This is a genomic window from Frigoribacterium sp. CFBP 8754, assembly GCF_014841815.1.
GTDB classification, from domain to species: Bacteria; Actinomycetota; Actinomycetes; order Actinomycetales; family Microbacteriaceae; genus Frigoribacterium; species Frigoribacterium endophyticum.
This window is the reverse complement of record NZ_JACYUO010000005.1, coordinates 1-54079: the sequence shown is the minus strand read 5'-3', so window position 1 is coordinate 54079 and position 54079 is coordinate 1. Positions and strand designations below refer to the sequence as shown.

General features: G+C 71.3%; 64 protein-coding genes and 2 pseudogenes (1 of these 66 cut by a window edge). 62 read left to right on the top strand and 4 right to left on the bottom strand.

What is annotated here, in order from left to right:
- The 35 genes from pilM to map form a co-directional block, all read left to right on the top strand.
- On the top strand, positions 1-245 hold the end of the coding sequence (pilM, locus tag IFT72_RS13205; protein ID WP_192046717.1) for a type IV pilus assembly protein PilM. It extends 805 nt beyond the left edge of the window; the window shows 245 of its 1050 coding nt (coding positions 806-1050); its start codon lies beyond the left edge, outside the window; its stop codon occupies positions 243-245.
- Entirely contained in the window at positions 242-901 is a 660-nt protein-coding gene (locus IFT72_RS13200; protein WP_156370125.1) for a hypothetical protein, read from the top strand. The genes pilM and IFT72_RS13200 overlap by 4 nt, the downstream gene beginning before the upstream one ends.
- Before the next feature lies 1 nt (position 902).
- Entirely contained in the window at positions 903-1679 is a 777-nt protein-coding gene (locus tag IFT72_RS13195; protein ID WP_185233890.1) for a hypothetical protein, read from the top strand.
- 423 nt (positions 1680-2102) lie between these two features.
- Complete coding sequence (locus tag IFT72_RS13190; protein WP_192046716.1) at positions 2103-3470, top strand: NHL repeat-containing protein; 1368 nt, start codon at positions 2103-2105, stop codon at positions 3468-3470.
- Between the two features lie 113 nt (positions 3471-3583).
- A complete protein-coding gene (locus IFT72_RS13185) occupies positions 3584-4159 on the top strand; it encodes a DUF6121 family protein (protein ID WP_185233886.1) in 576 nt (191 codons plus the stop codon).
- Between the two features lie 291 nt (positions 4160-4450).
- Entirely contained in the window at positions 4451-4825 is a 375-nt protein-coding gene (gene rpsL / locus IFT72_RS13180; protein WP_043593380.1) for a 30S ribosomal protein S12, read from the top strand.
- On the top strand, positions 4825-5295 hold the full coding sequence (gene rpsG, locus IFT72_RS13175) for a 30S ribosomal protein S7 (protein WP_056057412.1): 471 nt from the start codon (positions 4825-4827) through the stop codon (positions 5293-5295). The genes rpsL and rpsG overlap by 1 nt, the downstream gene beginning before the upstream one ends.
- Positions 5296-5381: 86 nt before the next feature.
- Entirely contained in the window at positions 5382-7499 is a 2118-nt protein-coding gene (gene fusA / locus IFT72_RS13170; protein WP_056057409.1) for an elongation factor G, read from the top strand.
- 126 nt (positions 7500-7625) lie between these two features.
- Entirely contained in the window at positions 7626-8819 is a 1194-nt protein-coding gene (tuf, locus tag IFT72_RS13165) for an elongation factor Tu (protein ID WP_056057406.1), read from the top strand.
- Positions 8820-8959: 140 nt separating this feature from the next.
- Positions 8960-9172, top strand: coding sequence for an Rv0909 family putative TA system antitoxin (locus IFT72_RS13160; RefSeq protein ID WP_056057403.1), 213 nt, complete (start codon positions 8960-8962; stop codon positions 9170-9172).
- 107 nt (positions 9173-9279) lie between these two features.
- A complete protein-coding gene (locus IFT72_RS13155; RefSeq protein WP_192046715.1) occupies positions 9280-10254 on the top strand; it encodes a DNA topoisomerase IB in 975 nt (324 codons plus the stop codon).
- Between the two features lie 78 nt (positions 10255-10332).
- The gene (locus tag IFT72_RS13150; RefSeq protein WP_185233880.1) at positions 10333-11169 is read left to right on the top strand and encodes a DarT ssDNA thymidine ADP-ribosyltransferase family protein; all 837 of its coding nucleotides are present in this window, start codon (positions 10333-10335) and stop codon (positions 11167-11169) included.
- A gap of 477 nt (positions 11170-11646) precedes the next feature.
- A complete protein-coding gene (rpsJ, locus tag IFT72_RS13145) occupies positions 11647-11955 on the top strand; it encodes a 30S ribosomal protein S10 (RefSeq protein ID WP_043593369.1) in 309 nt (102 codons plus the stop codon).
- A gap of 9 nt (positions 11956-11964) precedes the next feature.
- Positions 11965-12621, top strand: coding sequence for a 50S ribosomal protein L3 (gene rplC, locus IFT72_RS13140; protein ID WP_056057397.1), 657 nt, complete (start codon positions 11965-11967; stop codon positions 12619-12621).
- A 3-nt stretch (positions 12622-12624) separates the two neighbouring features.
- Positions 12625-13290: a 50S ribosomal protein L4 gene (gene rplD / locus IFT72_RS13135; protein ID WP_056057395.1), complete on the top strand. Its 666-nt coding sequence runs from the start codon at positions 12625-12627 to the stop codon at positions 13288-13290.
- The gene (gene rplW / locus IFT72_RS13130) at positions 13287-13586 is read left to right on the top strand and encodes a 50S ribosomal protein L23 (RefSeq protein ID WP_056057391.1); all 300 of its coding nucleotides are present in this window, start codon (positions 13287-13289) and stop codon (positions 13584-13586) included. Before rplD ends, rplW begins: the two co-directional genes overlap by 4 nt.
- Before the next feature lie 19 nt (positions 13587-13605).
- Positions 13606-14445 carry a 50S ribosomal protein L2 gene (rplB, locus tag IFT72_RS13125; protein ID WP_056057388.1) on the top strand — a complete coding sequence of 280 codons (840 nt, stop codon included), beginning with the start codon at positions 13606-13608 and terminating at the stop codon, positions 14443-14445.
- Positions 14446-14457: 12 nt separating this feature from the next.
- Positions 14458-14739, top strand: coding sequence for a 30S ribosomal protein S19 (gene rpsS / locus IFT72_RS13120; protein ID WP_056057385.1), 282 nt, complete (start codon positions 14458-14460; stop codon positions 14737-14739).
- Positions 14740-14763: 24 nt separating this feature from the next.
- Complete coding sequence (rplV, locus tag IFT72_RS13115) at positions 14764-15156, top strand: 50S ribosomal protein L22 (RefSeq protein WP_055799894.1); 393 nt, start codon at positions 14764-14766, stop codon at positions 15154-15156.
- Positions 15156-15935, top strand: a complete 780-nt coding sequence (gene rpsC / locus IFT72_RS13110; protein WP_056057382.1) for a 30S ribosomal protein S3 — start codon at positions 15156-15158, stop codon at positions 15933-15935. The genes rplV and rpsC overlap by 1 nt, the downstream gene beginning before the upstream one ends.
- A 2-nt stretch (positions 15936-15937) precedes the next feature.
- Entirely contained in the window at positions 15938-16357 is a 420-nt protein-coding gene (rplP, locus tag IFT72_RS13105; RefSeq protein ID WP_056057379.1) for a 50S ribosomal protein L16, read from the top strand.
- On the top strand, positions 16357-16680 hold the full coding sequence (rpmC, locus tag IFT72_RS13100; RefSeq protein ID WP_056057376.1) for a 50S ribosomal protein L29: 324 nt from the start codon (positions 16357-16359) through the stop codon (positions 16678-16680). Before rplP ends, rpmC begins: the two co-directional genes overlap by 1 nt.
- Positions 16680-16976 (top strand): 30S ribosomal protein S17, encoded by a 297-nt coding sequence (gene rpsQ / locus IFT72_RS13095; RefSeq protein WP_056057373.1) that lies wholly within the window; start codon positions 16680-16682, stop codon positions 16974-16976. The genes rpmC and rpsQ overlap by 1 nt, the downstream gene beginning before the upstream one ends.
- Before the next feature lie 34 nt (positions 16977-17010).
- On the top strand, positions 17011-17379 hold the full coding sequence (gene rplN, locus IFT72_RS13090; RefSeq protein WP_056057371.1) for a 50S ribosomal protein L14: 369 nt from the start codon (positions 17011-17013) through the stop codon (positions 17377-17379).
- 3 nt (positions 17380-17382) lie between these two features.
- On the top strand, positions 17383-17742 hold the full coding sequence (rplX, locus tag IFT72_RS13085) for a 50S ribosomal protein L24 (protein WP_056057368.1): 360 nt from the start codon (positions 17383-17385) through the stop codon (positions 17740-17742).
- Positions 17742-18329, top strand: a complete 588-nt coding sequence (gene rplE, locus IFT72_RS13080; RefSeq protein WP_056057365.1) for a 50S ribosomal protein L5 — start codon at positions 17742-17744, stop codon at positions 18327-18329. The genes rplX and rplE overlap by 1 nt, the downstream gene beginning before the upstream one ends.
- A gap of 141 nt (positions 18330-18470) precedes the next feature.
- Positions 18471-18869, top strand: a complete 399-nt coding sequence (rpsH, locus tag IFT72_RS13075) for a 30S ribosomal protein S8 (protein WP_056057362.1) — start codon at positions 18471-18473, stop codon at positions 18867-18869.
- A 6-nt stretch (positions 18870-18875) separates the two neighbouring features.
- A complete protein-coding gene (gene rplF, locus IFT72_RS13070) occupies positions 18876-19412 on the top strand; it encodes a 50S ribosomal protein L6 (RefSeq protein ID WP_167260392.1) in 537 nt (178 codons plus the stop codon).
- Between the two features lie 2 nt (positions 19413-19414).
- Positions 19415-19786 carry a 50S ribosomal protein L18 gene (rplR, locus tag IFT72_RS13065; RefSeq protein WP_056057355.1) on the top strand — a complete coding sequence of 124 codons (372 nt, stop codon included), beginning with the start codon at positions 19415-19417 and terminating at the stop codon, positions 19784-19786.
- Positions 19783-20541: a 30S ribosomal protein S5 gene (gene rpsE, locus IFT72_RS13060; RefSeq protein WP_056057353.1), complete on the top strand. Its 759-nt coding sequence runs from the start codon at positions 19783-19785 to the stop codon at positions 20539-20541. The genes rplR and rpsE overlap by 4 nt, the downstream gene beginning before the upstream one ends.
- Positions 20541-20723 carry a 50S ribosomal protein L30 gene (gene rpmD, locus IFT72_RS13055; protein WP_082514610.1) on the top strand — a complete coding sequence of 61 codons (183 nt, stop codon included), beginning with the start codon at positions 20541-20543 and terminating at the stop codon, positions 20721-20723. Before rpsE ends, rpmD begins: the two co-directional genes overlap by 1 nt.
- Positions 20723-21349: a 50S ribosomal protein L15 gene (gene rplO / locus IFT72_RS13050; RefSeq protein ID WP_082514609.1), complete on the top strand. Its 627-nt coding sequence runs from the start codon at positions 20723-20725 to the stop codon at positions 21347-21349. The genes rpmD and rplO overlap by 1 nt, the downstream gene beginning before the upstream one ends.
- Positions 21350-21418: 69 nt before the next feature.
- Positions 21419-22741 carry a preprotein translocase subunit SecY gene (secY, locus tag IFT72_RS13045; protein WP_056057350.1) on the top strand — a complete coding sequence of 441 codons (1323 nt, stop codon included), beginning with the start codon at positions 21419-21421 and terminating at the stop codon, positions 22739-22741.
- Positions 22738-23358, top strand: a complete 621-nt coding sequence (locus IFT72_RS13040; RefSeq protein WP_192046714.1) for an adenylate kinase — start codon at positions 22738-22740, stop codon at positions 23356-23358. Before secY ends, IFT72_RS13040 begins: the two co-directional genes overlap by 4 nt.
- A gap of 4 nt (positions 23359-23362) precedes the next feature.
- Entirely contained in the window at positions 23363-24196 is an 834-nt protein-coding gene (map, locus tag IFT72_RS13035) for a type I methionyl aminopeptidase (protein ID WP_192046713.1), read from the top strand.
- 72 nt (positions 24197-24268) lie between these two features.
- Here map and IFT72_RS13030 read toward each other — a convergent pair whose 3' ends face one another.
- Positions 24269-25543, bottom strand: coding sequence for an LCP family protein (locus IFT72_RS13030; protein WP_192046712.1), 1275 nt, complete (start codon positions 25541-25543; stop codon positions 24269-24271).
- A 179-nt stretch (positions 25544-25722) separates the two neighbouring features.
- Here IFT72_RS13030 and infA point away from each other — a divergent pair, with 179 nt between their 5' ends.
- The 13 genes from infA to IFT72_RS12965 all read left to right on the top strand — a co-directional run bounded on the left by infA (position 25723) and on the right by IFT72_RS12965 (position 37123).
- Entirely contained in the window at positions 25723-25944 is a 222-nt protein-coding gene (gene infA / locus IFT72_RS13025) for a translation initiation factor IF-1 (RefSeq protein ID WP_055965022.1), read from the top strand.
- A gap of 68 nt (positions 25945-26012) precedes the next feature.
- Positions 26013-26129, top strand: a complete 117-nt coding sequence (gene rpmJ / locus IFT72_RS13020; RefSeq protein ID WP_043593327.1) for a 50S ribosomal protein L36 — start codon at positions 26013-26015, stop codon at positions 26127-26129.
- A 193-nt stretch (positions 26130-26322) separates the two neighbouring features.
- Entirely contained in the window at positions 26323-26697 is a 375-nt protein-coding gene (gene rpsM, locus IFT72_RS13015; protein WP_056057338.1) for a 30S ribosomal protein S13, read from the top strand.
- Positions 26698-26742: 45 nt separating this feature from the next.
- The gene (rpsK, locus tag IFT72_RS13010) at positions 26743-27141 is read left to right on the top strand and encodes a 30S ribosomal protein S11 (protein WP_055799944.1); all 399 of its coding nucleotides are present in this window, start codon (positions 26743-26745) and stop codon (positions 27139-27141) included.
- Between the two features lie 189 nt (positions 27142-27330).
- A complete protein-coding gene (locus IFT72_RS13005) occupies positions 27331-28323 on the top strand; it encodes a DNA-directed RNA polymerase subunit alpha (RefSeq protein WP_055799947.1) in 993 nt (330 codons plus the stop codon).
- A 51-nt stretch (positions 28324-28374) separates the two neighbouring features.
- The gene (gene rplQ / locus IFT72_RS13000; RefSeq protein WP_185233874.1) at positions 28375-28929 is read left to right on the top strand and encodes a 50S ribosomal protein L17; all 555 of its coding nucleotides are present in this window, start codon (positions 28375-28377) and stop codon (positions 28927-28929) included.
- A 228-nt stretch (positions 28930-29157) separates the two neighbouring features.
- Positions 29158-31929: an ExeM/NucH family extracellular endonuclease gene (locus IFT72_RS12995; protein WP_192046711.1), complete on the top strand. Its 2772-nt coding sequence runs from the start codon at positions 29158-29160 to the stop codon at positions 31927-31929.
- A gap of 126 nt (positions 31930-32055) precedes the next feature.
- Positions 32056-33006, top strand: a complete 951-nt coding sequence (locus tag IFT72_RS12990; RefSeq protein WP_082514607.1) for a tRNA pseudouridine synthase A — start codon at positions 32056-32058, stop codon at positions 33004-33006.
- Positions 33003-33485 (top strand): GNAT family N-acetyltransferase, encoded by a 483-nt coding sequence (locus IFT72_RS12985; protein WP_056057332.1) that lies wholly within the window; start codon positions 33003-33005, stop codon positions 33483-33485. Before IFT72_RS12990 ends, IFT72_RS12985 begins: the two co-directional genes overlap by 4 nt.
- Positions 33486-33660: 175 nt before the next feature.
- Complete coding sequence (gene rplM, locus IFT72_RS12980) at positions 33661-34107, top strand: 50S ribosomal protein L13 (protein ID WP_056057329.1); 447 nt, start codon at positions 33661-33663, stop codon at positions 34105-34107.
- 32 nt (positions 34108-34139) lie between these two features.
- Positions 34140-34625, top strand: coding sequence for a 30S ribosomal protein S9 (gene rpsI / locus IFT72_RS12975; RefSeq protein ID WP_082514606.1), 486 nt, complete (start codon positions 34140-34142; stop codon positions 34623-34625).
- A gap of 28 nt (positions 34626-34653) precedes the next feature.
- Positions 34654-36015, top strand: coding sequence for a phosphoglucosamine mutase (gene glmM / locus IFT72_RS12970; RefSeq protein WP_185233871.1), 1362 nt, complete (start codon positions 34654-34656; stop codon positions 36013-36015).
- 70 nt (positions 36016-36085) lie between these two features.
- Positions 36086-37123: a YdcF family protein gene (locus tag IFT72_RS12965; protein WP_192046710.1), complete on the top strand. Its 1038-nt coding sequence runs from the start codon at positions 36086-36088 to the stop codon at positions 37121-37123.
- Between the two features lie 64 nt (positions 37124-37187).
- Here the strand turns inward: IFT72_RS12965 and coaA are convergent, their stop codons facing one another.
- Positions 37188-38186 carry a type I pantothenate kinase gene (coaA, locus tag IFT72_RS12960; RefSeq protein WP_192046709.1) on the bottom strand — a complete coding sequence of 333 codons (999 nt, stop codon included), beginning with the start codon at positions 38184-38186 and terminating at the stop codon, positions 37188-37190.
- A 76-nt stretch (positions 38187-38262) separates the two neighbouring features.
- Between coaA and glmS the strand changes: the two genes are divergently transcribed.
- The 5 genes and pseudogenes from glmS (at position 38263) to tsaE (ending at position 43503) form a co-directional block, all read left to right on the top strand.
- Entirely contained in the window at positions 38263-40122 is a 1860-nt protein-coding gene (glmS, locus tag IFT72_RS12955) for a glutamine--fructose-6-phosphate transaminase (isomerizing) (protein ID WP_192046708.1), read from the top strand.
- A gap of 33 nt (positions 40123-40155) precedes the next feature.
- Positions 40156-40524: pseudogene (locus tag IFT72_RS16155) on the top strand (holo-ACP synthase); the annotation flags it as partial.
- A gap of 125 nt (positions 40525-40649) precedes the next feature.
- On the top strand, positions 40650-41747 hold the full coding sequence (gene alr / locus IFT72_RS12945; RefSeq protein WP_185233862.1) for an alanine racemase: 1098 nt from the start codon (positions 40650-40652) through the stop codon (positions 41745-41747).
- Positions 41744-42931 (top strand): alanine racemase, encoded by a 1188-nt coding sequence (alr, locus tag IFT72_RS12940; RefSeq protein ID WP_192046706.1) that lies wholly within the window; start codon positions 41744-41746, stop codon positions 42929-42931. Before alr (IFT72_RS12945) ends, alr (IFT72_RS12940) begins: the two co-directional genes overlap by 4 nt.
- A gap of 68 nt (positions 42932-42999) precedes the next feature.
- A complete protein-coding gene (gene tsaE, locus IFT72_RS12935) occupies positions 43000-43503 on the top strand; it encodes a tRNA (adenosine(37)-N6)-threonylcarbamoyltransferase complex ATPase subunit type 1 TsaE (protein WP_192046768.1) in 504 nt (167 codons plus the stop codon).
- On the opposite strand, the gene IFT72_RS12930 is transcribed toward tsaE, so the two are convergent.
- The gene (locus tag IFT72_RS12930; protein WP_192046705.1) at positions 43484-44332 is read right to left on the bottom strand and encodes a helix-turn-helix transcriptional regulator; all 849 of its coding nucleotides are present in this window, start codon (positions 44330-44332) and stop codon (positions 43484-43486) included. The genes tsaE and IFT72_RS12930 overlap by 20 nt on opposite strands.
- Positions 44333-44487: 155 nt before the next feature.
- Here IFT72_RS12930 and IFT72_RS12925 point away from each other — a divergent pair, with 155 nt between their 5' ends.
- The 6 genes from IFT72_RS12925 (at position 44488) to IFT72_RS12900 (ending at position 49283) form a co-directional block, all read left to right on the top strand.
- Positions 44488-45231: an SDR family oxidoreductase gene (locus tag IFT72_RS12925; RefSeq protein WP_167260364.1), complete on the top strand. Its 744-nt coding sequence runs from the start codon at positions 44488-44490 to the stop codon at positions 45229-45231.
- A 107-nt stretch (positions 45232-45338) separates the two neighbouring features.
- Positions 45339-46013: a tRNA (adenosine(37)-N6)-threonylcarbamoyltransferase complex dimerization subunit type 1 TsaB gene (gene tsaB, locus IFT72_RS12920; protein WP_192046704.1), complete on the top strand. Its 675-nt coding sequence runs from the start codon at positions 45339-45341 to the stop codon at positions 46011-46013.
- Entirely contained in the window at positions 46010-46516 is a 507-nt protein-coding gene (gene rimI / locus IFT72_RS12915) for a ribosomal protein S18-alanine N-acetyltransferase (RefSeq protein WP_371741295.1), read from the top strand. The genes tsaB and rimI overlap by 4 nt, the downstream gene beginning before the upstream one ends.
- A 68-nt stretch (positions 46517-46584) precedes the next feature.
- Positions 46585-47622, top strand: a complete 1038-nt coding sequence (tsaD, locus tag IFT72_RS12910) for a tRNA (adenosine(37)-N6)-threonylcarbamoyltransferase complex transferase subunit TsaD (protein ID WP_192046766.1) — start codon at positions 46585-46587, stop codon at positions 47620-47622.
- 78 nt (positions 47623-47700) lie between these two features.
- The gene (locus IFT72_RS12905) at positions 47701-48105 is read left to right on the top strand and encodes a DUF4190 domain-containing protein (protein WP_192046703.1); all 405 of its coding nucleotides are present in this window, start codon (positions 47701-47703) and stop codon (positions 48103-48105) included.
- Between the two features lie 194 nt (positions 48106-48299).
- Entirely contained in the window at positions 48300-49283 is a 984-nt protein-coding gene (locus IFT72_RS12900) for a hypothetical protein (protein ID WP_192046780.1), read from the top strand.
- A 96-nt stretch (positions 49284-49379) separates the two neighbouring features.
- Here the strand turns inward: IFT72_RS12900 and IFT72_RS12895 are convergent, their stop codons facing one another.
- Entirely contained in the window at positions 49380-50567 is a 1188-nt protein-coding gene (locus IFT72_RS12895) for a class I SAM-dependent methyltransferase (RefSeq protein WP_192046702.1), read from the bottom strand.
- Between the two features lie 144 nt (positions 50568-50711).
- Here IFT72_RS12895 and groES point away from each other — a divergent pair, with 144 nt between their 5' ends.
- The 3 genes and pseudogenes from groES to IFT72_RS12880 all read left to right on the top strand — a co-directional run.
- Positions 50712-51008, top strand: coding sequence for a co-chaperone GroES (groES, locus tag IFT72_RS12890; protein ID WP_056057293.1), 297 nt, complete (start codon positions 50712-50714; stop codon positions 51006-51008).
- A gap of 194 nt (positions 51009-51202) precedes the next feature.
- Positions 51203-52189, top strand: coding sequence for an EamA family transporter RarD (gene rarD, locus IFT72_RS12885; protein ID WP_192046701.1), 987 nt, complete (start codon positions 51203-51205; stop codon positions 52187-52189).
- A gap of 177 nt (positions 52190-52366) precedes the next feature.
- A pseudogene (locus IFT72_RS12880) lies at positions 52367-53701 on the top strand (ABC transporter substrate-binding protein); the annotation flags it as partial.
- Positions 53702-54079: the final 378 nt, after the last annotated feature.

The following is a 54079-nucleotide window of genomic DNA, read 5'->3' as shown; positions in this document are numbered from 1 at the left end:
ACACCGTCCAGTACTTCGTCAACACGCGGCCCGCCAACCCCGTCGCGGGCATCCTGCTCGCCGGGGGAGGCTCCGCCATGCCGGGCTTCTCCGACGCCCTGTCGGAGGTCACGCGCCTCCCCGTCGCCCTCGGCGACCCCCTCGCGACGGTCGCCGTCGCCAAGACCGTCGACGAGGCGGCCCTCCGGGCCCGCCCCTCCGACCTGACCGTGGCCCTGGGCCTCGCCCTCGGGAGCGCCGCATGAGATCGTCCAAGAGAGACGCCGCCATCACCGTGGGAGGCGCCCCCCGCGTCGACCTGCTGCCCCCGGAGGTGCGGGCCGAGCGTCGCGCCGCCTCGACCACGCGCCGCACCTGGCTCGGCGTCGTCGTGCTCGTGGCCGCCACCGTCGTCGCCTCGGGAGCCGCCACCCTCGGCTCGCTCTCCGCGGCCGACGACCTCACCGTGGTCCAGAGCGAGACGAGCACGCTGCTCGCGCAGCAGGCGAAGTTCTCCGAGGTGCGCGACACGCAGTCGCAGGTCGACCTGATCGAGTCGGGCCAGGCCGTCGGAGGCTCCACCGACATCGACTGGGCGACCTACCTGCGCTCGGTGCAGGGCACCCTGCCCGTCGGCGTCACCGTGACGAGCGTCTCGCTCGACCAGGCCTCGCCGCTCGAGTCGTACGCGCAGGGCACGTCCCCGCTCGAGGGCTCGCGCGTCGCGACCGTCGTCTTCACCGCGACGAGCCCCACCCTGCCCGCCGTGCCGGTCTGGCTCGACGGCCTCGCGACCCTGCCCGGCTTCGCCGACGCGACCCCCGGGTCGGTCGCCTTCTCCGACGGCGTCTACGAGGCGACCGTCACCATGCACATCACCGCCGACGCCTTCTCGGGCCGGTTCGACGAGAAGGACGACTGACGTGGACCGCAACCGACTCATGATGTTCGCCGCGATGGGCACCGCCGTCGTGGTGCTCGCCCTCGGCTTCCTGCTCGGCGTCCAGCCGCAGCTCTCGGCGGCCACCGCGTCGCGCGAGCAGATCACGACGGTGACGACGCAGAACGAGCAGATCCGGGCGGCGATCGCCCAGCTGCAGGCCGACAACGACGCCCTGCCCGCGCTGCGGTCCGAGCTCGGCACGCTGCAGACGGCGATCCCGTCGTCGGCGTCGCTCTCGACCTTCATCAGCGAGGTCAGCCGGCTCTCCGACGAGACCAGCACGACCGTGGTCGACATCACGACGACCGAGGCCGAGGCGTACGCCCCGGTCGCGGCCACCGCCCCGGCCGACGCCGCGGCCTCCACGGACGCCACGGCCGAGTCGACCGACGCCGCCACGGCCGCGCCGGCCGCGGAGCCCGTCGCCCCCACGGCGCCCGACCTCGTGAGCGACCCGGCGATCACCGCGGCGAACTTCTCCGTCGTGCCGGTCTCGATCACGGTCGAGGGCTCGTACTCCGACGCCCTCGACTTCGTCGCGGCCCTCCAGGGCGGCAGCCGGCTGTTCGCCCTCGAGACCTTCGGCAGCTCCGGCAGCGAGGAGGCCGGCAGCGAGGGCGCGGCCCCCGACAGCTGGACGGTCTCGGGCAACGTCTACGTGCTGCTCGACGCGGCCTCGACCCCGACCGACGCCACCACGACGCCGACCGCGCAGGCCGAGGGCGACGCCGACGACAGCACGGCCGCGGGGGAGTAGCCCCCCACCTGCACGACCCTCGAGTGGTCACGACGTGCCCTCCCCGCCCCGGCGGAGGAGCACGTCGTGACCACTCGTTCGTCGTCCGGGGCGACCGGCGTCGTCGGGGGCCGATCGGCGACGACGGCGACGACGACCGCGCGCGTGTCCCCCGCCACCGCCCCGACCGCCCGGTCCCCGTGTACCCCGGGTGAGGGCCACCACGCCCCCCGGGCGGGGGGAACCACCCGTCGTCCACATCGCCCTCCCGGGCCCGAGCCCGTAGTCTCCAGGAGAGCCGCCCGACCATCCCGACCGGGCGCGCCCGCGACCTGCCCCTCGTGGCCACCCACCACGACGACGCCGAGCCCACCCAGCTCGTCGTCCCGGGCGCCCCGAACGCCCGCGGTCGCGAACCACTCCGCACGAAAGTCGCACACCCGAATGTCGATGTCCTCGTCGGCGCGCCCTGGCGCGCGCCCCGCCCTGCCCTCCACCGTCCCGACCGACGCCGGGAGGCGCGGCCTCAGCGGTCGCACCCGCCTGGCTGCGGTCGCGATCCCGGCCCTGCTCGCCGCCTCCGTCGTCCTCCTCCCCGCGCCCTCCGCCCTCGCCGCCACCGCGCCGGCCACGCTGTCGTGCACGACGTCCGAGGACGTCCCCGGCCGCGCCGACGGCCTCGACTACCCCAAGGGCGTCGTGGTCGACACGGCCCGCGACAGCATCTGGGTGCTCGACTCGGCCACCGGCGTGCTGCACCAGCGCGCGGCCGACGGCACCTACACCGACGCCCCCGCGCCCGGCGCCGACCTGGGCCCCGTGGGCCAGGCCTTCGGCCTCGCGTTCGACGGCAGCGCCGCCGGTGCCGACAGCCTCGTCGTCGCCGACACCGAGGCGGACCGCGTGCTGCGCTACCAGCCCGACACCCAGGTCTGGACGGCCCTGCCCGACTACGCCGGCTTCGACCGCGTGACCAGCGTCGCGGTCGCCGCCGACGGCACCGTCTACGCCACGACCGGCTACACCGACCAGGTCGTCGCGCTCGCCCCCGGCGAGACCACGTGGGCCGTCGTGCTGCCCGCCAGCGACCCGCAGACGACCGACGGCACGATCGGCGTCGCCGTCGGCGCCGACGGCCTCGTCTACGTCATCGACCGTCCCGCGGACGAGGTGCGCGTGGTCGCTGTCGACGGCACGGTGTCGACCATCGCCGTGCCCTTCCGCCTCGACGAGTCCGCGGGCATCGCCGTGGACGCCGCCGGCCGCATCTACGTCACCGACGAGGCCCGCGACGTCCTCCTCGTCCGCGAGGGCGAGACCTGGACCACCGTGGGGGCCGGCGGGGCCGACGCCTGCGCCTTCTCGAACCCGTGGGGCGTCGCGGTCGACGGCGACACCGTCGTCGTGACCGACAGCGACACCGACCGCCTGCAGTTCCTCGCGATCACCGCGGCGGCCGTCGTCCCGACGACGCCCACCACCCCGACGACGCCGACGACCCCCACCACGCCGACGACCCCCACCACGCCGACGACCCCGACCACCCCGGCCGCGGTGACGCCGACCGTGCCGACCACCCCGGCGACGCCCGCCGCGGCCGCCCCCGCGGCGACCACGCCGGCTGCCGGGGCTCCGACGCGCCTCACCCCGACGGCCACCCGCGCCGCCGCTGACCCGGCCGACGGCGAGCTCGCCTTCACGGGCTCCGACACGACGACGCCGCTCGGCATCGCCGCCGTGCTGGTCGGCCTGGGCCTCGCCCTGACCGCCGTGGCCGCGGGCCGCGCCGGGCGGGCACGCCGCCGCGCCTGACGCGGGTCGACGCTCCGCTCGACGGGACCGCCCCGCCCCCCTCCCCGGAGGCGCGGCGGGGCGGTCCCGTCGTCCGCCCGGGCCCTGTCGGAGGCGCGGCGTACGCTCGCGGGATGACCAGGGCCGTGTACGCACTCATGGGCACGGTGCTCTTCGCCGCGCTCCTCATCGCGACGGCCGGCTTCGAGAGCCTGCTCCTCGACCGCGACGTCATCAGCGAGCCCGACGCCGGCACTCTGCTCGGCCCCGCCATGGCGGCCGCGGCGCTGCTCGTCGTGCTCCTGGCGCTGATGCGCTCGGCCGCGGTCGCCGACCGGGCCGAGGGCAGGGCGCCGGAGTCGCGGGGCACCTTCCCGGCCCAGCCCGCCGACGGCGTCGGCCCGGGCCGACCGGCCCCGACGGGCACCGCCGACGGCCCCGGCGCGGGCGCGCCCCGCACCCCGGCCCCGCGCCTCCTGCCCCCGGCCCTCGTCACCGCCCTCCTCGTCTGGGCGGCCATGGTCGTCGTCGGCTCGGTCGGCTACGCGCTGGTGCGCGACGACGGCGCCGCGGCCGTCCTGTTCGCGGGCCGGTACGTCCTCTCGCCGTTCGTGCTCGGCAGCGCCCTGTGGGCCGGGCTCGTGGTGCTCGGGGTCGCGGCGGCGTCGCGCGTCGACCCGTCCCGGGGCAGCCCGCGATCATTTGATTAAGCCCCTACCGGAAGCTATGCTCTATCGGGTGTGCGCTCAACGGCGCGCCCGAAAAATCCGCACCACGACGGGGTCCGCCCGGTCGTGGGGGTCGGATGCACCGTCTCTCGTGGTGGCCTCCAGGCCGTCCACGACGACCAGCGGCCTCGTCTCTCGAGCAGCGCCGCGGTCGGGCTCAGCGCTGGTGAGCACCTCCGGGTGCGGCGCCGGCGTGAGGCACGACGAGGATGCCGACCGTCCGGTCGGACAGAGCAGAGCCCTGCACGAGCAGAGCGCAATCTAGGAGAACCAGTGCCAACCATCCAGCAGCTGGTCCGCAAGGGTCGTACGCCGAAGGTCGTCAAGACCAAGGCCCCCGCCCTGCGGTCCAACCCCCAGCAGCGTGGCGTGTGCACCCGCGTGTACACCACCACCCCCAAGAAGCCGAACTCCGCGCTCCGCAAGGTCGCCCGTGTGAAGCTCTCCAACGGCACCGAGGTCACCGCCTACATCCCCGGCGAGGGCCACAACCTGCAGGAGCACTCGATGGTGCTCGTCCGCGGCGGTCGCGTGAAGGACCTCCCCGGCGTGCGCTACAAGATCGTTCGTGGCGCCCTCGACACCCAGGCCGTGAAGAACCGCAAGCAGGCTCGTAGCCTCTACGGTGCGAAGAAGGACAAGAAGTAATGCCTCGTAAAGGACCCGCGCCCAAGCGCCCTGTCGTCGCCGACCCCGTCTACGGGGCGCCGATCGTCAGCCAGCTCGTCAACAAGATCCTCCTCGACGGCAAGAAGGGCCTCGCCGAGCGCATCGTCTACGGTGCCCTCGCCGGCGTCGCCGCGAAGAACGACCAGGACGCCGTCGCCACGCTGAAGAAGGCGCTCGACAACGTGCGCCCGACCCTCGAGGTGCGTTCGCGCCGCGTCGGCGGCTCGACCTACCAGGTCCCCGTCGAGGTCAAGCCGCACCGCGCCAACACCCTGGCGCTCCGCTGGCTGACCTCGTACGCCAAGGCTCGTCGTGAGAAGACCATGACCGAGCGCCTGATGAACGAGATCCTCGACGCCTCCAACGGCCTCGGCGCCGCTGTCAAGCGTCGCGAGGACACGCACAAGATGGCCGAGGCGAACAAGGCCTTCGCGCACTACCGCTGGTAACCAGTCGATGAGGTGCGGCGCGGGCACTCCCCGCACCGCGCCTCCCCGGCTCCCACAACTCCCCACCTACCCCTTCGGAGGAACCCGTGGCACAGGACGTGCTCACCGACCTGAACAAGGTCCGCAACATCGGCATCATGGCTCACATCGATGCTGGCAAGACGACGACCACCGAGCGCATCCTGTACTACACGGGCATCACCCACAAGATCGGTGAGGTCCACGACGGTGCGGCCACGATGGACTGGATGGCGCAGGAGCAGGAGCGCGGCATCACCATCACGTCGGCGGCCACGACGTGCTTCTGGAACAAGAACCAGATCAACATCATCGACACCCCCGGCCACGTCGACTTCACCGTCGAGGTGGAGCGCTCGCTCCGCGTCCTCGACGGCGCCGTCGCCGTGTTCGACGGCAAGGAGGGCGTCGAGCCCCAGTCCGAGACCGTCTGGCGTCAGGCCGACAAGTACGACGTGCCCCGCATCTGCTTCGTCAACAAGATGGACAAGCTCGGCGCCGACTTCTACTTCACCGTCGACACCATCGTCAACCGCCTCGGCGCGGAGCCCCTGGTGATGCAGCTGCCGATCGGTGCCGAGAGCTCGTTCGAGGGCGTCATCGACCTCGTCGAGATGCGTGCGCTCACGTGGCGCGGCGACGCCAAGGGCGACGTCGAGCTCGGTGCGAAGTACGACATCGAGGAGATCCCGGCCGACCTGGCCGACCGCGCCGCCGAGTACCGCGAGAAGCTCATCGAGCGCGTGGCTGAGGCGGAGGACGCTCTCATGGAGCGCTACCTCGAGGGCGACACCGACTTCACCGTCGCCGAGATCAAGGCCGCCGTCCGCAAGCTGACGGTCAACAGCGAGGTCTACCCGATCTTCTGTGGCTCGGCCTTCAAGAACCGCGGCGTGCAGCCGATGCTCGACGCGGTCATCGACTACCTCCCCTCGCCCCTCGACGTGCCCCCCATGGAGGGCCACGACGTGCGTGACGCCGAGAAGGTCATCATCCGCAAGCCCGAGTCGACGGAGCCCTTCTCGGCCCTCGCCTTCAAGGTCGCGGTGCACCCCTTCTTCGGTCGCCTCACCTACGTCCGCGTCTACTCGGGCTCCATCGAGTCGGGCGCCCAGGTCGTCAACTCCACGAAGGACAAGAAGGAGCGCATCGGCAAGATCTTCCAGATGCACTCCAACAAGGAGAACCCGGTCGACAGCGTGACCGCCGGCCACATCTACGCGGTCATCGGCCTCAAGTTCACGACCACCGGCGACACCCTGTGCGACCCGCAGGACCAGGTCGTCCTCGAGTCGATGACCTTCCCCGAGCCCGTCATCGAGGTCGCCATCGAGCCGAAGACGAAGGCCGACCAGGAGAAGCTCTCGCTGGCCATCCAGAAGCTCGCCGAAGAAGACCCGACGTTCCGCGTCGAGCTCAACGCCGAGACCGGCCAGACGGTCATCAAGGGCATGGGCGAGCTCCACCTCGACATCCTCGTCGACCGCATGAAGCGCGAGTTCAACGTCGAGGCCAACGTCGGCAAGCCCCAGGTCGCGTACCGCGAGACCCTCAAGAAGGGCATCGAGCGCTACGACTACACCCACAAGAAGCAGACGGGTGGCTCGGGCCAGTTCGCCAAGGTCCAGATCGCGCTGGAGCCCTTCGAGGTCACGGCCGAGTCGACCTACGAGTTCGTCAACAAGGTCACCGGTGGCCGCGTGCCGCGCGAGTACATCCCGTCGGTCGACGCGGGCATCCAGGACGCCATGCAGGTCGGAGTCCTCGCGGGCTACCCGACCGTGGGCGTCCGGGCCCTGCTCCTCGACGGTGCGGCGCACGACGTCGACTCGTCCGAGATGGCCTTCAAGATCGCTGGGTCGATCGCCTACAAAGAGGCGGCTCGCAAGGCCCAGCCCGTTCTCCTCGAGCCGCTCATGGCGGTCGAGGTGCGTACGCCCGAGGAGTACATGGGCGACGTCATCGGCGACCTCAGCTCGCGTCGCGGGCAGATCTCGTCGATGGAAGACGCCAGTGGTGTGAAGGTCGTTCGGGCCAGCGTGCCGCTGTCGGAGATGTTCGGCTACGTCGGAGACCTGCGGTCGAAGACCTCGGGCCGTGCCGTCTACTCGATGACGTTCGAGTCGTACCAGGAAGTCCCCTCGGCCGTGGCCGAGGAGATCATCCAGAAGAACAAGGGCGAATAGTCCCGAATCTCGCGGCCGTTCCTCGACCGCGTAACATGTACACACACCAATCCGCAGTGTCCGGTAGGCCGGGTCATCGACCCGGCCCCCGGCCCCACTGCAACCGAGTCCTGAGGAGGACCCACAGTGGCTAAGGCCAAGTTCGAGCGGACCAAGCCGCACGTCAACATCGGAACCATCGGTCACGTCGACCACGGCAAGACCACGCTCACCGCGGCGATCACCAAGGTCCTGCACGACAAGTACCCGACCCTCAACGAGGCGTCGGCCTTCGACCAGATCGACAACGCGCCCGAAGAGAAGCAGCGCGGCATCACGATCAACATCTCGCACGTCGAGTACCAGACGGAGAAGCGTCACTACGCTCACGTCGACGCTCCCGGCCACGCCGACTACATCAAGAACATGATCACCGGTGCGGCTCAGATGGACGGCGCGATCCTCGTGGTCGCCGCCACCGACGGCCCGATGCCCCAGACGCGTGAGCACGTCCTGCTCGCCCGCCAGGTCGGCGTTCCCTACATCGTCGTGGCGCTGAACAAGTCCGACATGGTCGACGACGAGGAGATCCTCGAGCTCGTCGAGATCGAGGTGCGCGAGCTCCTCTCGAGCCAGGACTTCGACGGCGACAACGCCCCCGTCGTCCAGGTCTCCGCTCTCAAGGCCCTCGAGGGCGACGAGAAGTGGGCCGCCACGGTCGCCGACCTGATGGACCAGGTCGACGAGAACGTGCCCGAGCCGGTCCGCGCGACCGACCAGCCCTTCCTCATGCCCGTCGAGGACGTCTTCACGATCACCGGTCGTGGAACCGTCATCACCGGTCGTGTCGAGCGCGGCATCCTGAAGCCGAACGACGAGGTCGAGATCGTCGGCATCAAGGAGAAGTCGTCGAAGACGACCGTCACCGCCATCGAGATGTTCCGCAAGACCCTCGAGGACGCGCGCGCCGGTGAGAACGTCGGCCTGCTCCTCCGCGGCACCAAGCGCGAGGACGTCGAGCGCGGCCAGGTCGTGGTCAAGCCCGGCTCGATCACGCCCCACACCGAGTTCGAGGCGAACGTCTACATCCTCTCCAAGGACGAGGGTGGGCGTCACAACCCGTTCTACGCGAACTACCGCCCGCAGTTCTACTTCCGCACCACCGACGTCACGGGTGTCATCACGCTGCCCGAGGGCACCGAGATGGTCATGCCCGGCGACACGACTGAGATCACCGTCCAGCTGATCCAGCCCATCGCCATGGAAGAGGGCCTGCGCTTCGCCATCCGCGAGGGTGGCCGCACGGTCGGTGCCGGCACCGTCACCAAGATCGCCAAGTAAGTACTGGTCACTCCAGCACTGCTGATCTCCTGAGAGGGGGTCGGGCCCGAGAGGGCCCGGCCCCCTCTCTCGTGTCACCAGGGTCCGGCGTGTCACCATGGGGTGCCGCCGGAAGCGCCGGCGCAGACAGGAGAGACGTCATGGCCGGTTTCGACGACATCACCCGCAAGGCACAGTCGTTCCTCAACGACGGCAAGGTGCAGGACGCCCTGAAGAGCGAGAAGGCGGAGGGCGTCAGCGACCGCATCCTCGACGCCGTCGCCGGCGCTGCCGACAAGGCCACCGGGGGCAAGCACTCCGACAAGATCCAGCAGGCCAAGAGCGCCGCCGACAAGAAGATCGGCAACGAGTAGGGCCCACGGCCCCGTCGCCGGCCCCCGGAGCCCTCGAGGGGCACGGGGGCCGTCGTTGTACCCCGGCGACCCGGCCACCGTTCGACCGGACGGTGTTCACTCGACCGATGCCGCGCCTCCGACGCACCGATCAGGCCCATCCCGGCATCTCGCGTCACCGCTCGGGCACGGGCTTCAGCTACCGCGACGCCGACGGGTCGACCATCACCGACCCGGTCGTACGGGAGCGGCTTGACCACCTCGGGATCCCGCCCGCGTGGACGGAGGTCTGGATCGCGCCGTACCCCAACGGGCACGTGCAGGCCACGGGCAAGGACGCCGCCGGCCGGCGCCAGTACATCTACCACCCGACCTGGCGTGAGCAGAAGGACCGGATCAAGTTCGACCGCGCCCTCTCCCTCGCGGAGTCGCTGCCCACCGCCCGCAGGTTCGTCACGATGGACCTGCGCCTCGACGAGCCCGTCCGCGACCGCGCCCTCGGGGCGGCGTTCCGCATGCTCGACACCGGCTCGCTGCGGGTCGGCTCGGAGCGCTACGCGGAGGAGCACGGCAGCCACGGGCTCTCGACCCTGCTCTGCTCGCACGCGAAGGTGTCCGGTGACGTGGTCGCGCTCTCCTTCCCCGGCAAGAGCGGCCAGGAGTGGGACAGCGAGATCCGTGACCCCGACCTCGCTGCGGTCGTGCGCAGCCTCAAGACCCGGGGCGGCCGCTCACGCCTCCTGGCCTGGCGACCGGAGGCCGGGAGCCCCTGGCGGCCCCTGCACGCGTCGGAGATCAACGAGTACGTGAAGCTGCGGGCCGGCGACGACTTCACCGCCAAGGACTTCCGCACCCTGCACGGCACGGTCGCGGCCGCCGTGAGCCTCGCCCGGAGCGGACCGCAGCCCACGGTCGGTCGGCGCCGCCGGGCGCTCGCGCAGGCTATGCGCGACGCGTCGGACGTCCTGGGGAACACCCCGAGCATCGCGCGGAAGTCGTACGTCGACCCGCGTCTCGTCGACGCGTACGAGCACGGCGAGACGATCGACCCGCGCCGCCTGGGCTCGGCGGAGTCCGAGGTGCGCTCGTTGCTCTATCGCTGAGTCGCGGCCACGCAGGCTCATGACGTACCGTAGAGGGTTGCGTCCGATCGAGTCGGACGCCCGAGAGGAACTACTGCAGTGACTGACGAGTGCATCCACGGGTTCGAGAGGGAGCTCTGCGACATCTGCGCCCCCCGCAAGCGCGAGCCCCTGCTCGATGCCGACGGTGAGGTCCGGACCCTCACCACCAAGCGCCGCGCCGCGTCGCGCAAGCCCGAGTCGCTGCGCAGCACGCCGGCGCTGGCCCGCGACTCCGCGGCCGTCGCCGTCGCCGCGCAGTCGGCCGCGGCCCCCGTCCCGGTCTTCGCGCAGCAGCGCGTCTACCACTGGACCCACGTGAGCAACCTGCCCGGCATCATCGCGGCCGGTGCCCTCCGCCCCGGCGCCGCGGCGGAGCCCGAGCTCGACGTGAGCTCGGAGGCGACCCGCGCGCTCCGCGCCTCGGTGACCAGCGCCTCCGGTGCCGTCCTCGCCGAGCACGTCCCGTTCTCGCTGTCGCCCCACGCCTCCGCGTGGGACGTCCTGCGCTCGGGCGCCGACGGCTACGAGTGGTCGGACGCCGCACGCGCCGCCAAGGCCACCGACTTCGTCATGCTGGTCGTGCCGGTCTCGTCGCTCGACGACGGGTTCGTGGTCACGGAGGGCGACGCCGCCGTCCAGGGCGTCCGTCAGGCCGTGGGCCTCGACGACGCGGCCTCGATGGTCCGCCGCTTCTCGCTCGCCGACCCCGACCTGCTCGAGCCCGAGGTGCTGGTGCCCGGGGGAGTGCAGCTCGAGGCCGTGACGCTCGTCGGCGTCCCGAACGACAAGATGCGCGATCGCGTCAAGCAGCTCTTCGCCGACTCGTCCGACCACGCGCCGCGCGTGGCCGTGTACCCGCCGTGGTTCCGCCCGGCGGAGGTCGCGACGGCCTGACGACCGGCCCTCGAGGAGGCGCGGTGCGAGACCACTCGCACCGCGCCTCCCGTGCGTCACGGCCCCCTCGCCGGGGTCGCCCGGATCCGCGACACGCCCGGGTTGCAGCAAATGCACGCGTGTGGCAAAATCGTCTAGTTCAACATTCCGGGTCGGCCGAGCGCCGAGCCCCGGATCACTGCCAGGCAGTGCACAGGCGTTCGTCGCCTGGGCCGCGGGTAGCAGGACACATCTCACAACGGAATCTCCAGCGCGCTGGCCCTCGGGTACAGCTCTGCGCGGCGGTGACAGCGAAGATTGCCCTCCCCGGGCCACCCTCGTGCCACCGACACGCTCGAGCCACGGCTCGCTGGTGTCCGAGATGGCTTCACACGAGAACAGCGGTACGCGAGAGACACGTCGTGCCAGATGTTTGCCCAGCAAACAGCGTCAGGCGGCCCCCGAGGTGCGCGACGTCCGAACGAGAGAGAGCCACACATGGCGGGACAGAAGATCCGCATCCGACTCAAGTCGTACGACCACGAGGTCATCGACACCTCCGCGCGCAAGATCGTCGACACGGTCACCCGCGCGGGCGCCACCGTGGTCGGCCCCGTGCCGCTGCCGACGGAGAAGAACGTGGTCGTCGTGATCCGTTCGCCCCACAAGTACAAGGACTCGCGCGAGCACTTCGAGAAGCGCACCCACAAGCGTCTGATCGACATCGTCGACCCGACCCCCAAGGCCGTCGACTCGCTCATGCGCCTCGACCTCCCGGCCGACGTCAACATCGAGATCAAGCTGTAGGGGGCGACCATGACTGTCAGCGCCACCAAGAACGTCAAGGGCCTGCTCGGCAAGAAGCTCGGCATGACCCAGGTCTGGGACGAGAACAACAAGCTCGTCCCCGTCACCGTCGTGGAGATCGCTCCCAACGTCGTGACCCAGATCCGCTCGCTCGAGAAGGACGGCTACAGCGCCGTCCAGATCGCCGCCGGCCAGATCGACCCCCGCAAGTCGAACAAGCCCTCCACGGGCCACTTCGACGCCGCGGGCGTCACGCCCCGCCGCCACCTCACCGAGGTCCGCACCGCCGACGCCGCCGAGTACGCGCTCGGCCAGGAGATCACGGTCGACACCTTCGAGGCCGGCCAGAAGGTCGACGTCGTCGGCACCTCCAAGGGCAAGGGCTTCGCCGGTGTCATGAAGCGTCACAACTTCAAGGGCGTCAGCGCCTCGCACGGTGCCCACCGCAACCACCGCAAGCCCGGTTCGATCGGTGCTTCGTCGACCCCCAGCCGTGTCTTCAAGGGCATGCGCATGGCCGGTCGCATGGGTGGAGAGCGCGTCACCATCCTCAACCTCACGGTGCACGCCGTCGACGCCGAGAAGGGTCTGCTGCTCGTCAAGGGCGCCGTCCCCGGTGCTCGTGGCCGCATCGTCTTCGTCCGCACCGCCGTGAAGGGGAAGTAGCTCATGGCCACCACTACCGCATCGGCCACCACGGTCGACGTCATCGACGCCAAGGGCGCCTCGACCGGCACCACGGTCGAGCTCCCCGCCGAGCTGTTCGACGTCGTCACCAACGTCCCGCTCATCCACCAGGTCGTCGTCGCCCAGCAGGCCGCCGCTCGTCAGGGCACGCACAAGACCAAGCGTCGCGGCGAGGTCTCCGGCGCCGGCCGCAAGCCGTTCAAGCAGAAGGGGACCGGTCGCGCTCGTCAGGGCTCGATCCGCGCTCCCCAGATGACCGGCGGTGGCGTCGTCCACGGTCCGCAGCCGCGCGACTACGCGCAGCGCACCCCCAAGAAGATGATCGCCGCGGCCCTCCTCGGTGCTCTGTCCGACCGTGCCCGCGGCGCCCGCGTGCACGTCGTCGAGAGCTTCGTCGCCGACACGATCTCCACCAAGGTCGCCCTCGACCTGCTCTCGACCATCGCGTCGAGCAAGCACGTCCTGGTCGTCATCGACCGCGACGACCTGCTGACCCGCAAGAGCGTCCGCAACGTGCCCACGGTCCACGTGATCACGTACGACCAGCTCAACGCCTACGACGTGCTCGTCAGCGACGACATCGTCTTCACGAAGAGCGCCTTCGACGGCTTCGTCGCCTCGAAGCGCCAGAAGGAGGCCACCGCATGAGCGGCTACGGCAAGGACCCTCGCGACGTCATCATCGCGCCCGTCGTCTCCGAGAAGAGCTACTCCCTGATCGACCAGGGCAAGTACACCTTCACGGTGGACCCGCGATCGAACAAGACCGAGATCAAGCTCGCCATCGAGAAGATCTTCAACGTCAAGGTCGACAGCATCAACACGCTGAACCGTGTCGGCAAGACCCGCCGCACGCGCTTCGGCACCGGCAAGCGCAAGGACACCAAGCGCGCCATCGTGACGCTCAAGTCGGGCACCATCGACATCTTCACGGCTGTCGGCTAGGGCCCGGAGGGAAGACAAAATGGCTATTCGTAACTACAAGCCCACGACTCCTGGTCGTCGCGGTTCGTCGGTCTCCGACTTCGCGGAGATCACGCGTTCCACGCCCGAGAAGTCGCTGCTGCGTCCCCTGTCCAAGAGCGGTGGCCGCAACAACGCCGGCCGCATCACGACGCGTCACATCGGTGGTGGCCACAAGCGCCAGTACCGCGTGATCGACTTCCGTCGTAACGACAAGGACGGCATCAACGCCAAGGTCGCTCACATCGAGTACGACCCCAACCGCACGGCGCGCATCGCGCTCCTGCACTTCGTCGACGGCACGAAGCGGTACATCATCGCTCCGAACAAGCTGTCGCAGGGCGACATCGTCGAGTCGGGCCCCGGCGCCGACATCAAGCCCGGCAACAACCTGCCGCTCAAGAACATCCCGGTCGGTACCGTCATCCACGCCATCGAGCTCAAGCCCGGCGGCGGCGCGAAGATGGCCCGCTCGGCCGGCGCCTCGGTGCGTCTCGTCGCCAAGGACGGCCCCTACGCGCAGCTCCGCCTGCCGTCGGGCGAGGTCCGCAACGTCGACGCCCGCTGCCGCGCCACCATCGGCGAGGTCGGCAACGCCGAGCAGTCGAACATCAACTGGGGCAAGGCCGGCCGCATGCGCTGGAAGGGCGTCCGCCCGACCGTCCGTGGTGTCGCCATGAACCCGGTCGACCACCCGCACGGTGGTGGTGAGGGCAAGACCTCCGGTGGTCGCCACCCGGTCAGCCCGTGGGGCCAGAAAGAGGGCCGCACCCGCCACATCAACAAGGAGAGCGACAAGCTCATCGTCCGCCGTCGTAACGCTGGCAAGAAGCGTAAGTAGGAGTTGTAGAAGATGCCACGCAGTCTTAAGAAGGGCCCCTTCGTCGATGACCACCTGCTTCGCAAGGTCGTCACGCAGAACGAGGCCAGCACCAAGAACGTCATCAAGACCTGGTCCCGCCGGTCGATGATCGTCCCGAACATGCTCGGCCACACCATCGCGGTGCACGACGGTCGCAAGCACATCCCCGTGTTCGTGACCGAGAGCATGATCGGCCACAAGCTCGGCGAGTTCGCGCCCACCCGTACCTTCCGTGGTCACGTGAAGGACGACAAGAAGGGTCGTCGCCGCTAACGCGGCGACGTAAGGAGGAGAGAAATGGTGGAGTCGATCGCACGCGTGCGTCACATCCGCGTCACCCCCATGAAGGCCCGTCGCGTCGTCAACCTGATCCGCGGCAAGCAGGCCCTCGAGGCCCTGGCCATCCTGAAGTTCGCGCCGCAGGGCGCGAGCGAGCCCGTCTACAAGCTCGTCGCGTCGGCCATGGCCAACGCCCGTGTGAAGGCGGACAAGGACAACAGCTACCTCGACGAGCAGGACCTCTACGTGAGCCGTGCATTCGTCGACCAGGGCGCAACCCTCAAGCGGTTCCAGCCGCGTGCCCAGGGTCGTGCCTTCCAGATCCTGAAGCGCACGAGCCACATCACGATCGTCCTCGCGACGCCGGATGAGGTCGAGGCAGCAGACGCTACGAAGAAGGCGAGCAAGTAATGGGCCAGAAGGTCAACCCGTACGGCTTCCGTCTGGGCATCACCACCGACCACGTGTCGCGGTGGTTCACCGACAGCACCAAGGCGGGTCAGCGTTACAGCGACTACGTCGCGGAGGACATCAAGATCCGCACCCTGCTCAAGACCTCGCTCGACCGCGCCGGTGTGGCCAAGATCGAGATCGAGCGCACCCGTGACCGCGTCCGCGTCGACATCCACACCGCCCGTCCGGGCATCGTGATCGGTCGTCGTGGCGCCGAGGCCGAGCGCATCCGCGGCGACCTCGAGAAGCTCACCGGCAAGCAGATCCAGCTGAACATCCTCGAGGTCAAGAACCCCGAGGCCGAGGCTCAGCTCGTGGCCCAGGGCATCGCCGAGCAGCTCGCTGCTCGCGTGGCGTTCCGTCGTGCCATGCGCAAGGGCCTCCAGGGCGCCCAGCGTGCCGGCGCCAAGGGCGTCCGGATCCAGGTCTCGGGTCGCCTCGGCGGCGCCGAGATGAGCCGCTCGGAGTTCTACCGCGAGGGCCGCGTGCCCCTGCACACGCTCCGCGCCAACATCGACTACGGCTTCTACGAGGCCAAGACGACCTTCGGTCGCATCGGTGTGAAGGTCTGGATCTACAAGGGCGACATCACCAACAAGGAGCTCGCGCGCGAGCAGGCGAACCAGAAGTCGTCTCGCCCCGAGCGCCGCAACGACCGTGACGGCGCCCGCCGCGGCGGGGGCGACCGCGCTCCCCGCGAGCAGAAGGCACCCGCCACCACAGGAGCTGAGGCGTAACCATGCTTATCCCCCGTCGTGTCAAGCACCGCAAGCAGCACCACCCCGGCCGTAGCGGCCAGGCCACTGGTGGCACCAAGGTCAGCTTCGGTGAGTACGGCATCCAGGCCCTCACGCCCGCTTACGTGACCAACCGTCAGATCGAGTCCGCTCGTATCGCCATGACGCGTCACATCAAGCGTGGCGGCAAGGTGTGGATCAACATCTACCCCGACCGTCCGCTCACGAAGAAGCCCGCCGAGACCCGCATGGGTTCCGGCAAGGGCTCGCCCGAGTGGTGGGTCGCGAACGTCAAGCCGGGTCGCGTGCTCTTCGAGCTCAGCGGCGTCAGCGAGGAGGTCGCCAAGGAGGCGCTCACTCGTGCAATCCACAAGCTGCCCCTCAAGGCACGCATCATCAAGCGCGAGGAGGGCGACGCATAATGGCGATCGGTTCCAAGGAGCTCCGTCCTGTCGAGCTCGACACTTTTGAAGACGAGCGTCTCGTCGATGAGCTGAAGAAGGCCAAGGAAGAGCTGTTCAACCTGCGCTTCCAGTCGGCCACCGGTCAGCTCGAGAGCCACGGCCGCCTGCGTGCCGTGAAGCGCGACATCGCTCGCATCTACACGGTCCTGCGTGAGCGCGAGCTCGGCATCCGTGCCACCCCCGCCCCGGTCGAGGCCGCCCCCAAGGCGACCAAGAAGTCGACCAAGAAGGCTGCCGCCGCCGACGAGGCGCCCGTCGCCGAGACCGCCGAGGAGAAGTAATGGCTACCGAGAACAAGACCGAGGTCGACTCGGCAGCTGTCGAGGTCCGCGGTTACCGCAAGACCCGTCGTGGCTACGTGACCAGCGACAAGATGGACAAGACCATCGTCGTCGAGGTCGAGGACCGCGTGAAGCACCCCCTGTACGGCAAGGTCATCCGCCGCACCTCCAAGGTCAAGGTCCACGACGAGGCCAACGCGGCCGGCGTCGGCGACCTCGTCGTGATCAACGAGACCCGTCCGCTCAGCGCCTCCAAGCGCTGGCGCCTGGTCGAGATCCTCGAGAGGGCCAAGTAGGCCTCGCGGCCTGCTTGAGCAGAAGGAGACAGAAGTGATCCAGCAGGAATCCCGCCTCAAGGTCGCCGACAACACCGGTGCCAAGGAGATCCTCACCATCCGCGTGCTCGGTGGCTCCGGCCGTCGCTACGCCGGCCTCGGCGACGTCATCGTCGCCACGGTGAAGGACGCCATCCCCGGTGGCAACGTGAAGAAGGGCGACGTCGTCAAGGCGGTCATCGTCCGCACCAAGAAGGAGGTCCGTCGTCCGGACGGCTCCTACATCAAGTTCGACGAGAACGCCGCAGTGATCCTGAAGGCCGACGGGGACCCCCGTGGTACCCGCATCTTCGGGCCGGTCGGTCGCGAGCTTCGCGACAAGAAGTTCATGAAGATCATCTCGCTGGCGCCGGAGGTTATCTAAGTCATGGCAAACATCAAGAAGGGTGACCTCGTGCAGGTCATCAGCGGAGCCTCGCAGGCCCGCGGCGGAGACCGCGGCAAGCAGGGCAAGGTCCTCGAGGTGCTCGTGGAGCGCAACCGCGTCGTCGTCGAGGGCGTGAACTTCGTCACGAAGCACGTCCGCGTCGGCCAGACGCAGCGCGGCACCAAGACCGGCGGCATCGAGACCTTCGAGGCCCCGATCCACGTGTCGAACGTCGCGCTCGTCGACCCCAAGACCAAGAAGCCGACCCGCGTGGGCTTCCGTGAAGAGACGGTCACCAAGGGCGGCGTCACCAAGACCGTCCGCGTCCGTTACGCCAAGGCGTCGGGAGAGAACCTCTGATGACTGACACCACCACCACCACGCCTGCGGCGCTGCCGCGCCTCAAGGCGAAGTACCGCGCGGAGATCCTGCCGCAGCTGAAGAGCGACTTCGGCTTCACGAACGTCCACCAGGTCCCCGGCCTGGTCAAGATCGTCGTGAACACCGGTGTCGGCGAGGCCGCCCGCGACAGCAAGATCATCGACGGGGCCATCAAGGACCTCACGGCGATCACCGGCCAGAAGCCCCAGGTCACCAAGGCCCGCAAGTCCATCGCGCAGTTCAAGCTGCGCGAGGGCCAGCCGATCGGCGCGCACGTCACGCTGCGCGGCGACCGTGCCTGGGAGTTCCTGGACCGCCTGCTGTCGCTCGCGCTGCCCCGCATCCGCGACTTCCGCGGTCTGAGCGACCGTCAGTTCGACGGCAACGGCAACTACACGTTCGGTCTCAACGAGCAGAGCATGTTCCACGAGATCGACCAGGACCGCATCGACCGTGTCCGCGGCTTCGACATCACCGTCGTCACCACCGCGAAGAACGACGACGAGGGCCGGGCTCTGCTCAAGGCTCTCGGCTTCCCGTTCCGCACGGCCGACCAGGCCAACTAAGATCGTTCGGTCGGCAACTCCTCACCGGAGTTGCCGACCGTTCCCCTGAGGTCGTGGAGAACCGCTCCACGACCACCCGATCATCAAGGTCGACACCCGGTGTACCGGATGGCGAAACCCGATGAGGAAGAAGTACACCGCATGACGATGACAGATCCGGTCGCAGACCTGCTGACCAGACTGCGCAACGCGAACTCGGCGTTCCACGAGACCGTGTCGCTCCCCAGCAGCAAGCTCAAGTCCCACATCGCGGAGATCCTCCAGCGTGAGGGCTTCATCGACTCGTGGAAGGTCGAAGACGCTCGCGTCGGCCAGACCCTCACGATCGACCTCAAGTACGGCCCCGAGCGCCAGCGCTCGATCAAGGGCATCAAGCGCGTCTCGAAGCCGGGCCTCCGCGTCTACGCGAAGTCCACCGAGATCCCGCAGGTCTTCGGCGGCCTCGGCGTCGCGATCCTGTCGACTTCCTCCGGTCTGCTGACCGACCGTGAGGCCGAGAAGAAGGGCGTGGGCGGAGAAGTCATCGCCTACGTGTGGTAATTCGTCATGTCTCGAATCGGAAGACTCCCCATCTCGATCCCTGCCGGGGTCGACGTGAAGATCGACGGCCAGGCCGTCACCGTCAAGGGCCCCAAGGGCGAGCTGTCGCTCGTCGTCAAGAGCCCCATCGAAGCTGCGCTCGAGGAGGGCACCGTCGTCGTGACGCGTCCCGACGACGAGCGTGAGTCGCGGTCGCTCCACGGCCTGACCCGTACCCTCATCGCCAACCAGATCATCGGCGTGACCCAGGGCTACACCAAGGGCCTCGAGGTCGTCGGCACCGGTTACCGCGTGCAGGCCAAGGGCTCCAACGTCGAGTTCGCTCTCGGCTACTCGCACCCGATCACCGTCGAGCCGCCCGCGGGCATCAGCTTCACGGTCGAGGGCAACAACAAGCTCACCGTCGTCGGCATCGACAAGCAGGCAGTCGGCGAAGTCGCTGCCAACATCCGCAAGCTGCGCAAGCCCGAGCCCTACAAGGGCAAGGGCGTTCGCTACGCCGGCGAGGTCGTCCGCCGCAAGGCCGGAAAGTCAGGTAAGTAATCATGGGTCTCGGTACACGAGGAAAGAGCAAGTCGGCCGCCACCAAGCGCCGTCACACCCGCCTGCGCAAGAAGGTCGTGGGCACCGAAGAGCGCCCCCGTCTCGTCGTCACCCGTTCGGCCCGGCACGTGTTCGTGCAGGTCGTCGACGACAGCAAGGGCTTCACCGTCGCCAGCGCATCGACCCTCGAGGCCGACATGCGCACCTTCGACGGTGACAAGACCGCGAAGTCCCGCAAGGTCGGCGAGCTCGTCGCCGAGCGCGCCAAGGCCGCGGGCATCGAGGCCGTCGTGTTCGATCGCGGCGGCAACAAGTACGCCGGACGCGTCGCGGCCATCGCCGAAGGCGCCCGAGAGGCTGGTTTGAACCTGTGAGCGACGCTACGAACACCACTCCCCCCGCAGAGACCGACGCGGTCGCGGCGACCGAGACGGTCAAGGCTCCGGCCGAGGCCGTCGTCGAGCGCCCCGTCGAGACGGCTGCCGGCTCGGAGTCCAACAACCGCGAGGGCGGTCGCACCGACCGTCGTGGCGGCCAGGGTCGCGGAGACCGCAACGCCGGTGGCCGTGGCCGTGGCGACCGTGACGACAAGAGCCAGTTCCTGGAGCGCGTCGTCACGATCAACCGCGTGTCGAAGGTCGTCAAGGGCGGTCGTCGCTTCAGCTTCACCGCGCTCGTCGTGGTCGGTGACGGCAACGGACTCGTCGGCGTCGGCTACGGCAAGGCCCGCGAGGTCCCCACGGCCATCAGCAAGGGCGTCGAGGAGGCGAAGAAGAACTTCTTCCGCGTCCCCCGCATCGGCAACACGATCCCGCACCCCGTCCAGGGTGAGGCCGCTGCCGGCGTCGTCATGCTGCGTCCGGCCTCGGCCGGTACCGGAGTCATCGCCGGTGGTCCCGTCCGCGCCGTGCTCGAGTGCGCCGGTGTCCACGACGTCCTGAGCAAGTCGCTCGGCTCGTCGAACACCATCAACATCGTCCACGCGACCGTCGAGGCCCTCAAGCAGCTCGAGGAGCCCCGTGCCGTCGCCGCTCGCCGCGGCCTCGACATCGACGCCGTGATGCCGGCCTTCATGGCCCGCGCCGAGCAGGCGGCCAAGGCCGCTGCGACCGAGAAGGCAGGTGCCTGATGGCCCAGCTCAAGGTGACCCAGATCAAGTCCGTAATCAGCGAGAAGCAGAACCAGCGTGACACGCTGCGGAGCCTGGGCCTCAAGCGCATCGGCCAGTCGGTCGTGCGCGAGGACACCAAGCAGAACCGCGGCTACGTCAACACGGTCGCCCACCTCGTGAAGGTCGAGGAGATTGACTAATGGCTGACGAGAAGAACGGCGCCGCCGAGAAGGCCGCTCCGAAGAAGGCCGCCGCCAAGGCGACCACCACCAAGGCCGCCGCCCCCAAGGCGACGACCAAGAAGTCGACGGCCTCCTCGGCCGCCGCCTCGACGACGACCTCGACGAAGTCGGCCTCGGCCGGTCAGTCGGCGGACGTCGCCCGCCCGCAGGTCCTCAAGGTCCACCACCTCCGTCCGGCTCCCGGTGCCAAGACGGCCAAGACCCGCGTGGGTCGCGGTGAGGGCTCGAAGGGCAAGACGGCCGGACGTGGCACCAAGGGCCAGAAGGCCCGGTACCAGGTCAAGGTCGGCTTCGAGGGCGGTCAGATGCCGCTCCACATGCGCACTCCGAAGCTGCGCGGGTTCAAGAACCCGTTCCGCGTCGAGTACCAGGTGGTCAACCTCGAGAAGCTCGGCGAGCTGTACCCGCAGGGCGGTGAGGTCACCGTCGGCGACCTGGTCGCCAAGGGTGCCGTCCGCAAGAACGAGAAGGTCAAGGTCCTCGGACAGGGCGACCTGAGCGTCGCTCTCACCGTGGCGGTCGACAAGGTCTCCGGCTCTGCCGAAGAGAAGATCGTCGCCGCCGGCGGGACCGTCTCCAAGTAATCACCTGAGGGGGTGGTCCGACAGGGCCACCCCTTTCAGTCGTCTATCCTTCATGCCGGGAGGCCCCACATGTTCAGAGCTGTCGCGCGCATCATGCGCACGCCCGACCTTCGCCGAAAGATCGGGTTCACTCTCGGCATCATCGCGCTCTTCCGGCTGGGGTCGTTCATCCCCTCGCCGTTCGTGGACTACCAGAACGTGCAGCTGTGCCTCGCCGGCAACCAGGGCACCTCGGGCCTCTACGAGCTCGTCAACCTCTTCAGCGGCGGCGCCCTGCTGCAGCTCTCGGTCTTCGCGCTGGGCATCATGCCCTACATCACGTCGTCGATCATCGTGCAGCTGCTCCGCGTCGTCATCCCCCACTTCGACACCCTCTACAAGGAGGGCCAGTCGGGCCAGGCGAAGCTGACGCAGTACACCCGGTACCTCACGATCGCGCTGGGCATCCTCCAGTCGACGACCCTGATCACCGTGGCCCGCTCCGGTGCGCTGTTCGCCGGCTCCGGCGCTGCCGAGTGCCAGCAGCTCATCACCAACGACGCCTGGTACGCCGTCATGCTCATGGTCATCACCATGACCGCCGGCACCGGCCTCATCATGTGGATGGGCGAGCTCATCACCGAGCGCGGCATCGGCAACGGCATGTCGCTCCTGATCTTCACCTCGATCGCGGCCCGCTTCCCCACCGCCCTCTGGAGCATCGCGCAGGCGCGCAGCTTCGAGATCTTCCTCATGGTGATCGCCGTCGGGCTCGTGATCATGGCCGCGGTCGTGTTCGTCGAGCAGTCCCAGCGGCGGATCCCCGTGCAGTACGCCAAGCGCATGGTCGGGCGGCGCACGTACGGCGGCAACAACACGTACATCCCGATCAAGGTCAACATGGCCGGCGTCGTGCCCGTCATCTTCGCCTCGTCGCTGCTGTACCTGCCCGCGCTCGTCGCCCAGTTCAACCAGCCCTCCGACGGCACCGCGCCCCCGGCGTGGGTGGCGTGGGTCCAGGCGAACCTCACCTCCGGCGACAACCCGCTCTACATGGCGCTGTACTTCGCCCTCATCGTCGGCTTCACGTACTTCTACGTCGCGATCACCTTCAACCCCGAAGAGGTCGCCGACAACATGAAGAAGTACGGCGGGTTCATCCCCGGCATCCGGGCCGGGCGCCCGACGGCCGAGTACCTCGACTACGTCCTGACGCGCGTGACCCTGCCGGGCTCGCTCTACCTCGGCATCATCGCGCTCATCCCGCTGATCGCCCTGGCCACGGTCGGCGCCAACCAGAACTTCCCGTTCGGAGGCGCGAGCATCCTGATCATCGTCGGAGTCGGTCTCGAGACGGTCAAGCAGATCGACTCGCAGCTGCAGCAGCGTCACTACGAGGGGCTCCTCAAGTGACGGGGGGCGAGACCGGGCCCAGCCCGCGCCTCCTGATCGTCGGCCCTCCCGGCGCCGGCAAGGGCACGCAGGCGACGCAGATCGCGGAGACCCTCGGGGTGCCGGCGATCTCGACCGGCGACATCTTCCGTGCCAACGTCCGTGACGAGACCGAGCTGGGCGTCAAGGTCAAGACGATCATGGACGCCGGCGACTACGTGCCCGACAGCCTCACGAACGAGCTCGTCTCCGACCGGCTCGACCAGAGCGACGCGGCGCAGGGCTTCCTGCTCGACGGCTACCCCCGCACGCTGCAGCAGGTCGGGTTCCTCGACGACTACCTGTCCGCCAAGGGGCAGGCGCTCGAGGCCGTGATCCTGCTGGTGGCCGACCGCGACGAGATCGTCGAGCGGCTGCGCAAGCGGGCCCTCGACCAGGGGCGTTCGGACGACACGGAGGACGCCATCCGGCACCGCCAGGACGTCTACCTGCGCGAGACCGCTCCTCTGCTGGAGAGCTACCGGTCGCGGGGCCTGGTCGTCGAGGTCGACGGCCTCGGCACCATCGAGCAGGTCGCGGAGCGCATCGACGCCGCCCTGGGCGAGCGCGGCTTCCGCTCGACGGCCGCCGCCTCCTAGCCGGGTGGCCTTCCGCAAGCCGGGCATCTACAAGACCCGGGACGAACTGCGCGCCATGGCGGCGCCCGGCGTGCTGACGGCGCGATCGCTCGACGCGGTCGCTGCCGCGCTGCGACCCGGCATCACCACCGGCGAGCTCGACGCGATCGCCGAGCGCACCATCCGTGACGGCGGCGGCGTGCCGAACTTCATGCTCGTGCCGGGCTACCGCAACACGGTGTGCACCTCGGTGAACGCCGAGGTCGTGCACGGCATCCCCGGCAACCGCGCCCTCGAGCCCGGCGACCTGGTCTCCGTCGACAGCGGGGCGGAGGTCGACGGCTGGAACGGCGACAGCGCACGCTCCTTCGTGCTCGACGACCCGAGCCGCCCCGAGCTCGTCGCCGAGCGACGGCTGCTGTCCGACGTCACCGAGCACGCCCTCTGGCACGGCATCGCTGCCCTGGCGTCGGCTCGTCACCTCAACGAGGTCGGCGACGCCGTCGAGGAGTACGTGGAGTCGCGCGGCAGCTTCGGGATCATCGAGGACTACGTCGGCCACGGCATCGGGCGCTCCATGCACGAGGACCCGCCGGTCTTCAACTACCGCGTCAAGGGGCGCGGCCCGGCGGTCAAGCCGGGTCTGGTCGTGGCCATCGAGCCCATGATCACCCTCGGCGGCATCGACACCGTCACCGAGGACGACGACTGGACCGTCACCACCGTGGACGGCAGCTCCGCGGCGCACTGGGAGCACTCGGTCGCCGTGCACGAGGGCGGGATCTGGGTGCTCACCGCACACGACGGGGGAGCAGCTCAGCTGGCGCCCCTCGGGGTCGTGCCCGTCCCGATCGCCTGACCCGCGCCTCCTCGGCACCGGCCTGCGACGCCCCCACGAGCCTCGGCTCGAGGGGGCGTCGCCGTGTCGGCGTCAGCCTCGCGACGACCCGACCGAGCAGGTCGACTCGGCGGCCGTCTGGCCCGTGATGGTGGACGGGAGCGTCGTGGTGGCCGGTGTCGTCGCGGTCGGTGCGCCCTCGGTGGCCGGGGCGGTCGCCCCGGCCTCGGGGGCGGACGTCTCCGCCGGGGGAGCCGCGGCCTCCGGTGCGGGCACGGACTCGTCGACGGTGGACCCGCGCCCGGCCGCGTCGTCGCCCAGGGTGAACGACTGATCGGCCTGGAGGGCGGCCTCCAGAGTCGCCGCGTCCGCCTCGGAGGGGACGACCCGCCCTGCCTGGTCGGGGTCGTCGACGACGGGGTACTGGACGAAGACGATGTCGGCCGGCGTGAGGTCCTTCAGCGCCAACGCCAGCGAGACGAGGGTGTCCGGGCTGCTGAGCGAGGTCGAGAGGGTCATGTTGCCGAGGGCGGCCGAGGCGAGCTTGTAGAGCGTCGTCGGGCTGCCGAGGGTGCCGCCGGAGATGATCTTGCGCATCATCGACGAGAGGAAGACCTGCTGGGAGCTGATGCGGGCCAGGTCGCTGCCGTCGCCCACGCCGTGCCGGGTGCGCAGGAACTCCAGGGCGTCCTTGCCCTGGAGGGAGTGGGTGCCGGCCGAGAGGTCGAGCCCCGTGTCGGTGTCGCGGATGCGCTGCGTCACGCAGACGTCGACGCCGCCGAGGGCGTTCGACATCTCGATGACGCCGTCGAAGGTGATCATGCCCGCGTAGTAGACGCTGAGGCCGGTCAGGCCCTCCACGGCGGCGACGGTGCAGCTGACCCCGCCCAGCTCGTACAGCGAGTTGAACTGCTGGTACGACGCGGCGGGGTGGGCGGTGCCGTCGTCGCCCGTGCAGGCCGGCCGGTCGATCATGAGGTCGCGGGGGAAGCTGACGGCGGTGAGCTGGCTGTGGTCCTCGGACAGGTGGACGAGGATGTTGACGTCGTTCCGGACCCCGTCGACGACGCCGGCGTCCACGGCGCTGCCCGGGTCGCGCTGGTCGCTGCCGATGAGCAGCACGTTCGCGCCCCCGGGCATCGCGCCGATGCCCTCCTCCGGGACCGAGGTCTCGTTGCCGAGGGCCACCGAGGTCACCGACGACGTCAGCTGCCGGGCGGCGATGGCCGACAGGGAGGCGCCGCTGACGAGCAGGACGGCCAGCGCCGCCGCGAGGCCGGTCAGGAGGGAACCGACGGGGCGACGTCGTCGGAGGCGCCCGTGGCGGGCGACGCCCCGGGTGCGGGGCGAGCGGCGGAGAGAGGGCATCGTGGGCTCCACGGGTCGGCGTCATCACCCTCGACTCGGCGTGTCGGGTCGACGGGCGGGTTGCTGAAGTGTAGCGGGAGGACCTAGGATCGATCTTTGGTGTTCCCAGGTCACTTCTGTGCCTGCGGCACCGCATCCCCGCACGACCAACACTCCCAATTCTTAGCGACAGTGAGGCTATGGCCAAAAAAGACGGTGTCATCGAAATCGAAGGCGCAGTGGTCGAAGCTCTGCCCAACGCGATGTTCCGCGTTGAGCTCAGTAACGGGCACAAAGTTCTCGCCCACATCTCCGGCAAGATGCGTCAGCACTACATCCGCATCCTCCCCGAAGACCGGGTGATCGTCGAACTCAGCCCCTACGACCTGACCCGCGGCCGGATCGTCTACCGCTACAAGTAGGGCGTGCTGGAAAGGAACGGCCCCACGCACCCGTGGGGCACGAAGCCAGCGAGATCAAGGAAACAACGATGAAGGTCAACCCCAGCGTCAAGCCCATCTGCGAGCACTGCAAGGTGATCCGCCGCAAGGGCAACGTCATGGTCATCTGCAAGAGCAACCCGCGCCACAAGCAGCGCCAGGGTTGATCTGACCGGCCGCCCCGTGCGGTCGGACAGAGGCCGGAGTCCCTCGAGGGCTCCACAGCACCACAAGACAGAGCAGCACCAGAACCCGCACCGCCGGCAGCAGCCAGGCAGGAGGCGCGGGGGACACCCCGGGGCGGAGGCCCGGGCACCGGCGCTGTGACAGACCTCCACCACTCTCTGAGGAGAAGCCACCATGGCACGTCTAGCAGGCGTTGACATCCCGCGCGACAAGCGCGTGGAAGTCGCACTGACCTACATCTACGGAGTCGGCCGCACCCGCGCGCTCAAGACTCTCGCCGAGACCGAGATCGACGGCAACATCCGCGTCAAGGACCTCACGGACGACCAGCTCGTCCTTCTCCGCGACCACATCGAGGGCAACTTCAAGGTAGAGGGCGACCTCCGTCGCGAGGTCGCCGCCGACATCCGCCGCAAGGTCGAGATCGGCAGCTACGAGGGCATCCGCCACCGCCGCGGCCTGCCTGTGCGCGGCCAGCGCACCAAGACGAACGCTCGTACCCGCAAGGGCCCGAAGCGCACCGTCGCCGGCAAGAAGAAGGCTCGCTAGGCCCCGGCTCCCGCCGTACTCGCCTCTAGGTTGTAGGAGAAAAAATTGGCAGCACCGAAGTCGGCCGCGCGTAAGCCCCGCCGCAAAGAGAAGAAGAACGTCGCCGTGGGCCAGGCCCACATCAAGAGCACGTTCAACAACACGATCGTGTCGATCACGGACCCCTCGGGTGCCGTGCTGAGCTGGGCCTCCTCAGGAGCCGTCGGCTTCAAGGGCTCGCGCAAGTCGACGCCCTTCGCCGCGCAGCTGGCCGCCGAGTCGGCCGCCCGCCAGGCGCAGGAGCACGGCGTCAAGAAGGTCGACGTCTTCGTCAAGGGGCCGGGTTCCGGCCGCGAGACGGCGATCCGCTCGCTCCAGGCCGCCGGCCTGGAGGTCGGGTCGATCAACGACGTCACCCCCCAGGCGCACAACGGCTGCCGCCCGCCGAAGCGTCGTCGCGTCTAACTGAGTCGATGCCCGTCGCGCCTCCCCGCCCTGTCCGCAGGGCCCGGAGGCGCGACGGGCTCACCCGCGTTCACCGCGCCTCCGGCTCCCTCGCCGGGAGCCCCCACAACTCAACAGACCCGACGGGCCAGCCACCTGTCGTACCGCCAAGAGTCATATAGCGGACTCTTCGCCGAAAGGAATCCACCAGTGCTCATTGCACAGCGCCCCACCCTCACCGAGGAGAACATCTCGGAGTTCCGCTCGCGGTTCGTCATCGAGCCCCTCGAGCCCGGCTTCGGCTACACCCTCGGCAACTCGCTGCGTCGCACCCTGCTCTCGTCGATCCCCGGAGCCGCTGTCACCAGCATCCGCATCGACGGTGTGCTGCACGAGTTCACGACGGTCCCCGGTGTCAAGGAAGACGTCACCGAGGTCATCCTGAACATCAAGCAGCTCGTCGTCTCGAGCGAGCACGACGAGCCCATCACGGCGTACCTGCGCAAGCAGGGTGCCGGTCAGGTCACGGCGGCCGACATCTCGGCCCCCGCCGGCGTGGAGATCCACAACCCCGAGCTCGTGATCGCGACGCTCAACGACAAGGCGAAGTTCGAGCTCGAGCTCACGATCGAGCGTGGCCGCGGCTACGTGTCGGCCGTGCAGAACCGCTCGGAGTTCAGCGAGGCCGGTCAGATCCCGATCGACTCGATCTACTCGCCCGTCCTCAAGGTGACGTACCGCGTCGAGGCCACCCGTGCCGGTGAGCGCACCGACTTCGACCGCCTCGTGGTCGACGTCGAGACCAAGCCCGCGATCTCGCCCCGCGACGCCATCGCGTCGGCCGGTCGCACGCTGACCGAGCTGTTCGGCCTGGCCCGTGAGCTCAACACCGCCGCCGAGGGCATCGAGATCGGCCCCGCGCCGGTCGACGCCGTCCTCTCCAGCGAGCTCCAGACGCCGATCGAGGACCTCGACCTCTCCGTGCGCAGCTACAACTGCCTCAAGCGCGAGGGCATCAACACGGTGTCCGAGCTCGTCGCCCTCTCGGAGACGCAGCTCATGAACATCCGCAACTTCGGTCAGAAGTCGGTCGACGAGGTGAAGGACAAGCTCGTGGAGCTCGGTCTCTCGCTCAAGGACACGGTCCCCGGGTTCGACGGAGCCCACTTCTACAGCGGCTACGACGAGGAAGAGACCAACTAGGTCTCGTCCGTCCCCGCCCTGATCATCTTCGACAGCTAGGAACCATCAATCATGCCCAAGCCCACCAAGGGTCCCCGTCTCGGAGGCGGACCGGCGCACGAGCGCCTCATGCTCGCCAACCTCGCGGCCTCGCTCTTCGAGCACAAGAGCATCAAGACGACCGAGACGCGGGCCAAGCGCCTCCGTCCCGTCGCCGAGCGCCTCGTGACCTTCGCCAAGCGCGGCGACCTGCACTCGCGTCGTCGCGTCATGCAGACCCTGCGCAACAACAAGGACGCCGCGCACATCCTCTTCACGGAGATCGCTCCCCTGGTCGACCAGCGTGAGGGCGGCTACACCCGCATCACGAAGCTCGGCTTCCGCAAGGGCGACAACGCGTCGATGGTGTCGATGGAGCTCGTCCTCGAGCCCGTGACCCCCAAGGTCAAGTCGTCGAAGAGCTCGACGGCCGCGGCCGCCGCGCCCGTCGAGGAGCCCGTCGTCGAGGAGGCGCCCGTCGAGGAGCCCGAGACCGTCGAGGAGTCGGCTCCGGTCGAGTCCGAGACCGAGACGGCCCCCGCCGCCGAGGTCGAGGCCGACGCCGCCGCGAAGTCGGACGACAAGTAGCAGCGAGCTCCACCGCACCGCCCGGAGGGCCCGTCACCGCGAGGTGACGGGCCCTCCGTCGTCCGCCCGCGGGCGACGCCCGTCGTCGATCGCGGGGTGTGGGGCCTTCGGTGGACGAGCGCGTCCCCCGAACAGGTGTCGTTCACCTACGCGTCACATGGCAGAAACCCCTGAGGAGGCTGTGGACCGTAGCGTCGGTGGGTCACCTCCCGCCAGCTGAAGGAACACATGTCCCCGCGCTCCCGCCACACCCCGGTCACGGCCGCCGCCCTCGCGGCCGGCCTCGCCCTCTGCCTCGCTCCGCTCGTGCCCGTCGCCGCCTCCGCGGCCCCCGGCGGCACCGGCGTCGTCATCAACGAGGCCTACCTCAAGGGCGGCAGCATGAACGCTCCGTTCGCGAACAAGTTCGTCGAGCTCTACAACCCGACCACCGCCTCCGTCTCCGTCGCGGGCTGGTCGATCCAGTACCGCTCGGCGACGTCGAGCGGCACGTTCACCGGAGTGGGGGCCCTGAGCGGCTCGATCGCGCCCGGCGGCTACCTGCTCGTGCAGATGTCGTCCAACGGGACCACGGGGGCGCCGCTGCCGACGCCCGACGTCGTCACGACGGTCAACCCCGGCGGTGCCAGCGGCACCCTCGTGCTGGCGAGCACGACGACCGCCCTGGCCCTCCCGGCGGGGTCGATCTCCACCGCGACGCCCGGCGTCGTCGACGCTCTCGGCTACGGGACGTCGAACACGTTCGAGACGACGGCGGCGGAGGTGGGATCGGCCAACCCCGTCCCGACCTCCTACGTCCGCACGGCGTTCTCCGACACCGACGTCAACGCGGCCGACTTCGTCCAGCAGGGCCAGATCACGCCGCAGAACGCCGCGAGCACCGGCACCACGCCCACTCCGCCGGTGCCGCCGACCCCGCCGGTGTCGGAGGCGGACGTCACCGTGGCGCAGCTGCAGGGAGTCACCGACACGAGCCCCTACGCGGGCCGCACCGTCACCACCCGTGGCGTCGTCACGGCGACGTACCCGACCGGCGGTCTGGACGGCTACGTCGTCCAGACCCCGGGCACCGGAGGCGCGCTCGACCTCCCGACGCACCTCTCGTCGGACGCGGTCTTCGTGTACTCCTCGGCCACCGCCTCCTCGGTGGAGGTCGGCGACTACGTCGAGCTCGTCGGCGAGGTCACCGAGTTCTTCGGGCTGACCGAGCTGACGGTCGACGGCACCGACCAGGTCACGCAGCTGGACGCCTCCACCGTCGTCGCCCCGGCGCCGGCCACGGTCGGGTTCCCCGCCACGGACGCGCAGCGCGAGTCGCTCGAGAGCATGCTCCTGCTGCCGCAGGGCGAGTTCACGGTCGCGGACACCTACACGACGAACCAGTACGGCGAGGTGGCGCTCGCGTCGGGCAGCACCCCGCTGATCCAGCCGACCGAGGTCGGACGCCCCGGCAGCGCGAAGTACGCGGCGACGATCGCCGACAACGCCGCTCGGGCCGTGACGCTCGACGACGGTGCCACCACGAACTTCCTCACCGCGGCGAACCAGTCGATCCCGGTGCCGTACCTGTCGAACGAGAACCCGGTCACGGTCGGTGCCTCGGTGGCCTTCACCGAGCCGGTGGTCCTCGACTTCCGGAACTCGGCCTGGAAGTACCAGCCCACCAGCCGCGTCACGGGCGACGTCGCGTACGCCGACCTGCCCGTCACCTTCGAGAACGTCCGCACCGACGCTCCCCGTGAGGTCGGCGGCGACGTCAGGCTCGCCAGCTTCAACGTGCTGAACTACTTCCCGACCACCGGCGACTCGCTGACCGGCTGCACCTACTACCGCGACCGTGCCGGCGACCCCGTCACCGTCAACAGCGGCTGCGACGCCCGCGGCGCGGCGAACCAGGACGACCTGCAGCGGCAGCAGGCCAAGATCGTCACGGCGATCAACGCCCTCGGCGCCGACGTCGTCTCGCTGGAGGAGATCGAGAACTCCGCCCGTTTCGGCAAGGACCGCGACTCGGCCCTGTCGATCCTGGTCGACGCCCTCAACGCCGACGCCGGGTCGGACGTCTGGGAGTTCGTCCCGTCGCCCGCCGCCCTGCCGGCCAACGAGGACGTCATCCGCCTCGCGTTCATCTACAAGGCCGGCGTGGTCGAGAGCGTCGGCGACTCGAGCATCCTCACGGGCTCTGCGGCGTTCAGCAACGCGCGTCAGCCCCTCGCCCAGGCGTTCCGCCCCGTCGGCGGCGACGTCGACTCGACGATCCTCGCCATCGCGAACCACTTCAAGTCGAAGGGCAGCGGGTCCGGCGCCGACGCCGACCTGGGCGACGGCCAGGGCGGCTCGAACGCCTCCCGCGTGAACCAGGCGAACGCCCTCGTGGCCTTCGCCGCCGAGCGCGAGGCCGCCGTCGGCACCGACAAGGTGTTCCTGCTCGGCGACTTCAACGCCTACTCGCAGGAGGACCCGATCGAGGTGCTGCGCACCGCCGGCTTCACCGACCTCGGCTCGACCGAGGACGGCGAGGAGTACAGCTACGTGTTCAGCGGCCTGAGCGGCTCGCTCGACCACGTGCTGGCCTCGCCCGCCGCCCTCGAGGCCGTCACGGGCGTCGACATCTGGAACATCAACTCGGGTGAGTCGGTCGGCCTCGAGTACAGCCGCTTCAACTACAACGTGCGCGACCTGCTCCAGCTCGACCAGTTCCGCGCCAGCGACCACGACCCCGTCGTCGTCGGCGTCGACCTGCTCGCCGACGTCGTCGCGCCGACCCCGGTGCCGACCGACCCGGCCCCGCCGGTCGCGCCCGGTGCCGGCGCGGGTGCCGGCACGGGCGCGGGCACGGCTCCGGCCGGCAGCGCCCCCGTCGCCTCCGCCCCGACCCGCTCGGGCCTGGCCTACACCGGCTCGGACGGGGTCCTCGGCTGGGCGGTGCTCGCCCTGGCGCTGATGGCCGCCGGCGGCACGGTGCTCGTGCAGCGTCGTCGCCTGGCCGCGGGGGAGTAGCCCGCACCAGCTGATCACGGCGGCGGCCGGGGCGCGGGAGACCGTGCCCCGGCCGCCGCCGTCGTCGTGCGCCGCGAGCTGCCGTGCAGGCGGCGGCGGCGGCCCGGCGCCCCGCGGGCTCGTACCATGGTCGACGTGACGAGCGACGACCCGGCCCCGGCCCCCGCCTCCGGCCTGGTGCCCGACCTCGCCCCCGGCATGACCCGGGTGCGGCTCACCGTGGCCTACGACGGCACCGACTTCTCCGGGTGGAGCGAGCAGCCCGGCCGCCGCACCGTCCAGGGCGAGGTCGAGGCCGCGCTCCGCGTGCTCTTCGGTCGGCACGAGCACGTGCCGACCGTGACCGTCGCCGGGCGCACCGACGCCGGCGTCCACGCCCGCGGCCAGGTCGTCCACCTCGACCTCACGGCCGAGCAGGTCGCCCAGCTGCAGCGGCCCCACCGGGGCATGGTCGACCGGTCGCCGCTCGACGCGCCCACCGTCCTCGCGCGCCGGCTCAACGGGCTGGCGGGCGCCTCCGACGAGATCGTGGTCTCGGGAGCGCGGGTGGCGCCTCCCGGGTTCCACGCGCGCTTCGGCGCGCTGTGGCGTCGCTACGAGTACCGCATCGCCGACCGGGGGGCCGAGCGCGACCCCTCGCGCCGTCGCCACACCCTCTGGTACGACCACCTGCTCGACCTCGACCTGATGAACGCCACGGCCGCGGGCCTGGTCGGCCTGCACGACTGGGCGGCGTACTGCCGCCACCGCGACTACGCGACGACGATCCGCGAGCTCCAGCACTTCACGTGGAGGCGCGAGGCCGACGGCGTGCTGGTCGCCACCGTGCAGGCGGACGCCTTCTGCCACAACCTCGTCCGCAACCTCGTCGGGGCGTGCGTCGCCGTCGGCGAGGGGTCGATGCCGGAGCACCGGGCCGTCGGGGTCCGGCGGGAGGCCGAGCGCAACGGCGAGTTCCGCGTCGTCCCCGCCACGGGGCTGACCATGGTCGAGGTCGGCTACCCGCCCGACGACGAGGTGGCGGCCCGGGTCGTGCTCACCCAGGTCAAGCGGTCGGCCGCTAGCCTCGACGGATGACCGCTCCCCGCCCCGCGACCCCCTCCGACGTCCCCGAGATGCTCCGCCTGATCGTCGAGCTGGCGGTCTACGAGAAGGAGCCGGAGGCGGTGAAGACCACCGAGGACGACCTGCGCCGGGCGCTCTTCGCCGACGCCCCCGCCGTCTTCGCGTTCGTCGTCGACGGCGACGAGCCCGGCGAGCTCGCGGGCCTCGCCGTCTGGTTCCTGACGTTCTCGACCTGGGAGGGCGTCCACGGCATCCACCTGGAAGACCTGTACGTCGCGCCGCAGCACCGGGGCTCCGGCCACGGGCGCGCCCTCCTGACGCGCCTGGCGCAGGAGGCGACGGCTCGGGGGCTCGCCCGCGTCGAGTGGGCCGTGCTCGACTGGAACGAGCCGTCGATCGGCTTCTACCGGTCGCTCGGCGCGACGTCGATGGACGAGTGGACCACGTTCCGGCTCGACGGCCAGGCCCTGGCGGCGCTCGGCGGCGAGTGACGCCGTTTGACGGCCCCGGGCGTGTCGGGTATCGTCGACCCTTGGTGTCTGCGCAACTGCGCGCGGCGCCCGAAGTTGAGCCCTCCACCTGACTCGTTCTCGCCGTCTCTTCGGCGACAACGGCAACGGAGCGGGATCCACGAACACCTCACCTCGACCAGGAAGCAGCACTACTGTGACGCGCACTTTCTCCCCCAAGCCGGCTGACGTCCAGCCGAACTGGCTGATCATCGACGCCAACGACGTCGTCCTCGGCCGTCTGGCCAGCCACGCGGCAGCACTGCTGCGCGGCAAGCACAAGCCGACCTTCGCCCCCCACATGGACATGGGCGACTTCGTCATCATCATCAACGCCGACAAGGTGGCCCTGACCGGCTCCAAGCTGGCCGAGAAGCTCTACTACCGCCACTCCGGCTACCCGGGCGGCCTCACCGCCACCACGTACTCCGAGATGGTGGAGAAGCACCCCACGCGCGCCGTCGAGAAGGCGATCCGCGGCATGCTGCCGAAGAACTCGCTGGGCCGTGCCCAGATCAAGAAGCTGAAGGTGTACGCGGGTGCCGAGCACCCCCACGCTGCTCAGCAGCCCACGGTTCACACCCTCGACCAGGTCGCTCAGTAGCGTCCGCCTTCAGACTTAAGGACCCCCACACAGTGGCTCAGATCGCAGATTCCATCGACCAGGCTCCCGAGAGCTTCACCACGGAGAGCTCCGCTCCCGAGGCCTCGGCGACCCCCCGCGCCGTCCTCAACGTCTCCGGCTCCGCCGTCGGACGTCGCAAGGAGGCCATCGCTCGTGCCCGCCTCGTCCCCGGCTCCGGCACCTTCGTGGTCAACGGCCGCACCCTCGAGGAGTACTTCCCCAACAAGCTGCACCAGCAGCTGATCAACGACCCGTTCAAGGTGCTCGACCTGCTCGGCGCCTACGACGTGACCGTCAAGGTCACCGGCGGCGGCCCCTCCGGCCAGGCGGGCGCCCTGCGCCTCGCCATCGCCCGCACGCTGAACGAGATCGACCGCGAGAACAACCGCGCCACGCTCAAGAAGGCCGGCTTCCTCACCCGTGACGCCCGCGTCATCGAGCGCAAGAAGGCCGGTCTCAAGAAGGCCCGCAAGGCCTCGCAGTTCTCGAAGCGCTAGTCACACACCCCCACAGGCAGGTCTCGCGATGTCGCGTCTCTTCGGTACCGACGGTGTTCGGGGCCTCGCCAACCGTGAGCTGACCGCCGCGCTCGCCCTGGGCCTCGCCCAGGCGAGCGCGGTGGTGCTCACGAAGGGCCACCACGCCGACGCTCGTCGTGCTGAAGGGCGACGACCCGTCGCGGTGGTAGCCCGTGACCCCCGCATCTCGGGGGAGTTCCTGACCGCCGCCGTGTGCGCGGGCCTGGCCAGCTCCGGCGTCGACGTGCTCGACGCCGGGGTGATCCCGACCCCCGCGGCGGCGTTCCTCGTCGACGACATCGGCGCCGACTTCGGCGTGATGATCAGCGCCTCGCACAACCCGGCGCCCGACAACGGCATCAAGTTCTTCGCGTTCGGCGGCACGAAGCTGCCCGACGAGGTCGAGGACCGCATCGAGGCCGCCATGGCCGAGCCGCAGCTGATGCCCGTCGGGGGCGACGTCGGTCGCATCCGCCGGTTCGCCGACGCCGAGGACCGCTACGTCCTGCACCTCCTCGGGGCCCTGCCCCACCGCCTCGACGGCCTGCACGTCGTGCTCGACTGTGCCCACGGCGCCGCCTCGGCCGTCTCGCCCGAGGTCTTCACCGACGCGGGCGCGAAGGTCACCCTGATCGGGGCCGACCCCGACGGCGTCAACATCAACGACGGCGTCGGCTCGACGCACCTCGACAACCTCGCCCGCGCCGTGCTCGAGCACGGAGCCGACGTCGGCATCGCGCACGACGGCGACGCCGACCGCTGCCTCGCGGTCGACGCGACCGGCACCGTCGTCGACGGCGACCAGATCATGGCGATCATCGCCCTGGCGCACAAGGAGCACGGGCGCCTCGCCCACGACACCCTCGTCGCGACGGTGATGAGCAACCTCGGCCTCATCCGCGCCATGGAGCAGCACGGCATCGCCGTGCGTCAGACCCGCGTCGGCGACCGCTACGTCCTGGAGGACATGAGCGCCGGCGGCTACACGCTGGGCGGCGAGCAGTCCGGCCACATCGTCTTCGGCGACCACGCCACCACCGGCGACGGCATCCTCACCGGGCTGTCGCTCGTCGCGCGCATGGCGGAGACCGGCAAGAGCCTGGCCGAGCTGGCCCGGGTGATGACGGTCTTCCCGCAGATCCTCATCAACGTCGGTGGCGTCGACCGTGAGCGTCTCGACGGCGACCAGGGCGTGGCGGACGCCGTGGCGGCCCTGGAGGCCGAGCTCGGCGACACCGGCCGCGTGCTGCTCCGCCCGTCGGGCACCGAGCCGGTCGTCCGCGTCATGGTGGAGGCCGCCGACCAGGCGACCGCCGACCGCGTCGCGCACGAGCTCGCCGACGTCGTCCGCGAGCGACTGGCGCTCTAGCGGGCCCGACCCGCGCCTCCCGCAGGCCCGGCGTCCCCGCCCCCGTGCCCGCGTCGGGCACCATGGGCACATGCTCCTCCTGCTGCCCGCCGTCGTCTTCGCGGTGCTCTACGTCGTCAGCCGCCGCCGCGACGCGCGGCGTCTGCGCAACGGCGTCTTCCTCGTCGCGGCCCTCGGCTGCCTCCTCGTGGCCGGCGTGCTCGAGGTCGCCGCGACCGGGCCCGCCCAGCAGAGCGCCGTCCTGCTCGGCGTCGTGGTCGCCGGCCTGCTCGTCGTGGTGCTCGCGCTCTTCCTGCTCGGCAACGGCGTCACCATGCTGCGCTCCGAGGGGCGCAGCCTCGGCAACCTGCTGTCGCTGCTGGCGGGCGTCGCCATCCTGCTCGTGCCGGTCGCGGCGGCCGCGCTGGTCTTCGGGCCCGACGTCGCCGAGCTGCCGGGGCCGGTCGGGGTCGTCCTCGTCGCCCTGGGCGTCCTCCTCGTCTTCGTCGCGGGGTACGCGGCCGCGACCTTCGCCGCGTTCGGGCTCTACTCGCTGGTCTACAGCCGCTACCGCCACACGCGCACGCCCGCCACGGTCGTCGTGCTCGGCTCCGGCCTGGTCCGCGGTGAGGTGCCGCCGCTCCTGCGCAGCCGTCTCGACAAGGCGCTCTCGGTCTACCGCTCCGTGCCCGGCACCGCCGCGAGGCCGCTGCTCGTGCCGTCGGGCGGCCAGGGCTCCGACGAGCCGCGCGCCGAGGGCGACGCCATGGCCGAGTACCTCCTCGCGCAGGGGGCCGACCCCGCCGACGTCCGGCCCGAGACCGCCTCGACGAGCACCCGCGAGAACCTGCTCTTCTCGCGCGAGGTGCAGCGCGACGCGGGGCGGGACGGCAGCACCCTCGTGGTGACGAACGACTACCACGTGCTGCGGGCCGCCCTGCTGGCCCGGTCGATCGGCAGCGACGCCCAGGTGGTGGGCTCGCCGACGGCCGCGTACTACGTGCCGAGCGCGTTCCTCCGCGAGTACGTCGCGATCATGGTCGAGCACCGCCGCCTCAACGCGGCGGCCGTGGCCGTGGCGGTCGCCCTGGTGGGCCTGACCGCGGTCTGGTCGCTGCTGCCCGTGTGAGCCGACCCGCGCCTCCCCGGGCGCCGTCCGCCGAGGAGTCGCGGTGCCCGCACCGCAGGCCCGCTCAGATCTTGCGGAGCAGCACCGAGCTCACCGCGTGGTCGGCCGCCTTGCGCAGCACCAGCGTCGCCCGTGACCGCGTCGGCAGCACGTTCTCGACGAGGTTGGGCTCGTTCACCGACCGCCAGACACCGGACGCGAAGGTGCGCGCCTCCGCCTCGTCCATGCCGGCGAAGCGGTGGAAGAACGAGCGCTCCTGGGTGAAGGCGCCCTTCTGGAGGGCGAGGAACCTCTCGACGAACCACGACTCGATGTCGCTCGTGCGCGCGTCGACGTAGATCGTGAAGTCGAAGAGGTCGCTGAGGGCGAGACGGCCCGGGGCCGGGGGCTGCAGCACGTTCAGGCCCTCGACGATGAGGATGTCGGGGCGCCGCACCACGACCTCGGCCCCCGGCATGATGTCGTAGCTGGTGTGCGAGTAGAACGGCGCCCGCACCTCCTCCGCGCCGCTCTTGACCTGGGAGACGAAGCGCAGCAGGTGGCGGCGGTCGTACGACTCGGGGAACCCCTTGCGGTCGGTGAGGCCGCGGCGCTCGAGCTCGGCGTTCGGGTAGAGGAACCCGTCGGTCGTGACGAGCTCCACGCGCGGAGTGTCGTCCCAGCGGCTGAGCAGCTCGCGCAGCAGACGGGCGACCGTCGACTTGCCGACCGCCACCGAGCCGGCGACGCCGATCACGAAGGGCGTGCGCTGGGCGCGCTCGCCGAGGAAGTCGCTGGTCGCCCGGTGCAGGTTGCGGGCACCCGCGGCGTAGAGGTTGAGGAGGCGGCTGAGCGGCACGTAGACGTCCTGCACCTCGCGCATGTCGAGCCGGTCGCCGAGGCCCCGCAGCTGCACGATCTCGGTCTCGGTGAGCGGCAGGCGCGTCGCCGGGGCGAGGTCGGCCCAGGCGTCGCGCCCGATCTCGACGAACGGGGTGGCGTGCGTCGGCGCGTGGGGAGCGTGTGCGGCGTGCGCGGCCTGGCCCGGCGCGGGGGTCGTCGTCGACGGAGGGGCTTCGGCCATGACGGCGAGGCTACCCGGTCGGGCGCGCGGGACGACCGCACAGGAGGCGCGGACGGGACCGCATAGGATCGGTCGCATGTGTGGAATCGTGGGTTACGTCGGCGCCTCGGGCGTCGGCGAGAAGAGCATCGAGGTCCTGCTGGGCGGGCTGAAGCGCCTCGAGTACCGCGGCTACGACTCGGCCGGCGTGGCCGTCGTCGACGCGGCGGGCCAGCTGGGCACGCGCAAGCGCGCCGGCAAGCTCAAGGTGCTGGTCGACGACCTCGAGGCCGAGCCGCTGACCGACGGGGCGACCGGCATCGGGCACACCCGCTGGGCCACCCACGGCGGCCCGACCGACGCGAACGCGCACCCGCACCTCTCCGACGGCGGGCGCCTCGCGCTGATCCACAACGGCATCATCGAGAACTTCTCCGACCTCAAGGCCGAGCTGCTCGCCGAGGGCGTCGAGTTCTCGAGCGAGACCGACTCCGAGGTCGCGGCCCACCTGGTCGCCCGTGCCTACCGCGCCTCCGGCGACCTGACCGAGGCCCTCCGCGTGGTCGTCAACACGCTCGACGGCGCCTTCACGCTGCTCGTCGTCCACGCCGACCAGCCCGGGGTCGTCGTCGGCGCCCGCCGCAACAGCCCGCTCGTCGTCGGGCTCGGCGAGGGCGAGAACTTCCTCGGCAGCGACGTCGCCGCGTTCGTCGCCCACACCCGCCGCGCCATGTCGATCGGGCAGGACCAGATCGTGACGATCCGCCCCGACTCGGTCGACGTCGTCGACTTCGAGGGCGCGCCGGTCGAGACCAGCACCTTCGAGGTCGACTGGGACGCCTCGGCCGCCGAGAAGGGCGGCTGGTCGAGCTTCATGGCGAAGGAGATCAGCGAGGAGCCCGAGGCCGTCGCCAACACCCTCCTCGGCCGCGTGCACGACGGCGCCGTCACCCTCACCGACCTCGACGGCGTGCGCGACCGCCTCCTCACCGTCGACCGCGTGATCGTGATCGCCTGCGGCACGGCCGCCTACGCGGGGATCCTCGGCAAGTACGCCATCGAGCAGTGGGCCCGCGTGCCCGTCGAGGTCGAGCTCGCGCACGAGTTCCGCTACCGCGACCCGGTGCTCGACGAGAAGACCCTCGTCGTCTCGATCAGCCAGTCCGGCGAGACGATGGACACGCTGATGGCGGTCAAGTACGCCCGCGAGCAGGGCGCGCAGGTGTTGTCGATCTGCAACACGCAGGGCTCCACCATCCCCCGCGAGAGCGACGCCGTCATCTACACGCACGCCGGTCCGGAGGTCGCCGTCGCGTCGACGAAGGCGTTCGTCGCGCAGGGCACTGCACTGTTCCTCCTCGGCCTGCACCTCGCGACCCTGCGTGGCACCCTGACCGCCGAGCAGATCGCCGATCAGGTCACCGACCTCCAGGCCGTGCCCGACAAGATCCGCAAGGTGCTCGAGTCGTCCGAGCGCATCGCGACCCTGGCGCGCTGGATGGCCGACACCCGGTCCGTCCTCTTCCTGGGCCGCCACGTCGGCTACCCGATCGCTCTCGAGGGGGCGCTCAAGCTCAAGGAGCTCGCCTACATCCACGCCGAGGGCTTCGCCGCCGGCGAGCTGAAGCACGGTCCGATCGCCCTGATCGAGCCCGGGCAGATCGTCTTCGTGATCGTGCCGAGCCCGCGCGACCCGCGGTCGCTGCACCCCAAGGTCGTCTCGAACATCCAGGAGATCCGCGCGCGCGGCGCCCGCGTCATCGCGATCGCGGAGGAGGGCGACGCCGCGGTGCTGCCCTTCGCCGACGAGGTGCTGCACATCCCGCTCGCGGCCCCGCTCTTCGAGTCGCTGCTGGCCGTGGTGCCGCTGCACGTCTTCGGCATGGAGCTGGCCGCGGCCAAGGGTCTCGACGTCGACCAGCCGCGCAACCTCGCCAAGTCGGTCACGGTCGAGTAGGGCACCCGGCCGCATGAGCACCCGCGCCCGCCCGTGATCGTCGGCATCGGGGTCGACGTCGTCGACCTCGAGCGCTTCGAGCGTTCGCTGGCGCGCACCGGGGCGCTCGCCGACCGGCTCTTCGGCGACGCCGAGAGGGTGCTCGCCGACGGCAGCCCCCGGCCGGTGCGGTCGCTCGCGGCCCGCTTCGCCGCCAAGGAGGCGCTGATCAAGGCCCTCGGCGGGTCGACGGGCGTGCGCTGGCATGACATCGTGGTCGTCTCCGACGAGAGCGGCGCCCCCTCGCTCCGGCTGACCGGGGGAGCGCGGTCGCTGGCGGAGTCGCGGGGCGCGACGCGCCTCCACCTCTCGCTGAGCCACGACGGGGGAGTCGCCGTGGCCTACGTGGTGGCCGAGACCGACCAGCGTGCCCCGCAGCACCAGCCCCCGGTGCACGAGCCCCCGGAGCACCAGCCCCCGCAGCACGAGCCCCCGCAGCACGACCACCGCCCGACCCAGACCGCCGAGACCGAGACAGGAGCCGACGCGTGACGCAGGACATCCGGGTGACCATCGACACCGCCGCCCTGCGGCACAACGTCGCGACCCTGAAGGCCGCGGTGGCGCCGGCCCGCGTGATGGCCGTGGTGAAGGCCAACGCCTACGGGCACGGCGCCGTGGAGTGCGCCCGCGCTTTCGTCGACGCCGGCGTCGACTGGCTCGGCGTCGCCGACCTCGACGAGGCCGTCGAGCTCCGGGAGGCCGGGGTCACGGCCCCGGTGCTCGCCTGGCTGCACGCTCCCGGCGAGACCTTCGAGCGTGCCGCCGCCCACGACGTCACGCCCGCCGTCTCCGACGTCGCCCAGCTCGAGGCCGCGGCGGAGGCCGGGGTCCGGGCCGTGCACCTCTGCGTCGACACCGGCCTCAGCCGCAACGGCGCCGTGGCCGCGGAGTGGCCCGAGTTCTTCGCCCGCGCCGCGGCGCTCGCCGACCGCCTGCCGGTCGAGGGCGTGATGACCCACCTGTCGAACGCCTCCCCAGAGGAGGACGGCGCGCAGGTCGCCGCCTTCCTCTCCGCGATCGAGACGCTCGGGGGGCTCGGGCTCGAGCCGCGCCTCCGGCACGTCGCCGCCTCGGCCGCGGCCCTGCACTTCGCCGACGTGGGCCAGGGGCCCGTCGACATGGTGCGGTTCGGGCTCGCCGCCTACGGGCTCAGCCCCTTCCCCGACCGCCGGGCGGCCGACCTCGGGCTGCGCCCGGCGCTGACGATGCGCGCGCCCGTGACGACCGTCAAGCGGGTGCCCGCGGGCGAGGGCGTCTCGTACGGCTACGTCTTCCGGCCCGAGCGCGACACGACCATCGCCATCGTGCCGGTCGGGTACTCCGACGGCGTCGACCGCGCCGCCAGCGACCGCGCCTCCGTCACGATCGGCCAGCGCACCTACCGGGTGCGCGGCCGGATCGCGATGAACGCCCTCGTCATCGACGTCGGCGACGACCCGGTCGAGGTGGGCGACGAGGTCGTGCTGTTCGGCGACCCCGCCCTCGGGCACCAGGGCGCGGAGGACTGGGCCCGGGCCTTCGACGGCATCACCTACGAGGTCGTCGCGTCGCTGTCGGCCCGCCTCCCGAGGAGCTACGCATGACCGGCACCGCCCCCGAGACCGGCCCCGAGAGCGTCGCGGCGCGCCCCGCGGCCGGGTACCTGCGCCGCGCGACGATCGACCTCGCCGCCTACCGGGCGAACCTCACCTCGCTGATCGAGCGCATGGCCCCGGTCGAGGTGCTCGCGATCGTCAAGGCGGACGCCTACTCGCTCGGCGTCGACGTGCTGGTGCCCGAGGCGCTCGCCGCGGGCATCCGCTGGTTCGGCACCGTCGAGCCGGAGCCGGCGTACCGCCTGCGGCGCGAGGGCGTCGGCGACGACGCCTCGTACTTCGCCTGGCAGCTCGGCCCCGACGAGGACTGGGACGCCGCGGTGCGGCTGCGCGTCGACCTCGGCGTCTCGACCCTCGAGCAGCTCGAGGCGTTCGCCGCCGCCGCCCGGGCCGCCGGCCCCGGCCACGAGGCCCTCGTGCACCTCACGATCGACACCGGCCTGCACCGCGAGGGCTGCCTGCCCGCCGACTGGGCCGAGTTCGTCACCCGAGCCGTCGAGCTGCGCGACGAGGGCGTCGTGCGCCTCCGGGGCTGCTTCTCGCACGTGTCGGAGACCAGCGAGGCCGACGACCACGCCGCCTCCCTCGTCTTCCGCCGCGCCCTCGACGACGCCGCCGCCCTCGGCGCGACCTTCGAGAAGCGCCACATGTCGTCGAGCTCGGCGGGCATGGAGCACCCCGAGCGCCGCTTCGACATGGTGCGCATGGGCTCGAACGGCTACGGCAACCCGGTCACCGAGGGCGTGACGGCCGCCGACCGCGGCCTCCGCCCCGTGCTGACGGTGAGCGCGTGCGTCGTCCGCGTCAAGCGCGTGCCCGCCGGCACGGGCGTCTCGTACGACTACACCTGGCGGGCGCCGCACGACACGACCCTCGCCCTCGTGCCGATCGGCTACGCCGACGGCGTCAGCCGCCGGGCCCAGCACGGCGTCGAGGTGACCATCGCGGGTCGCCGCCACCCGATCGTCGGCCGGGTCGCGATGGACCAGTTCCTCGTCGACGTCGGCGACCACGACGTGGCGGTGGGCGACGAGGTCGTGCTCTTCGGCCCCGGCGACCGCGGCGAGCTCACCATCGGCGAGTGGGCCGACCTGACGGGCAGCGTGCCCGAGGAGGTCTCGTGCCGCATCGGCGCCCGGGTCGAGCGGGTGTACACGGGCGGTCGCGCGTGACCGACGACGCGGCCCCGGTCGACGAGGGGCGAGCGCTCTTCGCGGGCGCCGTCGTCGACACCGACGCCATGGAGTCGCTCGGCCGTCGCCTGGCCGGCCTCCTGCGGGCGGGCGACCTGCTGGTGCTGACGGGGCCGCTCGGCGCCGGCAAGACCACGCTGACCCGCGGCCTCGGCGAGGGCCTGCACGTGCGGGGCCAGGTCGCCAGCCCCACCTTCGTGCTCGCCCGCACGCACCCCAGCGAGTCGGGCGTGCCCCTCGTGCACGTCGACGCCTACCGCCTCGGCGGCGCGGCCGAGCTCGACGACCTCGACCTCGACTACGAGGGCTCGGTGGTCGTCGTCGAGTGGGGCGCCGGGCTGCTCGACGGAGTCGCCGACTCGTGGCTCGACGTCGTGATCGAACGGCCGACGGGCGCCGGAGGCGGGGTGCCGGTCGCCGAGGACGCGCTCGCCGACGAGGCGCTCGCCGACGACGTGGCCGCCGCCGACGACGTCCACGACGAGCCGCGCCGCGTCACGGTCACCGCGCACGGCCCGCGCTGGGCCGGGGTCACGCTCCCGACGAGCTGAAGGCCTGGGCGCCGAGCACCCCGAGCAGGCGGAGCGACTCCGCCGCCGTCGTGCCCGCCCGCGGCGTCAGCACGAGCAGCACCTGGGCCTGGTTCTCGGTGAAGAGGGCCTGGCAGTCGACCTCGATCTCGCCGACCTCCGGGTGCCACAGCGTCTTGTGGTCGTCGAAGCGGGTGACGACCTCCTGCAGGCGCCAGAGCTCGGCGAACTCCGGGCTGACCCGGAGCAGGCTCTCGACGACGCGCACCGCCAGGGGGTCGGGGTCGGCCGACGCGGTCGCGACCCGCAGCTGGGCGACCTGGAGGCGGGCCTGCCGGGGCTGCTCGCGCTCCGGGTACGGGCGCCGCGCCTCCGGCCGGGCGAACCAGCGGTGCACGGCGCTGCGGTCGAGGCCCGCACGGGCCGTGTGGTCACCGAAGAGCGAGGTCGCGAGCCGGTTCTGGGCGAGGGTCTCGCCGGCCTCGGTGATCACGAGGGCGGGGGAGTCGTCGAGCCGGTCGAGCACCCGCATCAGCCCCGGGCTGACGTGCGGCGTGTGGCGGGCCCGGCGGGGCACGGCCTGGCCGGCGAGGCGGTACAGGTGGTCGCGCTCGTCGAGGCCGAGGCGGAGCCCCCGGGCGATGGCGGCGAGCATCTGGTCGGACGGCTGCGGGCCGCGCTGCTGCTCGAGCCGCGACCAGTAGTCCGTCGACATGCCGACGAGCCCGGCGATCTCCTCGCGGCGCAGCCCCGCGGTGCGGCGGCGGGCCCCGGCGGGCAGCCCCACGTCGGCGGGCTGCAGGCGCTCGCGGCGGTGGCGGAGGAAGTCGGCGAGCCCGGAGCGGTCCATGCCGTCATCCTGCCGTGGTCGGCGCCCGCCAGCCAGGGAGCGACGCTCCCCCGACCGACGCTCCCTTCCCTCCCCGGTGCCGACGGAGGAGGGTCGTCGTGGGCGCCCCGACGGCGCCCGTCACCCCCGAACCCCCTCACCGCCCTGGAGGCACCGTGAAGACCACCGGCAACACCGTCCTGATCACCGGCGCGACCTCGGGCATCGGCCGCGGCCTGGCCGAGCGCCTGCACGCCCGCGGCGACACCGTGGTCGTGGGCGGTCGCCGCCGCGCCCTGCTCGACGAGATCGTCGCCGCGAACCCCGGCATGTCGTCGGTCGTCGTCGACGTCGCCGACCCCGCCTCGATCGCGGCCGCCGCCGAGAGCGTCACGCGCGACCACCCCGCCCTCGACGTCGTCGTGACGATGGCCGGCATCATGCTGCCCGAGGACCTCCGCGACCCCGCCCACCTCGAGACCGCCGAGGCGACGGTGGTGACGAACCTGCTCGGCACCATCCGCACGACGACGGCGTTCGCGCCCTTCCTGGCCGCGAAGCCCGACGGCGTGCTCGTGACGGTCTCGTCGGGCCTCGCCAGCGTGCCGCTGCCGGCCGCGCCGACCTACTCGGCGACGAAGGCGGCCGTGCACTCGTTCACGCAGAGCCTCCGGGTGCAGTGGGCCGACACCCCGCTGCAGGTCGTCGAGCTCGTGCCGCCCGCGGTGCAGACGACCCTGATGGGCCAGTCCGACGACCCGAACGCCATGCCGCTCGACGAGTACCTCGACGAGACGATGCGCATCCTCACCGAGCAGCCCGACGTCGAGGAGGTCCTGGTCGACCGCGTCCGCTTCCTCCGCGACGCCGAGGCGGAGGGGCGGCACGCGGACGTGCTGCGCGTGCTCAGCGCGCACTGACGCGGCGCCGGCTCGCCCCGGGCCTCGGGGCGGCGGTCCGGCCTCGTCGACGGGGGAGGCCCCGGGGAGGCGCGGGCCGCCTCCCCGGGACCGCGTACGATCGGTGCGTGATCCTGGCCATCGACACCTCCGCCGGCTCGGCCGTCGCCGTGGTCGACCGCGACGGCGGCGTGCTCGCCGAGTGCGCGGTCGCCGACACCCGGCGGCACGCCGAGGTGATCGGCACCCTGATCGACGAGGCCCTCCGGGTCGCGGGCGTCGAGCCCTCGCGCCTCAGCGCGGTCGTCGCCGGCGTCGGCCCCGGGCCGTTCACCGGGCTGCGGGTCGGCATCGTCGCCGCGCGCGCCTTCGCCTTCGGCGCCGGGGTGCCCTGCCTCGCGGTCGGCAGCCACGACGCGGTCGCCTTCGAGCGGCTCTCGGCGGAGGCCGGGCGCGACGTGGCCGAGGCCGGCGGCCGCCTCGACTCGCCCCTCGTCGTCGTCACCGACGCTCGCCGCCGCGAGGTGGCCTGGAGCGCGTGGGCCGGGCTCGACGACGACGGCCTGCCCGTGCTGCTCGACGGGCCCGCGCTGGTGCGCCCGGCCGACCTCGACGACGCGACGGGCGCCTCCTCGGGGTCGCCCCGCACCGACCCCGACGCGACCGTGGTGTCGGCGGCGGCCCTCGGCATGCTCGCCGAGCGCCTGTTCGAGCACGGCCGCGCCTTCGCGGCGACCGAGCCGCTCTACCTCCGCGAGCCCGACGTGACGCCCTCGGCGGGGCCGAAGCCGGTCGGCCGGTGAGCTGGCGGCTGCGCCGGGCCGACGTCGACGACCTCGACGCGGTCATGGCGATCGAGACGTCGGTCTTCGCCACCGACGCGTGGTCGCGGAGCGGCATGGGGCACGAGCTCGCGTCGCGCGACGGCTACTACCTCGTCGCCACCTCGGAGGCCGACGACACCGTCGTCGAGGGTTACGCCGGGCTGCTCTCGCTGCCCGGGGCCCCCGACGCCGACGTGCAGACCATCGCGGTCGTCCCCGGCGCGCGCGGCCGCGGCCTGGGGCGCACCCTGCTGACCCAGCTCGTCGCCGAGGCCCGGCGGCGCGGCGCCCGCGAGGTCTTCCTGGAGGTGCGAGCCGACAACCCGAGAGCGCAGCACCTCTACGAGACCGCCGGCTTCGAGGCCATCGCCGTCCGCCCCCGCTACTACATGCCCGACGGCGTCGACGCCGTCGTGATGCGCCTGACCGTTCCGCCGACCGAGACCCGGCCGGCCGCGACCGAGAGCGAGCCGACCCCGTGACCGCCACCACCGCCTCCCCGGCACCGTCCGTCGCGCCCGCAGCCGCGCCCGGCGACTCGGGCCCGCTCGTGCTCGGCATCGAGACCAGCTGCGACGAGACCGGCGTGGGCATCGTGCGCGGCACGACCCTGCTCGCCAACGTCATCTCGTCGTCGATGGACGAGCACGCCCGGTACGGCGGCGTCGTGCCCGAGGTCGCGGCCCGCGCCCACCTCGAGGCGATGGAGCCGGCCCTGCGCGCCGCGCTCGCCGAGGCCGACGTCACCCTCGACCAGCTCGACGCGATCGCCGTCACGAGCGGCCCCGGGCTCGCCGGGGCCCTGATGGTCGGCGTCGGCGCAGCGAAGGCCCTCGCGCTCGCCACCGGCACGCCGCTCTACGCGGTCAACCACCTCGTGGGGCACGTCGGCGCCGACGTGCTGCGCGAGGACGGCAGCGACCTCGAGCTGCCGACGATCGCGCTCCTCGTCTCGGGCGGCCACACCTCGCTGCTGCACGTGCGCGACCTCGTCGACGACGTCGAGCTGCTCGGCGAGACCATCGACGACGCTGCGGGCGAGGCCTTCGACAAGGTCGCCCGCCTGCTCGGCCTGCCCTACCCCGGCGGGCCGCAGATCGACCGGGTGGCCGCCGAGGGCGACCCCGCGGCGATCCGGTTCCCGCGCGGGCTGACCCTCCCGAAGGACCTCGTGCGGCACCGGTACGACTTCTCGTTCTCGGGGCTGAAGACCGCGGTCGCCCGCTGGGTCGAGCGTCGTCGCGAGGAGGGGCTCGAGGTGCCCGTGGCCGACGTGGCCGCGAGCTTCCGCGAGGCCGTCGCCGACGTGCTCCTCACGAAGGCCCTCGCCGCGTGCGCCGACCGGGGCGTGCCGCGGCTGCTGCTCGGTGGCGGGGTCGTCGCCAACGCCCGGGTCCGCGCGCTGGCGGCCGAGCGCTGCGCGGCGGCGGGCGTCGAGCTGCGCGTGCCCCCGCTCTCGCTCTGCACCGACAACGGGGCGATGATCGCCGCGCTCGGAGCCCAGCTGGTGGCCCGCGGTCACGCGCCCTCGCCGCTCGACTTCGGCGCCGACTCGACGCTGCCGGTCACCGTGGTGCAGGCGGTCTGAGCCGGGGCCGCTGCCGGTAGCATCGTCCGGACCAGACCACCGGCACGAGCCGGGCGCACGACGAGGAGACCACGGGACATGACCGACCAGTACCCGGCCCCCCAGGGCCAGCCGCAGAAGGACAGCTACGGCACGCCCTCCGGCCAGCAGCCGCCGGCCTACGGCGCCCCCGTCGGCCAGGGCTACAGCGCGCCCGGCGGCCCGGGCTACGGCCCGGCGCCCCGCAACAGCCTCGCGCTGATCGCCCTCATCCTCGGCATCGCGGGCTTCTTCACCGGCGTCGCGAGCATCGCCGCGATCGTCGTCGGGCACATCTCGCTCAGCCAGATCAAGAAGACGGGCGAGGAGGGGCGCGGCATGGCGCTCTGGGGCACCATCCTCGGCTACGTCGTGCTGATCGGCGGCATCCTCCTGGCCGTCGGCTTCGCCGTCCTCTTCGGGGCGCTCGCCAGCTCGGGCCAGCTCGACTACTCGACGTACTGAGGCGACGCCCACGGGCTTCATGGCTGCCTCATCGGAGGCGTCGATACGATGACGGGGTCCACGCCGACGGCGTGGGCCCCGTCGTCCGTCCGGTCCACCTCGGCCGGGGCGACACCGCACGGCACCGCACCTGATCTGCGACACCGCACCGCGACTCCACCGATGCTCCGCCGCCCGCACGCGAAAGGCTCCTGATGGCCACCGACGACACCACCCCCGAGCAGTCCGGGCGCGCACCGCAGTCCGCTGACGCGCCGCAGTCCGAGCCGACGCAGGCGCCGACGCCTCCGCCCGCGCCCGCGGGCGACCAGCAGTCGCCGCCGCTGCCGCCCACCTCCTTCCCCGGCGCCGCGTCCCAGCCCGCCGCGCGCCCCGCCCACGACCCGTTCGTCGCCCCGGGGCAGACCCCGGCCCCGCAGCGGTCGCCGTTCGCGGCGCCCCAGCCGGGCTCAGCGCAGGGCGGTGCGCCGTCGGCGCCGTACGGTGCCCCGGCACAGGGGCAGGGCGCTCCGCAGTCGGCGCCCTACGGTGCGCCGGCGCAGGGTGCCCCGCAGTCGGCTCCCTACGGGGCCCCCGCGTCCGCGCCGTACGGTGCTCCTCAGCCGCCCCGGCCCGGCTACGCCGCGCCGTCCGGCCCGGCGGCACCCGGCCAGCCGGGCTCGCAGCAGTACGGGCAGCAGCCGCAGCAGGGGCAGTACGGGCAGCAGCCGCCGCAGCAGGGCCCGTACGGTCAGCCGCAGCAGCCCGGCCCCTACGGCCAGCCGCAGCCGGGCCCGTACGGTCAGCCCCCGCAGCAGTACGGCCAGCCGCAGCAGCAGTACGGCCAGCCCTACGGCGCTCCGCAGCAGCAGCAGCAGCCCTACGGCTCGCCCTACGCCCCCTACGCCTCGGCCGGGCCCACCAAGCCGTCGAGCGTGCTCAGCCTGCTCGCGATGATCGGGTCGATCTTCGGCGCGTTCATCACGATCCTCGTCGTCACCTTCGGGGCCGGCATCATCTTCTCGATCGCCGGAGTGGTGCTCGGCCACATCGCCCAGAAGCGCGAGCCCCGTTCGCGCGGGTTCTGGCTGACCGGCCTCATCGTCGGCTACGCGGGCATCGCCCTCGCGATCGTCGTCTGGATCGGCTGGGCGACGTTCTTCAGCACCGTCGCCGACAGCAGCTACTACGGATACTGACCCGAGGCGGTGCGGCGGCGGTGCTCACCGCCCGGCCCGCGCCTCCTGACGACCTCGGCCGTCGCACCCCGGTGCGGCGGCCGTCGTCGTGCCGGGTCAGACGCGTTCGCAGAGCAGGGCCGTGTGTCGCCCGGCGACGCGCGTCAGCACCAGCGTCGCCGAGCCGGTGCCCTGCAGCGAGAGGCGCTTGCGGAACGCGGCGGGGTCGACGTCGACCCCGCGCTTCTTGATCTCGAGGCGGCCGACGCCCCGGGCGCGCAGCTCGCGCTTGAGGGTCTTCTCGTCGAGGGGCAGGGCCTCGACCACGCGGAAGACCTGGGCGAAGGGCGTCTCGACCGGCGTGTCGGAGGTGAGGTAGGCGATGTCGCGGCTGACCGTCCGGGCGCCGAGGCTCCGGGCGAGGTCGCCGATCAGGCGGGCCCGGATGACGGCGCCGTCGGGCTCGTAGAGCCACTCGCCGAGGTCGCCCACCTCGACGTCGTCGGAGTCGGCGGGCGCGGTGAGCTCGGCGGTGCCGGAGGCGGTGACCACGAGGGCGGACCGCCCGACGCCGGGCCGCGCGAGCGCCCCGAACCAGACCCCGAGCTCGACGACCTCGCGGTCGACGGACATCCACTGGCACTCCGCGTCGGCGGGCAGCAGCTCGCGGTCGATGCCGGGGCCGAGCTTGACCCCGGTCGGGCGGTGCTCGGCGTGCCCGAAGGCGACGTCGAGCGAGGGCGACCAGTCGGCCGGGTCGGCGAGGCGCTTGGTGCCGCTGTGGCCCGCCGTGCGCCGGGCCGGGTCGAGGAAGACGGCGTCGACGTCCGCGAGGTCGACGTCGGCGGCGTCGGCGTGCTCGACGCGGGCGCCCGACCAGGGGGCGAGGTTGTACGCGGCGACGGCGGCGGTGACCTCGTCGCGCTCGACCGCGAGCACGTCGAGCTCGAGGGCGGCCAGGGCCATCGCGTCGCCCCCGATGCCGCAGCCGAGGTCGGCGACCCGGCGGGCCCCGGCGGCGCGGAACCGGCCGGCGTGCCGGGCGGCCACGGGGAGGCGCGTGGCCTGTTCGAGGCCCGCCTCGGTGAAGAGCATGCGGCTGGCGAAGTCGCCGAACTTGGCGACGGCACGGCCCCGGAGCCGGGCCTGGCTCAGCACGGCGGCGACGAGCGCGGGGGAGTGGCCCTGCTTGCGGAGCGCCGCGACCGTGCCGACGACGTCGTCGTCGCTCCGCCGCGCCGGCAGCGAGTCGAGCAGCCGGAGCCCCTCGGGCGAGAGGATCTCGAGCAGCTCGGTGGTGTCCATGGGCTCCAGTCTCGCGCATCGACGCCGTGCCGCTGGCACTCGTGTTGACCGAGTGCCAGCGGGCCCCTACAGTTGTTCCTGGCACTCGCACGTGGTGAGTGCCACCCCACGTTCTACGAAGTTCCGAGAAAGCAGAGGTCAACCGTGTCGGTCTCCATCAAGCCGCTCGAAGATCGCATCGTCATCCAGCAGGTCGAAGCCGAGCAGACCACGGCTTCCGGCCTCGTGATCCCCGACACCGCCAAGGAGAAGCCCCAGGAGGGCGAGGTCGTGGCGGTCGGTCCGGGTCGCATCGACGACAACGGCAACCGCGTCCCGCTCGACGTCGCCGTCGGCGACAAGGTCATCTACAGCAAGTACGGCGGAACCGAGGTCAAGTACGACGGCCAGGACTACCTCGTCCTCTCGGCCCGCGACGTGCTCGCCGTCATCGTCCGCTAGTCGGTCGACACCCTGCTCCACCCGGAGGCCCCCGTCACACGGCGGGGGCCTTCGTCGTGCGCGGGCGGCGCGAGGCGGGGCGCCGTCCCGTCGAGGCGCTGTGCGGGCCGCCCGTTCGCGAGATCGGCAGGAGCGGCACGGTCGACGGCAGCACCGGGCCGGTCGGCGACGGGGGCTCGCCCTAGAGTCGTGACGTGACCGACGACCGTGCCCGCGCCTCCTCCGCCCCCGTCGAGCCCGCCGGCCCCGCCCGGCCCTCGGGCCCGGCCGAGCGAGCCGGCTCCGGCCTCGCCTACGCGGTCAGCGCCTACGGCCTGTGGGGCGTGCTGCCGATCTTCTTCCTTCTCATGTCGCCCTCGGGGCCGTTCGAGATCGTCTCGTGGCGCATCCTCTTCTCGCTGGCGTTCTGCCTGGTGCTGCTCGCCGTCACGCGCGGCTTCCCGGCCTTCCTGGCGCTGCTGCGCCAGGGCCGCGTCGTCGCGCCGATGGCGCTCGCGGGCGTGCTCATCGTCGTCAACTGGACGACCTTCATCGTCGCGACGCTCGCCGGGCACGTCGTCGAGGCGGCCCTCGGCTACTTCATCAACCCGATCGTCACCGTCCTGCTCGCTGTCGTCGTACTGCGGGAGCGCCTCCGGCCCGCCCAGTGGGCCGCCATCGGCCTCAGCGCCGTCGCCGTCGTCGTGATCGCCCTCGGCACCGGCGGCGTGCCGTGGGCGTCGCTGATCATGGCGTTCTCGTTCGGCGCCTACGGGCTCGTCAAGAAGCAGATGGGCGGGCGCGTCGACGCCGTCAGCGGCCTGACCCTCGAGACGCTCGCGGTCGCGCCCGTCGCGGCGGTCGCCCTCGTCGTGATCGCCGCGACCGGCGTCGACGGCGGCGTCGTGTTCGGCTCGGTGAGCCTGCTGCACACCCTCACCGTGATCAGCTCGGGCGTCGTGACCGCGGTGCCGCTGCTGCTCTTCGCCGCCGCCGCGCGACGGCTGCCCCTCGCGACGATCGGGCTCACCCAGTACCTCGCGCCCGTGCTGCAGTTCATCGTCGGCGTCGTCCTGCTGCACGAGCAGATGCCGACCAGCCGCTGGGTCGGCTTCGCGATCGTCTGGGTCGCCCTCGTGGTGCTGACCGTCGACATGGTGTCGGCGAGCCGCCGGGCACGGCCGCGGCCCGCCGTGGCGTGACGTCCGTCCGGGGCCCGCACCGCGCCTCCTGAGGGCATGTCACGAATTGCTAACGAAACCCCTGAGTGACGACCAGAACACGCGCCGGAAACAATCGAGCCCTAGTTTCTTCTCAATCGCGAGGACCGTCTGCCTAGTGGCGGTCCGGCTGCACGCGCTTCCAGAAAGGGACCACGGATGATCCGATCCACCAAAGGGCTGAAGGCTCTGGCGCTCGCAGGAGCCGCCTCCGTCCTCCTCGCCGCTTGTTCGTCCACCTCGACGCCCAGCGACGACACCTCCTCGTCGAGCGCGTCGGCGTCGGCGAAGACCGACCCCGCTGCCGCCTGCGAGGCGCCCAGCAGCCCCAGCCAGGACGCTCTCCGCATCGGCACCATCCTGCCGAGCACGGGTACCCTCGCGTACCTCAACCCGCCCGCCGAGTCCGGCGTCGGCCTCGCCGTCGAGGACATCAACGCCGCCGGCGGCGTGCTCGGCCAGGACGTCACGATCGACCCCAGCACCGACTCGGGCGACAGCAACGACCTCACCGTCTCGAGCGCCGCAGCGACGCAGCTGATCGACGCCAAGGTGCCCGTCGCCATCGGCGCGGAGTCCTCCAGCGTCACGCTGAACGTCATCGACCAGATCACCGCGGCCTGCATCGTGCAGATCTCGCCCGCCAACACGGCGACCGACCTCAGCGGCTACTCGTCGTACTACTTCCGCACCGCGCCGCCGGACTCCGTCCAGGGCTCGGCGCTCGGCCAGCAGATCGTCGACGACGGCAACGCCAACGTCGCGTTCATCGTCTTCAACGACACCTACGGCACCGGCCTCCGCAACTCGACCCAGGCCTCGATCGAGTCCTCCGGCGGCACCGTCGTCTACGGCGCCGAGGGCGAGGGCCAGGAGTTCCCGCCCGGCCAGACCACGTTCTCGTCCGAGGTGACCGCGGCGATCGGCTCCGACCCCGACGCCATCGTCATCCTCGCCTTCGACGAGACCGCGTCGATCGTGCCCGAGCTCGTCTCGCAGGGCTGGGACATGAGCAAGGTCTACATGTCGGACGGCAACACGGCCGACTACAGCGAGGACTTCGACCCGGGCACCCTCGAGGGCGCCAAGGGCACCATCCCCGGCGCGTTCCCGTCGACCGACCTGCAGGCTCGCTTCAGCGACTTCTACCAGCGCACGGCCGGCAGCCCCCTCGCCGACTACTCGTACGCACAGGAGTCCTACGACGCCACCATCCTCGCCGCGCTCGCCGCGGTGAAGGGCGGCGGCACCGACGCCGGCACGATCCAGGCCAACATGGCCGGGGTCTCCGGCGCGACCGACGGCACCGAGTGCTCGACCTTCGAGGAGTGCGTCACCGCGCTCGACGGCGGCGGCGACATCCACTACACCGGCCCCTCGGGCATCGGACCGTTCGACGACAAGAACGACCCGTCGTCGGCCTTCATCGGCATCTACCAGTTCGACGGCGACAACAAGCCCGTCTACCAGACGGCCGTCGAGGGCACCGCGGGCNCGGTGCAGGCGTGTGCGGCGGGTCCGTGTCCTCCTGGGCGGGTGGGCGCTGACCCGCCGGGGGTGACGGGGACCCGCCGCTTCGGCCACGGTCCACCACCGAGGGCCTGTTTTACAGCCCCCTGCTCTCAATTTTGAGCGTGATCAGTGCTGCGGCGGTTCGGCGGCCCGCCTTCCTGCGTCGGCGCCCGACGGAACGCTCTCGTTCTACGGGAAAACCCCGGGGAGGCGCGATGTGTGCCGGACCCGCAGCGCGCCTCCCACAGCGTCGTGCTCTCAAATCTGAGCGTGATCCGTGCTGCGATGGTTCGGCGGCCCGCCTTCTTGCGTCGGCGCCCGACGGATCGCTCGCGTTCTCCGGCAGAGCCCCGGGTGCGG

What these genes read in the sequence shown, in the direction of transcription:
- IFT72_RS13200 (WP_156370125.1), top strand. Translation starts at nt 242, where the DNA reads ATGAGATCGTCCAAGAGAGACGCCGCCATCACCGTGGGAGGCGCCCCC.
- IFT72_RS13190 (WP_192046716.1), top strand. Translation starts at nt 2,103, where the DNA reads ATGTCGATGTCCTCGTCGGCGCGCCCTGGCGCGCGCCCCGCCCTGCCC.
- IFT72_RS13185 (WP_185233886.1), top strand. Translation starts at nt 3,584, where the DNA reads ATGACCAGGGCCGTGTACGCACTCATGGGCACGGTGCTCTTCGCCGCG.
- rpsG (WP_056057412.1), top strand. Translation starts at nt 4,825, where the DNA reads ATGCCTCGTAAAGGACCCGCGCCCAAGCGCCCTGTCGTCGCCGACCCC.
- IFT72_RS13160 (WP_056057403.1), top strand. Translation starts at nt 8,960, where the DNA reads ATGGCCGGTTTCGACGACATCACCCGCAAGGCACAGTCGTTCCTCAAC.
- IFT72_RS13155 (WP_192046715.1), top strand. Translation starts at nt 9,280, where the DNA reads ATGCCGCGCCTCCGACGCACCGATCAGGCCCATCCCGGCATCTCGCGT.
- rpsJ (WP_043593369.1), top strand. Translation starts at nt 11,647, where the DNA reads ATGGCGGGACAGAAGATCCGCATCCGACTCAAGTCGTACGACCACGAG.
- rplC (WP_056057397.1), top strand. Translation starts at nt 11,965, where the DNA reads ATGACTGTCAGCGCCACCAAGAACGTCAAGGGCCTGCTCGGCAAGAAG.
- rplD (WP_056057395.1), top strand. Translation starts at nt 12,625, where the DNA reads ATGGCCACCACTACCGCATCGGCCACCACGGTCGACGTCATCGACGCC.
- rplW (WP_056057391.1), top strand. Translation starts at nt 13,287, where the DNA reads ATGAGCGGCTACGGCAAGGACCCTCGCGACGTCATCATCGCGCCCGTC.
- rplB (WP_056057388.1), top strand. Translation starts at nt 13,606, where the DNA reads ATGGCTATTCGTAACTACAAGCCCACGACTCCTGGTCGTCGCGGTTCG.
- rpsS (WP_056057385.1), top strand. Translation starts at nt 14,458, where the DNA reads ATGCCACGCAGTCTTAAGAAGGGCCCCTTCGTCGATGACCACCTGCTT.
- rplV (WP_055799894.1), top strand. Translation starts at nt 14,764, where the DNA reads ATGGTGGAGTCGATCGCACGCGTGCGTCACATCCGCGTCACCCCCATG.
- rpsC (WP_056057382.1), top strand. Translation starts at nt 15,156, where the DNA reads ATGGGCCAGAAGGTCAACCCGTACGGCTTCCGTCTGGGCATCACCACC.
- rplP (WP_056057379.1), top strand. Translation starts at nt 15,938, where the DNA reads ATGCTTATCCCCCGTCGTGTCAAGCACCGCAAGCAGCACCACCCCGGC.
- rpmC (WP_056057376.1), top strand. Translation starts at nt 16,357, where the DNA reads ATGGCGATCGGTTCCAAGGAGCTCCGTCCTGTCGAGCTCGACACTTTT.
- rpsQ (WP_056057373.1), top strand. Translation starts at nt 16,680, where the DNA reads ATGGCTACCGAGAACAAGACCGAGGTCGACTCGGCAGCTGTCGAGGTC.
- rplX (WP_056057368.1), top strand. Translation starts at nt 17,383, where the DNA reads ATGGCAAACATCAAGAAGGGTGACCTCGTGCAGGTCATCAGCGGAGCC.
- rplE (WP_056057365.1), top strand. Translation starts at nt 17,742, where the DNA reads ATGACTGACACCACCACCACCACGCCTGCGGCGCTGCCGCGCCTCAAG.
- rpsH (WP_056057362.1), top strand. Translation starts at nt 18,471, where the DNA reads ATGACGATGACAGATCCGGTCGCAGACCTGCTGACCAGACTGCGCAAC.
- rplF (WP_167260392.1), top strand. Translation starts at nt 18,876, where the DNA reads ATGTCTCGAATCGGAAGACTCCCCATCTCGATCCCTGCCGGGGTCGAC.
- rplR (WP_056057355.1), top strand. Translation starts at nt 19,415, where the DNA reads ATGGGTCTCGGTACACGAGGAAAGAGCAAGTCGGCCGCCACCAAGCGC.
- rpmD (WP_082514610.1), top strand. Translation starts at nt 20,541, where the DNA reads ATGGCCCAGCTCAAGGTGACCCAGATCAAGTCCGTAATCAGCGAGAAG.
- rplO (WP_082514609.1), top strand. Translation starts at nt 20,723, where the DNA reads ATGGCTGACGAGAAGAACGGCGCCGCCGAGAAGGCCGCTCCGAAGAAG.
- secY (WP_056057350.1), top strand. Translation starts at nt 21,419, where the DNA reads ATGTTCAGAGCTGTCGCGCGCATCATGCGCACGCCCGACCTTCGCCGA.
- IFT72_RS13030 (WP_192046712.1), bottom strand. Translation starts at nt 25,543, where the DNA reads ATGCCCTCTCTCCGCCGCTCGCCCCGCACCCGGGGCGTCGCCCGCCAC.
- infA (WP_055965022.1), top strand. Translation starts at nt 25,723, where the DNA reads ATGGCCAAAAAAGACGGTGTCATCGAAATCGAAGGCGCAGTGGTCGAA.
- rpmJ (WP_043593327.1), top strand. Translation starts at nt 26,013, where the DNA reads ATGAAGGTCAACCCCAGCGTCAAGCCCATCTGCGAGCACTGCAAGGTG.
- rpsM (WP_056057338.1), top strand. Translation starts at nt 26,323, where the DNA reads ATGGCACGTCTAGCAGGCGTTGACATCCCGCGCGACAAGCGCGTGGAA.
- rplQ (WP_185233874.1), top strand. Translation starts at nt 28,375, where the DNA reads ATGCCCAAGCCCACCAAGGGTCCCCGTCTCGGAGGCGGACCGGCGCAC.
- IFT72_RS12995 (WP_192046711.1), top strand. Translation starts at nt 29,158, where the DNA reads ATGTCCCCGCGCTCCCGCCACACCCCGGTCACGGCCGCCGCCCTCGCG.
- IFT72_RS12990 (WP_082514607.1), top strand. Translation starts at nt 32,056, where the DNA reads ATGGTCGACGTGACGAGCGACGACCCGGCCCCGGCCCCCGCCTCCGGC.
- IFT72_RS12985 (WP_056057332.1), top strand. Translation starts at nt 33,003, where the DNA reads ATGACCGCTCCCCGCCCCGCGACCCCCTCCGACGTCCCCGAGATGCTC.
- glmM (WP_185233871.1), top strand. Translation starts at nt 34,654, where the DNA reads ATGTCGCGTCTCTTCGGTACCGACGGTGTTCGGGGCCTCGCCAACCGT.
- IFT72_RS12965 (WP_192046710.1), top strand. Translation starts at nt 36,086, where the DNA reads ATGCTCCTCCTGCTGCCCGCCGTCGTCTTCGCGGTGCTCTACGTCGTC.
- coaA (WP_192046709.1), bottom strand. Translation starts at nt 38,186, where the DNA reads ATGGCCGAAGCCCCTCCGTCGACGACGACCCCCGCGCCGGGCCAGGCC.
- glmS (WP_192046708.1), top strand. Translation starts at nt 38,263, where the DNA reads ATGTGTGGAATCGTGGGTTACGTCGGCGCCTCGGGCGTCGGCGAGAAG.
- alr (WP_192046706.1), top strand. Translation starts at nt 41,744, where the DNA reads ATGACCGGCACCGCCCCCGAGACCGGCCCCGAGAGCGTCGCGGCGCGC.
- tsaE (WP_192046768.1), top strand. Translation starts at nt 43,000, where the DNA reads ATGGAGTCGCTCGGCCGTCGCCTGGCCGGCCTCCTGCGGGCGGGCGAC.
- IFT72_RS12930 (WP_192046705.1), bottom strand. Translation starts at nt 44,332, where the DNA reads ATGGACCGCTCCGGGCTCGCCGACTTCCTCCGCCACCGCCGCGAGCGC.
- IFT72_RS12905 (WP_192046703.1), top strand. Translation starts at nt 47,701, where the DNA reads ATGACCGACCAGTACCCGGCCCCCCAGGGCCAGCCGCAGAAGGACAGC.
- IFT72_RS12900 (WP_192046780.1), top strand. Translation starts at nt 48,300, where the DNA reads ATGGCCACCGACGACACCACCCCCGAGCAGTCCGGGCGCGCACCGCAG.
- IFT72_RS12895 (WP_192046702.1), bottom strand. Translation starts at nt 50,567, where the DNA reads ATGGACACCACCGAGCTGCTCGAGATCCTCTCGCCCGAGGGGCTCCGG.